The 56,989-nt window shown below is 62.5% G+C and carries 52 protein-coding genes and 2 riboswitches (1 of these 54 cut by a window edge); of the genes, 23 read left to right on the top strand and 29 right to left on the bottom strand.

The window, feature by feature from the left end; genetic code table 11:
• The 3 genes in view from plsX to ACE3QM_RS09810 are tightly spaced (at most 57 nt apart) and all read right to left on the bottom strand, a layout consistent with a single transcriptional unit that may run on beyond the window.
• Positions 1-656: the 5' portion of a phosphate acyltransferase PlsX gene (gene plsX, locus ACE3QM_RS09820; protein ID WP_048410554.1), read on the bottom strand. The gene continues 382 nt to the left of window position 1, outside the view; only the first 656 of its 1,038 coding nucleotides appear in the window; it begins with the start codon at positions 654-656; its stop codon lies beyond the left edge, outside the window.
• Between the two features lie 57 nt (positions 657-713).
• A complete protein-coding gene (rpmF, locus tag ACE3QM_RS09815) occupies positions 714-893 on the bottom strand; it encodes a 50S ribosomal protein L32 (RefSeq protein ID WP_011136965.1) in 180 nt (59 codons plus the stop codon).
• A 46-nt stretch (positions 894-939) separates the two neighbouring features.
• Positions 940-1,443, bottom strand: a complete 504-nt coding sequence (locus tag ACE3QM_RS09810; RefSeq protein ID WP_048410553.1) for a DUF177 domain-containing protein — start codon at positions 1,441-1,443, stop codon at positions 940-942.
• 107 nt (positions 1,444-1,550) lie between these two features.
• Between ACE3QM_RS09810 and ACE3QM_RS09805 the strand changes: the two genes are divergently transcribed.
• Genes ACE3QM_RS09805 through pncB form a run of 3 tightly spaced genes read left to right on the top strand, consistent with a single transcriptional unit; the run spans position 1,551 to position 4,049 of the window.
• Entirely contained in the window at positions 1,551-2,132 is a 582-nt protein-coding gene (locus tag ACE3QM_RS09805) for a nucleoside triphosphate pyrophosphatase (protein WP_231461964.1), read from the top strand.
• Positions 2,129-2,833 carry an SAM-dependent methyltransferase gene (locus ACE3QM_RS09800; RefSeq protein ID WP_374421559.1) on the top strand — a complete coding sequence of 235 codons (705 nt, stop codon included), beginning with the start codon at positions 2,129-2,131 and terminating at the stop codon, positions 2,831-2,833. The genes ACE3QM_RS09805 and ACE3QM_RS09800 overlap by 4 nt, the downstream gene beginning before the upstream one ends.
• A gap of 16 nt (positions 2,834-2,849) precedes the next feature.
• Positions 2,850-4,049 carry a nicotinate phosphoribosyltransferase gene (gene pncB / locus ACE3QM_RS09795; RefSeq protein WP_231461986.1) on the top strand — a complete coding sequence of 400 codons (1,200 nt, stop codon included), beginning with the start codon at positions 2,850-2,852 and terminating at the stop codon, positions 4,047-4,049.
• Here the strand turns inward: pncB and ACE3QM_RS09790 are convergent.
• A complete protein-coding gene (locus ACE3QM_RS09790; RefSeq protein ID WP_374421558.1) occupies positions 4,038-4,913 on the bottom strand; it encodes a Rossmann-like and DUF2520 domain-containing protein in 876 nt (291 codons plus the stop codon). The two genes, pncB and ACE3QM_RS09790, sit on opposite strands and share 12 nt — an antisense overlap.
• A gap of 98 nt (positions 4,914-5,011) precedes the next feature.
• On the opposite strand from ACE3QM_RS09790, the gene ACE3QM_RS09785 reads away from it, so the two are divergent.
• From ACE3QM_RS09785 to ACE3QM_RS09775, 3 genes are read left to right on the top strand one after another with little or no spacing between them, the layout of a single operon-like run.
• Positions 5,012-5,584, top strand: a complete 573-nt coding sequence (locus tag ACE3QM_RS09785) for a LemA family protein (RefSeq protein WP_048410550.1) — start codon at positions 5,012-5,014, stop codon at positions 5,582-5,584.
• Between the two features lie 2 nt (positions 5,585-5,586).
• Positions 5,587-6,510, top strand: coding sequence for a hypothetical protein (locus tag ACE3QM_RS09780; protein WP_374421557.1), 924 nt, complete (start codon positions 5,587-5,589; stop codon positions 6,508-6,510).
• Positions 6,511-6,560: 50 nt separating this feature from the next.
• Complete coding sequence (locus tag ACE3QM_RS09775) at positions 6,561-7,013, top strand: BLUF domain-containing protein (RefSeq protein ID WP_053074443.1); 453 nt, start codon at positions 6,561-6,563, stop codon at positions 7,011-7,013.
• 8 nt (positions 7,014-7,021) lie between these two features.
• Here the strand turns inward: ACE3QM_RS09775 and ACE3QM_RS09770 are convergent, their stop codons facing one another.
• Positions 7,022-8,299 (bottom strand): O-acetylhomoserine aminocarboxypropyltransferase/cysteine synthase family protein, encoded by a 1,278-nt coding sequence (locus ACE3QM_RS09770; RefSeq protein WP_374421556.1) that lies wholly within the window; start codon positions 8,297-8,299, stop codon positions 7,022-7,024.
• Positions 8,300-8,341: 42 nt separating this feature from the next.
• Between ACE3QM_RS09770 and ACE3QM_RS09765 the strand changes: the two genes are divergently transcribed.
• Both ACE3QM_RS09765 and ACE3QM_RS09760 read left to right on the top strand, forming a co-directional pair.
• A complete protein-coding gene (locus tag ACE3QM_RS09765) occupies positions 8,342-8,479 on the top strand; it encodes a hypothetical protein (RefSeq protein WP_374421555.1) in 138 nt (45 codons plus the stop codon).
• Positions 8,480-8,968: 489 nt separating this feature from the next.
• Entirely contained in the window at positions 8,969-10,108 is a 1,140-nt protein-coding gene (locus tag ACE3QM_RS09760; protein ID WP_053074442.1) for a porin, read from the top strand.
• A 445-nt stretch (positions 10,109-10,553) separates the two neighbouring features.
• Here ACE3QM_RS09760 and ACE3QM_RS09755 read toward each other — a convergent pair whose 3' ends face one another.
• From ACE3QM_RS09755 to ACE3QM_RS09745, 3 genes are all read right to left on the bottom strand, one after another.
• A complete protein-coding gene (locus ACE3QM_RS09755) occupies positions 10,554-11,624 on the bottom strand; it encodes an ABC transporter ATP-binding protein (RefSeq protein ID WP_374421554.1) in 1,071 nt (356 codons plus the stop codon).
• Positions 11,617-13,359: an ABC transporter permease gene (locus ACE3QM_RS09750; RefSeq protein ID WP_374421553.1), complete on the bottom strand. Its 1,743-nt coding sequence runs from the start codon at positions 13,357-13,359 to the stop codon at positions 11,617-11,619. The genes ACE3QM_RS09755 and ACE3QM_RS09750 overlap by 8 nt, the downstream gene beginning before the upstream one ends.
• Before the next feature lie 318 nt (positions 13,360-13,677).
• The gene (locus ACE3QM_RS09745) at positions 13,678-14,769 is read right to left on the bottom strand and encodes an ABC transporter substrate-binding protein (protein ID WP_048410546.1); all 1,092 of its coding nucleotides are present in this window, start codon (positions 14,767-14,769) and stop codon (positions 13,678-13,680) included.
• A 122-nt stretch (positions 14,770-14,891) separates the two neighbouring features.
• Here ACE3QM_RS09745 and ACE3QM_RS09740 point away from each other — a divergent pair, with 122 nt between their 5' ends.
• Both ACE3QM_RS09740 and ACE3QM_RS09735 read left to right on the top strand, forming a co-directional pair.
• Complete coding sequence (locus ACE3QM_RS09740) at positions 14,892-15,557, top strand: response regulator (protein ID WP_048410545.1); 666 nt, start codon at positions 14,892-14,894, stop codon at positions 15,555-15,557.
• The gene (locus ACE3QM_RS09735; protein ID WP_374421552.1) at positions 15,558-16,979 is read left to right on the top strand and encodes a sensor histidine kinase N-terminal domain-containing protein; all 1,422 of its coding nucleotides are present in this window, start codon (positions 15,558-15,560) and stop codon (positions 16,977-16,979) included. It abuts the gene before it with no gap.
• A gap of 112 nt (positions 16,980-17,091) precedes the next feature.
• On the opposite strand, the gene ACE3QM_RS09730 is transcribed toward ACE3QM_RS09735, so the two are convergent.
• On the bottom strand, positions 17,092-17,742 hold the full coding sequence (locus ACE3QM_RS09730; protein WP_082151092.1) for a TetR/AcrR family transcriptional regulator: 651 nt from the start codon (positions 17,740-17,742) through the stop codon (positions 17,092-17,094).
• A 670-nt stretch (positions 17,743-18,412) separates the two neighbouring features.
• Complete coding sequence (locus tag ACE3QM_RS09725) at positions 18,413-19,996, bottom strand: ABC transporter substrate-binding protein (RefSeq protein WP_374421551.1); 1,584 nt, start codon at positions 19,994-19,996, stop codon at positions 18,413-18,415.
• 265 nt (positions 19,997-20,261) lie between these two features.
• Between ACE3QM_RS09725 and ACE3QM_RS09720 the strand changes: the two genes are divergently transcribed.
• A complete protein-coding gene (locus ACE3QM_RS09720) occupies positions 20,262-20,960 on the top strand; it encodes a substrate-binding periplasmic protein (protein ID WP_374421550.1) in 699 nt (232 codons plus the stop codon).
• Here ACE3QM_RS09720 and ACE3QM_RS09715 read toward each other — a convergent pair whose 3' ends face one another.
• From ACE3QM_RS09715 to gcvT, 4 genes are all read right to left on the bottom strand, one after another.
• Positions 20,961-24,341: an EAL domain-containing protein gene (locus ACE3QM_RS09715; protein WP_374421549.1), complete on the bottom strand. Its 3,381-nt coding sequence runs from the start codon at positions 24,339-24,341 to the stop codon at positions 20,961-20,963.
• Positions 24,342-24,555: 214 nt separating this feature from the next.
• On the bottom strand, positions 24,556-27,408 hold the full coding sequence (gene gcvP / locus ACE3QM_RS09710; protein ID WP_374421548.1) for an aminomethyl-transferring glycine dehydrogenase: 2,853 nt from the start codon (positions 27,406-27,408) through the stop codon (positions 24,556-24,558).
• A 124-nt stretch (positions 27,409-27,532) separates the two neighbouring features.
• On the bottom strand, positions 27,533-27,919 hold the full coding sequence (gene gcvH / locus ACE3QM_RS09705; RefSeq protein ID WP_048410540.1) for a glycine cleavage system protein GcvH: 387 nt from the start codon (positions 27,917-27,919) through the stop codon (positions 27,533-27,535).
• Positions 27,920-27,988: 69 nt separating this feature from the next.
• On the bottom strand, positions 27,989-29,077 hold the full coding sequence (gene gcvT, locus ACE3QM_RS09700; RefSeq protein WP_048410539.1) for a glycine cleavage system aminomethyltransferase GcvT: 1,089 nt from the start codon (positions 29,075-29,077) through the stop codon (positions 27,989-27,991).
• A gap of 41 nt (positions 29,078-29,118) precedes the next feature.
• Positions 29,119-29,216, bottom strand: a riboswitch (glycine riboswitch).
• Positions 29,217-29,230: 14 nt separating this feature from the next.
• A riboswitch (glycine riboswitch) is annotated at positions 29,231-29,321 on the bottom strand.
• Positions 29,322-29,565: 244 nt separating this feature from the next.
• On the opposite strand from gcvT, the gene ACE3QM_RS09695 reads away from it, so the two are divergent.
• Entirely contained in the window at positions 29,566-31,248 is a 1,683-nt protein-coding gene (locus tag ACE3QM_RS09695; RefSeq protein WP_374421547.1) for a dihydroxyacetone kinase family protein, read from the top strand.
• A gap of 169 nt (positions 31,249-31,417) precedes the next feature.
• Here the strand turns inward: ACE3QM_RS09695 and ACE3QM_RS09690 are convergent, their stop codons facing one another.
• The 3 genes from ACE3QM_RS09690 to gluQRS all read right to left on the bottom strand — a co-directional run bounded on the left by ACE3QM_RS09690 (position 31,418) and on the right by gluQRS (position 34,951).
• Positions 31,418-32,179: a M15 family metallopeptidase gene (locus ACE3QM_RS09690; protein WP_374421545.1), complete on the bottom strand. Its 762-nt coding sequence runs from the start codon at positions 32,177-32,179 to the stop codon at positions 31,418-31,420.
• Between the two features lie 142 nt (positions 32,180-32,321).
• Positions 32,322-33,662, bottom strand: coding sequence for an amino acid permease (locus ACE3QM_RS09685; RefSeq protein ID WP_231462735.1), 1,341 nt, complete (start codon positions 33,660-33,662; stop codon positions 32,322-32,324).
• Between the two features lie 398 nt (positions 33,663-34,060).
• Positions 34,061-34,951 (bottom strand): tRNA glutamyl-Q(34) synthetase GluQRS, encoded by an 891-nt coding sequence (gluQRS, locus tag ACE3QM_RS09680; protein ID WP_374421544.1) that lies wholly within the window; start codon positions 34,949-34,951, stop codon positions 34,061-34,063.
• Positions 34,952-35,086: 135 nt separating this feature from the next.
• Here gluQRS and fdxA point away from each other — a divergent pair, with 135 nt between their 5' ends.
• On the top strand, positions 35,087-35,410 hold the full coding sequence (fdxA, locus tag ACE3QM_RS09675; RefSeq protein WP_048410536.1) for a ferredoxin FdxA: 324 nt from the start codon (positions 35,087-35,089) through the stop codon (positions 35,408-35,410).
• Positions 35,411-35,540: 130 nt separating this feature from the next.
• Here the strand turns inward: fdxA and cheD are convergent, their stop codons facing one another.
• The 10 genes from cheD to ACE3QM_RS09625 all read right to left on the bottom strand — a co-directional run bounded on the left by cheD (position 35,541) and on the right by ACE3QM_RS09625 (position 46,278).
• On the bottom strand, positions 35,541-36,149 hold the full coding sequence (gene cheD, locus ACE3QM_RS09670) for a chemoreceptor glutamine deamidase CheD (protein ID WP_048410535.1): 609 nt from the start codon (positions 36,147-36,149) through the stop codon (positions 35,541-35,543).
• A complete protein-coding gene (locus ACE3QM_RS09665; RefSeq protein WP_374421543.1) occupies positions 36,146-37,222 on the bottom strand; it encodes a chemotaxis response regulator protein-glutamate methylesterase in 1,077 nt (358 codons plus the stop codon). Before ACE3QM_RS09665 ends, cheD begins: the two co-directional genes overlap by 4 nt.
• Before the next feature lie 38 nt (positions 37,223-37,260).
• Positions 37,261-38,088 (bottom strand): protein-glutamate O-methyltransferase CheR, encoded by an 828-nt coding sequence (locus ACE3QM_RS09660; protein ID WP_231462730.1) that lies wholly within the window; start codon positions 38,086-38,088, stop codon positions 37,261-37,263.
• 40 nt (positions 38,089-38,128) lie between these two features.
• Positions 38,129-40,477, bottom strand: a complete 2,349-nt coding sequence (locus ACE3QM_RS09655; protein ID WP_374421542.1) for a methyl-accepting chemotaxis protein — start codon at positions 40,475-40,477, stop codon at positions 38,129-38,131.
• A gap of 4 nt (positions 40,478-40,481) precedes the next feature.
• Positions 40,482-41,009 (bottom strand): chemotaxis protein CheW, encoded by a 528-nt coding sequence (locus ACE3QM_RS09650; protein WP_374421541.1) that lies wholly within the window; start codon positions 41,007-41,009, stop codon positions 40,482-40,484.
• A 23-nt stretch (positions 41,010-41,032) separates the two neighbouring features.
• A complete protein-coding gene (locus ACE3QM_RS09645) occupies positions 41,033-43,042 on the bottom strand; it encodes a chemotaxis protein CheW (RefSeq protein ID WP_374421540.1) in 2,010 nt (669 codons plus the stop codon).
• Positions 43,043-43,089: 47 nt separating this feature from the next.
• Positions 43,090-43,455, bottom strand: coding sequence for a response regulator (locus ACE3QM_RS09640; RefSeq protein WP_048410530.1), 366 nt, complete (start codon positions 43,453-43,455; stop codon positions 43,090-43,092).
• Positions 43,456-43,671: 216 nt separating this feature from the next.
• Positions 43,672-44,754, bottom strand: a complete 1,083-nt coding sequence (locus tag ACE3QM_RS09635; protein WP_374421539.1) for a PP2C family protein-serine/threonine phosphatase — start codon at positions 44,752-44,754, stop codon at positions 43,672-43,674.
• A gap of 22 nt (positions 44,755-44,776) precedes the next feature.
• Positions 44,777-45,082, bottom strand: coding sequence for an STAS domain-containing protein (locus tag ACE3QM_RS09630; RefSeq protein WP_048410528.1), 306 nt, complete (start codon positions 45,080-45,082; stop codon positions 44,777-44,779).
• A 38-nt stretch (positions 45,083-45,120) separates the two neighbouring features.
• A complete protein-coding gene (locus ACE3QM_RS09625; protein WP_231462725.1) occupies positions 45,121-46,278 on the bottom strand; it encodes a PAS domain-containing sensor histidine kinase in 1,158 nt (385 codons plus the stop codon).
• Positions 46,279-46,457: 179 nt separating this feature from the next.
• Between ACE3QM_RS09625 and ACE3QM_RS09620 the strand changes: the two genes are divergently transcribed.
• The 9 genes from ACE3QM_RS09620 to ACE3QM_RS09580 all read left to right on the top strand — a co-directional run bounded on the left by ACE3QM_RS09620 (position 46,458) and on the right by ACE3QM_RS09580 (position 54,879).
• A complete protein-coding gene (locus tag ACE3QM_RS09620) occupies positions 46,458-47,411 on the top strand; it encodes a chemotaxis protein (RefSeq protein ID WP_019103159.1) in 954 nt (317 codons plus the stop codon).
• Positions 47,412-47,451: 40 nt separating this feature from the next.
• Complete coding sequence (locus tag ACE3QM_RS09615) at positions 47,452-48,393, top strand: chemotaxis protein (protein ID WP_048410526.1); 942 nt, start codon at positions 47,452-47,454, stop codon at positions 48,391-48,393.
• 51 nt (positions 48,394-48,444) lie between these two features.
• Positions 48,445-48,840: a chemotaxis response regulator CheY gene (gene cheY, locus ACE3QM_RS09610; RefSeq protein WP_048410525.1), complete on the top strand. Its 396-nt coding sequence runs from the start codon at positions 48,445-48,447 to the stop codon at positions 48,838-48,840.
• Between the two features lie 45 nt (positions 48,841-48,885).
• Positions 48,886-49,644: a protein phosphatase CheZ gene (gene cheZ, locus ACE3QM_RS09605; protein WP_048410524.1), complete on the top strand. Its 759-nt coding sequence runs from the start codon at positions 48,886-48,888 to the stop codon at positions 49,642-49,644.
• Between the two features lie 51 nt (positions 49,645-49,695).
• Positions 49,696-51,609 carry a chemotaxis protein CheA gene (locus tag ACE3QM_RS09600; RefSeq protein WP_374421538.1) on the top strand — a complete coding sequence of 638 codons (1,914 nt, stop codon included), beginning with the start codon at positions 49,696-49,698 and terminating at the stop codon, positions 51,607-51,609.
• Positions 51,610-51,628: 19 nt separating this feature from the next.
• Positions 51,629-52,852, top strand: coding sequence for an EAL and HDOD domain-containing protein (locus ACE3QM_RS09595; protein ID WP_231463846.1), 1,224 nt, complete (start codon positions 51,629-51,631; stop codon positions 52,850-52,852).
• Positions 52,853-52,901: 49 nt separating this feature from the next.
• Positions 52,902-53,576 (top strand): tRNA (adenosine(37)-N6)-threonylcarbamoyltransferase complex dimerization subunit type 1 TsaB, encoded by a 675-nt coding sequence (gene tsaB / locus ACE3QM_RS09590; RefSeq protein WP_374421537.1) that lies wholly within the window; start codon positions 52,902-52,904, stop codon positions 53,574-53,576.
• A gap of 14 nt (positions 53,577-53,590) precedes the next feature.
• Entirely contained in the window at positions 53,591-54,016 is a 426-nt protein-coding gene (rimI, locus tag ACE3QM_RS09585) for a ribosomal protein S18-alanine N-acetyltransferase (RefSeq protein WP_374421536.1), read from the top strand.
• A gap of 272 nt (positions 54,017-54,288) precedes the next feature.
• Positions 54,289-54,879, top strand: coding sequence for a uracil-DNA glycosylase family protein (locus ACE3QM_RS09580; protein WP_374421534.1), 591 nt, complete (start codon positions 54,289-54,291; stop codon positions 54,877-54,879).
• Positions 54,880-55,170: 291 nt separating this feature from the next.
• Here the strand turns inward: ACE3QM_RS09580 and rpmG are convergent, their stop codons facing one another.
• Positions 55,171-55,326 (bottom strand): 50S ribosomal protein L33, encoded by a 156-nt coding sequence (gene rpmG / locus ACE3QM_RS09575; protein ID WP_017506994.1) that lies wholly within the window; start codon positions 55,324-55,326, stop codon positions 55,171-55,173.
• Between the two features lie 36 nt (positions 55,327-55,362).
• Positions 55,363-55,596 carry a 50S ribosomal protein L28 gene (gene rpmB, locus ACE3QM_RS09570; RefSeq protein ID WP_011137003.1) on the bottom strand — a complete coding sequence of 78 codons (234 nt, stop codon included), beginning with the start codon at positions 55,594-55,596 and terminating at the stop codon, positions 55,363-55,365.
• A gap of 291 nt (positions 55,597-55,887) precedes the next feature.
• Here rpmB and ACE3QM_RS09565 point away from each other — a divergent pair.
• A partial coding sequence (locus tag ACE3QM_RS09565) for a CTP synthase (protein WP_374421532.1) occupies positions 55,888-56,989 on the top strand: 1,102 nt, incomplete at its 3' end.

The following is a 56,989-nucleotide window of genomic DNA, read 5'->3' as shown; positions in this document are numbered from 1 at the left end:
TTGCAGATGTCGTCGCCCTCCACGTTGCCGTGGAAATTGAGCTCGGACTGGCGCAGCAGTTCGGCAGTCTTCTTGATATTGTCGTTGCCCTTGATGTCTTCCGAGCCGATGTTCAGCAGGCCGACGCGGGGAGAGGCGTTGCCGCTGAGGCACACCACCAGTTCGGACCCCATGATGCCGAACTGCAACAGTTGTTCCGGGGTGCAATCGACGTTGGCGCCCAAATCGAGCACGCAAGATGAGCCCTTGACGGTGGGCAGCATTTTGGCGATGGCGGGACGGTCGATGCCGGGAATGGTCTTGAGTACGAAACGCGCGGTCGCCATCAGCGCGCCGGTGTTGCCGGCGGACACGGCGGCCTGGGCCTCGCCTTCCTTGACCAGATTGATGGCCACCCGCATCGACGAATCTTTCTTGTTCTTCAAGGCGAGTTGAGGCGCCTCATCCATGCCCACCACCTGAGTGGCATGCTGGATGCGGATGCGTTCACGCGCGACGCCTTGATGCGCGGCCAGTTCCGCCTCTAGGGCTGGCTGGTCGCCAACAAGAATCAAACGGGTGTCGGGATGGTTTTGCAGGAATTGGATCGATGCAGGGACGGTAACCTTGAGGCCAACGTCACCGCCCATTGCATCAACCGCGACGGTGATAGTCATCAACGAGTGCGGTAATAGTGCTGCCTAATCAGTGGGGAAAGTAGGAAGACGGGGAGATTACTCGCCCTTGGTCTTCACAACTTTGCGGCCGCGGTAGAAACCGTTCGGGCTGATGTGGTGACGCAGATGCGCTTCGCCGGTGCTGGCTTCTACTGCCAGGGCCGGAGCGGTCAGAAAATCGTGTGCACGATGCATGCCGCGCTTGGACGGGGACTTTTTGTTCTGTTGAACAGCCATGGTCGACTCCTAAGAAATTCAAGTAGATTCGGTTCGAATCCGGGTTTTACTCGGACTTGGGTCTCTTAAGCGCCGCCAGCACCGCAAACGGATTGGGCTTGTCAGCCTTGGCGAGCGAGAGAGTTTCCCTGCCGCAGTCGTCGTGTTTCGGCGAAAGCGGCAAGCCCATAATGATTTCGTCTTCGATCAGCGCCGTCAGGTTCAATTCCGGTTCGGCGATGACCGCGTCCAGCTCCTCGTCCTGCTCGCAAGCCTCTTCCAGCTTGTCGGGGTCGGTAAACAAAGTGATCACCGAATCGGTGTCCAGGCTGTACGGCATGCTATCCATGCAGCGCTGGCAGGTCACTTTGAGTTCCGCCGACAAATGAAGACGCAGCGACAAACGCTTCAAGCTGTCGCGAAAACCATCCAGGGTGTACTCCACATCCCCGGAGGTGTCGGACAGATCGCTGTGCACGCGCTCATCCAGCTCGCCAACCGGCAGTTTGCCGGCCTGCGAACGCCCTTCCCGGGCGAACTTGAGCGGATCGATCAAAATCGGTTTAGACATAAACCTCGCATGGTACAATCCATTCCCCTGATTTGTCAAAAGAAACAAGGAGCCCTCCGCGCGCGCCGCCAGGCCGCCCCGGCTCCGCAACAAGCGACGTCCACATCATGCAGATCGTACTGGCCTCCACCTCCCGCTACCGCCAAGAAATCATCGCCCGTCTGGGCCTGCCCTTCCACGCCGAACCGCCGGTGTGCGATGAAACCCCGCTGCCGGGCGAAACCGCGCTGGAAACCGCGGTGCGCCTGGCGCGCACCAAGGCGCAATCGCTGGCGGACAAGCATCCGCAAGCGCTGATCATAGGCTCAGATCAAGTGGCATTGCTTGACGGGCAGCAGATCGGCAAGCCAGGATCGTTTGAAAACGGCGTCAAGATGCTGCAATGGATGAGCGGCCGCACCGTGGTGTTCCACTCGGCGCTGGCCTTGTACAACAGCGCCGAGCGCCGGCTGCAGGAGGCGGTGGGCATCACCCGCGTCACCCTGCGTCCATTGAGCGAAGCGCAAATTCGCAATTATCTGGAACGCGAGCCGGACGCGCTGCACTGTGCCGGCAGCGCCAAAAGCGAGGGCCTGGGCGGCGCGCTGCTGGAGCGCGTGGAGTCCGACGATCCCAATGCGCTGATCGGCGTGCCCTTGTTCAAACTGATCACGATGCTGGCCAACGAAGGTGTGGAGATTTTGCAATGAGCGGCACCCTGTTCCTGATTCCCGCCCCGCTGGGCGACGAGTCCATCGCTTGGCTGCCCGAGGCCGAATGCGCCAAAGTGCTGCACCTGACCCGTTTCGTGGTGGAGGCGGAAAAAACCGCGCGCAGACACCTGAAAGCGCTGGGCATCAACACGCCCATCCGCGAACTCGCCATGAGCACGCTGAACGAGCACACCGCCGCGACCGACGTCGCCGCCCTACTGCAACCGCTGCTGGACGGCCATGACCTGGGTCTGATTTCCGAAGCCGGCTGCCCGGCGGTGGCCGACCCCGGCGCGCAACTGGTGGCGCTGGCGCATGAGCGTGGCATCCGGGTGGAACCCTTGATCGGCCCTTCGTCCATTCTGCTGGCGCTGATGGCCAGCGGCGCCAATGGCCAATGCTTCGCCTTCCACGGTTATCTGCCAGTGGACGCCGCCGACAAGGCCAAAATAGTCAAGGAACTGGAGCAGCGCTCGCGCCAGCGCAACGAGACCCAAGTCTTCATCGAAACACCGTACCGCAACAACGCGCTGCTGCAGCAATTGCGCGACACCCTGTCCCCGGCCACCCGGCTGGCGGTGGCCTGCGACCTAACCCTGCCGAGCCAGACCATCGTCAGCCGCCGGGTCAAGGACTGGCCCAAGGACGCGCCGGACCTGCACAAGCGCCCGGCCATTTTCATCATTCACGCCGCCTGAACCCACCATGGCCAAGATTCCGCCGCTGATACACTCCCTGCTGGACACCGATCTTTACAAATTCACCATGCTGCAAGTGGTGCTGCACCAATTCCCGGCCTCGCACGGCGAGTACGAGTTCAAATGCCGCAACCGCCCGGACATGCCGCTGACCCAGTTGAAGAAAGAACTGGAAGCGCAACTGGATTGGCTGTGCCAGCTGCACTTCACCCAGGAAGAACTGGCCTATCTGCGCACGCTGCGCTTCATCAAGAGCGACTTCGTCGATTACCTGGAATTGTTTCACCTGCAGCGGCGCTTCATCACCGTGTCCTGCGAGGACGGAGAACTGGCGATTCGCATCAAGGGACCGCTGGTGCAGGCGATGTTCTTCGAGATCTTCGTGCTCGCCATCGTCAACGAATTGTATTTCCGCCGCCTGGATTCGGCTGAAGTCCGCGCCGAGGGTCTGCGCCGGCTGGACGCCAAGATCGCCGTGCTGGAACGCTTCCGCGACAGCGAGGCCGCGCAGCAGCGCTTTCCCTTGCTGATCGCCGACTTCGGCACCCGCCGCCGCTTCAGCCGGGAATGGCAGCAACACGTGGTGGAGCGCCTGAACAGCGCGCTGCCGGACATCTTCCGCGGCACCAGCAATGTCTACCTGGCCTGGAAGCTGGGCATCACCCCCATCGGCACCATGGCTCACGAATTCTTCCAGGCCTTCCAGGCGCTGGGCGTGCGGCTACGCGATTTCCAGAAGGCGGCGCTGGAATCCTGGGTGCAGGAATACCGCGGCGATCTCGGCATCGCTCTGACCGATGTGGTGGGCATGGATGCCTTTCTGGCCGACTTCGATCTCTATTTCGCCAAGCTGTTCGACGGCCTGCGCCACGACAGCGGCGATCCCTATCAATGGGGCGAGAAAGCGATCTCGCATTACCGCAAGCTGCGCATCGACCCGGCCACCAAGATGCTGACCTTCAGCGACGGCCTGAGCGTGGACAGCGCGCTGGACCTGCAGCGCCACTTCAGCCCGCACATCCAGATCAGCTTCGGCATCGGCACCCATTTCACCAACGACATGGGCCTGGAGCCACTGCAGATCGTGCTCAAGCTGGTCAGTTGCAACGGCCAGCCGGTGGCCAAGTTGTCCGACAGCCCCGGCAAGACCATGTGCAGCGACGAGACCTTTCTCGCCTATCTGCGCCAAGTGTTCAAGGTGGCGCTACCGGCCTGAGTCCTCGTCGAGTTCCAGCGCGCTCAGCACTTGCCGGCGCGCCGGCTCGGACAGGCGCTCGCCGGCCAGCGCCGCCGTCTGTCGACCCAAGGCTTGATAGGCGGCGCGCAAGCCGGCGTCGTCCATCGCCTGCAGATGCAGCGCCACCGTCGACGCGTCGCCGCGCACGATGGGCCCGGTCAGCGCCGCCTGCGGCCCCAAGACCAGCGCATTCTCCAGCGTCTGCCGCATCAAGCCGCCCAGCAGCGGAGTCAGCAGCTCGACCGGCACGCCGCCCTGGCGGGCCAACTCTTGCGCCATCGCGGTCAGCGTCACCAGATAATTGGACGCCACCGACAAAGCCGCGTGATAAGCCGGCTTGCCGCCGGCGGCCAATTGAAACGGCCGCCCGCCCACGGCCTGCGCCAGCGTCCGCAAAGCGGCGCAGGCCGGCGCATCGCCCTCCAGCGCGCACAACACATCGACGAAATACTCGGCCGCCCGCTCCGGATCGGCAAATGAGAAAGCGGGATGCAGGCTGCCCAGGTGCGCGCCGCGCGCCGCCAACGGCTGCAGCATGCCGGATTCGCTGACGCCGCTGGCGTGAAACACCACGGCGCCCGCCGGCACCACGCAGGCAGCGGCCAGCGCTTGGGCGCAGTCGGCGATGGCCGCGTCCGGCACCGCCAGCAGATAGAGATCGGCCGGCGCCAACTGCGCCCAATCACAGACCGGCCGCCCGGCGCCGATGAATTCGCAGGCCGCGCGCGCCGACTCCAGTCGCCGCGTCATCACGTCCAGCACCCGATAGCGCCCGGAGCCTTGCGCCAGCCGCGCCAGGGTCTTGCCCAGGCGGCCGGCACCGATGATGCTGATGGAATTCACGCTTTCCCCTCTTTCTGAATGTAGCGACAAGCCGCCGCCGCTGGACAATAATGCCAGCATCCGCCGCCAAGTCCGCGCGGCCTCGCAAAGGATTCCATATGAAGCTGGCCATCTTCCTCGCCGCCGTCGCCGCCGCGTTGCTCTACCTGGTCACGCTCTACAATGCGCTGGTCAATCTGAAGCACCAACTGACGCAAAGCTGGGCCAATATCGATGTCATCCTCAAGCAGCGCCACGACGAGCTGCCCAAACTGGTGGAAGTGTGCCGGCAATACGCCGCCTTCGAACAGGAAACCCTGACCCAGGTGATGGCCGCGCGCGGCGCCGTCGCCGACTCCGCCCGCGCGCGCGACCCGGAAGCGCTGGGCGCCGCCGAGGGACGGCTGCACGGCCTGATCGGCCAGCTCTACGCGGTGGCGGAGGCGTATCCGGCACTGCAGGCCGATCAGCAATTCGCGCAATTGAGCGAACGCATCACTCAATTGGAAGAGGCGCTGGCCGATCGCCGCGAACTGTACAACGAGGCGGTCAAGCTTCACAACGCCCGCATCGAACAGTTTCCCGACTTGCTGCTTGCCCGCCTGTTTCATTTTCCGCCGGCCAGGCCGCTGCGCTTCGCCGCAGCCGAAACCCGTGATGTCGACATGCAAGCGCTGTTCGCGCGACGCTGAGCATGCCGTTCATTTTCGCTTCGCTGTTGCCGGAATTAAGCCTCGGCCTCTACCTGCTTGCCGGCGCAGTGTGGCTTGGCGGCGTCACGCGCTACGGTCTGTTGTTCGTCGCCGCGGTGGGCCTGTTCAGCTGGCATGCCAACTACCGCCGCTACCGGCAACTGGCCGACACCCCCACCTCGCGGCTAGCCAGCGCGGCGCTGGGCCAGGTGGAATTGTCCGGCATGGCCCGCTGCCACCCCAACGCGCCCAACTACAGCCCCTTGAGCGGCCGGCGCTGCGCCTGGTACCGCTGCTGGCGCATAAATGAACGCGGCAAGCTGGATCTGGAAGACTGGCTGCGCTGGACCATGCAGCGTTCCACCCGGCTGGCCGCCCGTGTCAACCCGCCGGAAATCAGCAGCGACGACAGCTTTCTGCTGGTCGACGGCGACGCGGAAGCCACCGTGCTGCCGGGCTCGGCCCAGGTTATCGCCCATCATCGGCGCCGTTGGCACGAGGACGGCATGCTGCTGATAGAGGAATGGATAGACGAAGGCGAGACCATCCATGTGCGCGGCCAATTGTCACGCCTGGAGCCGCGCGTCGGCGCCATCGAGCTGCGCTTGGACATCGGCGCCAAGTTGGCGGAGTGGAAACGCAACCAGGCCGAGCTGCTGCGCCGTTTCGACCTGGACGGCAACGGCCAGTTGGACCAGCGGGAATGGGGCCTGGCGCGCGCCGCGGCGCAACGCGAAGTGCTCGCGCTGCATAAAGAGATGGCGCGGCAGCCCGCGTACTGGCTACTGGCCGGCAATGAGCAGAGCGGCCCGCCCATCATCACCACGCTGCCGCCGCGGCAAAGCGCCAGCTTGTTCCGTCGCCGCGCCTGGCTGCACGCCGTCGTGGCTTTGGTCTGCGTGTTGGCCTGGCTCAAATTGACTTAACCGTCAGGCGCTATACTGCAAGCAAGAGTTCTCGCCACGCGGAGCACACGATGATCCGTCTGATCTATAGCAGCGCAGCCCAGCACCCGGTATCCGCCGGGCTCATGCACGCCCGCATCGGCCGTTTTCGCGACTACAACCACAGCCAGGGCATCGCCAGCGTGCTGCTGATGTTGAACGACGATTTCCTGCAGATACTGGAAGGACCCGAAGACGTGGTCGATGCGCTGTACCAGCGCATCGCGCGCGACCCGCAGCATCATCAGCTGACCCTGCTGTCGCGCGAAGAAATCGATCATCCGATGCTGGCGGATCATCCGCTGGAATACATCGCGCCAATACAGCCGGCCGACGGCAAGCCCCTGTCCGCCGCCGCCATCGCCCGCGACGCCGGCTGGACCCTGCACGGCAAGGTCCAGCAGGTAATGCAGAGCTTCCTGGACGGCAAATGGCATCACCACCTGCCTAATGGCATGAATCCCCAGGTATTGCGCCGCGGCTGAGCGAGGCGTTATGAAGCCGCGGCGACCAAGGCCTGGTCAATGTCGGCCAGAATGTCGTCGATATGTTCGATGCCGATGGAAAGCCGCACCATCTCCGGACGCACCCCGGCGCGTAATTGCTCCTCTGCGGACAACTGGCGGTGAGTGGTGGTGGCCGGATGGCAGGCCAGCGACTTGGCGTCGCCGATATTCACCAAGCGGGTCACCAACTGCAAGGCGTCGATGAAACGACCGCCGGCGGCCGCGCCGCCGCGGATGCCGAAGGACAGCACGCCGGAAGCGCGGCCGCCGAAATAGCGCTGCGCCAAGCCATGGTCCGGATGATCCTCCAGCCCGGCGTATTCCACCCACTCCACCGCCGGGTGCCGGCGCAGACGTTGGGCTACTTGCAAGGCATTGGCGCAGATGCGATCCATGCGCAGCGCCAGCGTTTCTATCCCTTGCAAGATCAGGAAAGCGTTGAACGGCGCCAGCGCCGCGCCCATATTGCGCAGCGGCACCACCCGCGCCCGCGCGATATAGGCGGCCGCGCCCAATGTCTCCACGTAGTTGACGCCGTGGTAGCTGACATCCGGCGTGTTCAGACGCGCAAAGCGCTCGGCGTGCTCAGCCCAGGGGAAGCGGCCGCTGTCCACGATGATGCCGCCTATGCTATTGCCGTGGCCGCCCAGATATTTGGTCAGGCTGTGCACCACGATGTCGGCGCCGTGCTCGAACGGCCGGCATAGATAAGGAGACGGCACCGTGTTGTCGACGATCAGCGGCAGGCCATGACGATGCGCCTGATCGGCGAAGGCGGCGAAATCAACCACATTGCCCAGCGGATTGCCGATGGACTCGCAGAATACCGCCTTGGTGCGCGCGTCCGCCATTTCGCCAATCCGCTGCGGCTGGCGGTAATCGGCGAAACGCACCTCGATGCCCAATTGCGGCAGCGTGTGCGCAAACAAATTATAAGTGCCGCCGTACAAGGTGCCGGTGGCGATGATGTTGTCGCCGGCCTCGGCGATGGTTTGTATTGCGTAGGCGATCGCCGCCATGCCGGACGCCACCGCCAGCGCGCCGATGCCGCCCTCCAGCGCAGCCACCCGCTGCTCCAGCACATCGGTGGTCGGGTTCATGATGCGGGTGTAGATATTGCCCTGCACCTTGAGATCGAACAGGTCGGCGCCGTGCTGGGTGCTGTCGAAGGCGTAGCTGGTGGTTTGATACAGCGGCACCGCCACCGCCTTGGTCGTCGGGTCCGGCGCATAGCCGGCATGCACCGCCAGGGTTTCCAGTTTCATCGCGTCATCCTTCTATATGGAGTGAGTTGCCCAGGTTCAGACATGCAACCCGACTACCTTAGCCGGGAAGCGGCAACAGCAAAAGAAGCAAAACGCCGCGCCATAAAAGCAAACGATCTACCATTCCGCACAAAAACCACCACAAGAGCAATCATTCACAGAAGAATCAAATCAATATGAATAATATTTTATAAACAACAAGTTAGCACTCACCACACCACTAAAAACGGGTAACCATCGCCCCTGACAGCACTATTTACATAGCCTTCGCTTTCTATTATGATTCAGATACGAATTCATTCTGATGTGCTTCTTGCAGCATCGTGAATTCTCTTCAAGTCACGTTGATTTCGAGCCCGCCCTCCGCGGGCTCATTTTTTTTCACTGCCGCCACCGCTCCCCATCTCCACACCCACGCTAAAATCCTTATGGCATAAGGAATGTAGGCGATAGATGCTTTTTTACAACACTTCACTCCCATTCACATAATTCATATTTTCTTCATTTCGTTCATTGGCTTAGCAAGACTTTTCCATGTAAAACCACACATAGAAAGCAACATTTGGTTGTTGATTTGCAACACGCCATTTACCGAAAAGTTGCATTTAAACAACTTAGCCAATAGCATTTGCTCACATTCCTAAACCCATATAAAAGGATGACTTGACCATGAAAAAGAGTCTGATCGCCCTGCTGGTAGCTACTCTGCCGGCCGCAGCTTTCGCTGACGTTACCATCTACGGCAAAATCAAAGGCGGCGTAGAGTACGTTGACAACGGTTCCACCAAGCAAACCAACATCGACGACCTCGGTTCCCGTATTGGTTTCAAAGGCAAAGAAGACCTGGGCAACGGTCTGAAGGCTATCTGGCAAGTTGAAACCGGTTTTGGCATCGACGGCCAATCCCGCACCGGCTCCAGCAGCGGCACTTTCGCTAGCCGTAACTCTTTCGTAGGCCTGCAGAGCGATCTGGGCACCCTGCGTCTGGGCAACGTGTCCAACTTCCTGGACAGCGACATGGGCATCGTTGACAGCTGGGAATACAGCAGCGACGCACTGGGCCTGGGCATTTTCACCCGTGACGGCAAGCGCCTGAAGAACTCCGTGCGCTACGACATGCCGAGCATCGCTGGCTTCAGCGCCGCTCTGCAATACGGCACCAAAGAAGACAAGACCTCGAACACCCAAGCGCGTGAAACCGCTATCGTTGGCCTGGGCTACGAAAATAGTGGCTTCTTCGGCAAGTATGCTTACATCCATGAAAGCAAAGCCAACTCTTCTGTTGGCCTGTTCGAAGATCCGATCACCGGCAAACTGACCGTAGCTGACAAAGCTGATGGCCAAATTGCTCGTGGCTCCATCGTTAACGCCACCGCTAACGACAAACACCGCCTGGAAGTTGGCTACAACGCCAACAATCTGCTGGTTGCTTTCGGCTACCAACAGCAGAAAGGTGGCTTGGACATCCTGGGTACCACTTGGGCTAACCAAATCATCAACGGTGCAAGTTATTCCGGCGCTATTGATGTAAACGGTAAAGTAAAAACTCGCGAGTATGCTCTGACTGCCGCCTACACCATCGGTGCATTCACTCCGAAGTTCACCTACGCTCGCGGCGACAAAGTTGAAATCAGCAGCGTAAAACTGAACGACTCGCAGTACAGCCAGTACGTGCTGGGCGTTGACTACGCGATCTCCAAGCGCACCACCTTCGGCGCGCAATTCGGCCAGATCGATGTTAAAGGTGGCCTGGATAACGCCAACAAGGATCTGAAGGCCTTCGGCCTGAACATGATCCACGCATTCTAATTTGTCGGTTCGACGCAAGAACCCACGAACATGAGTGAGAAAAAGGCCCGCGCAAGCGGGCCTTTTTCATTGCGGCAAGCTTCGACACACATCAGGCTTTTCAATCCCACCCTATTCCTCAGATCTCCCGACAATAGCTCATGCACTGGCAGTGCCAGACCGTGGCTAGCGCGCCCCCCCCCTTCCCACTAGACATCGACGCCCCATTCACCCATCGTCATTAACACCTGCTCCGCCGCACGCGGCCATAAAAAAAGAGCAAGCCTCGCGCTTGCCCTTTGCCGATACCCTTAGAACCTGTTCAAAGTCTGCTGCGCTTCGGCGATACGGCGTTGAAACCAAGCTCAAAATGCTCATGTACCACGTGTACATTCCGCTTTTTCGCTCGTTTTCGCCTTGTCTCGCCCTTGCTCGCGAGACTTTGAACAGGCTCTTACAGAGTCAATCAGGCTGGAACCGCCTCGAACGCCCAGGTGTCCTCCTGCCGAAACTCCGCCCAACATTCGCCGTTCGGCCTGGCCTGCTGGCCAAAGGCGCGCAAGCGCAGATCGCCATGTTGCAACAGGTATTCCCAGCGGTCGCCCAGATACATCGACGCGATCAAGCGCGCCGGCAGGCTGTTGCCGCCGGGCTCGTCCTGCACCCGTAGCCGCTCCAGCCGGATCACCGCCTGCGCCGATTGTCCCACTTGCAGCACCTGGCGTGCGGTGGCGCGCAACTGCCAGCCCTCGCCTTGCAAGGTGACGCTATCGCCATCCCGGGCGGCCACCTTAGCTTGCAGCGTATTATTGGCGCCCATGAATTGCGCGGTATAAAGAGAAGCCGGCGCCGAATACAGCTCGGTCGGGCTGCCCGCCTGCTCGATGCGGCCGTTCTTCAGCAGCAGGATCTGGTCCGACATCGCCATCGCCTCGCCCTGATCGTGGGTAACGCACAGCGCCGACAAGTTCAACGACACGATCAGCTCGCGCAGCCAGGCGCGCGCCTCTTCGCGCAGCTTGGCGTCCAGATTGGACAGCGGCTCATCCAGCAGAATCACCGGCGGGTTGTACACCAGCGCGCGGGCAATCGCCACGCGCTGCTGCTGGCCGCCCGACAGCTGATGCGGATAGCGCTCGGCCAGGTGGCCGAGCCCGAGCTTGTCCAGAATCTGCCGCACCCGCGCCGCGATGTCCGCCGCAGGGGTTTTACGCAGCTTCAAGCCATAGCCGACATTCTGCGCCACGGTGCGATGCGGCCATAGCGCATAGGACTGGAACACCAGGCCCAAGGAGCGCTGCTCCACCGCCAGATTGCAGCCGGCCGCGCCGTCGTACAGCGGGCGGCCATCCAACAGGATGCGACCCGCGGATGGCTGCTCCAGCCCGGCGATGGCGCGCAGCAAGGTGGTCTTGCCGCTGCCTGAAGCGCCAAGCAAGGACACCACCTGACCGGCGGCCAGGTCGAAGGACACTCCTTGCAGGATGGGGTTGTGGTCGTAATTCAGATGCAAATCGCGCACGCTCAGCTTAGTCATGCAGTTTCACTCCCAGACGCAAGGCCAGCGCCAAGCCGGCGCCCACCATCAGAATATTGATCACAGACAGGGCCGCCACCTGGTCCACCGCGCCGGTGGCCCACAGGGATACCAACAAGGAACCGATCACCTCGGTGCCGGGCGACAGCAAATACACCGCGGTCGAATACTCCCGCTCGAAAATCATGAAGATCAGCAGCCAACTGGACAGCAGGCCGAAACGGATCAAGGGCAGGGTCACGTCCAGGCTGGCGCGGCGCTGTGACGCGCCGGCGCTGCGCGCCGCTTCCTCCAGCTCCGGCCCCACTTGCAGCAAGGCGCTCTGCACCAGCCGCATGCCATAGGCCAGCCAGACCACGGTGTAGGCCAGCCAGATCGACAGCATGCTGTTCTTGGCGCCCTGCAAGCCGGGCACGAACAGAAACACCCACAGGAAGGCCAGGCCGGCCAGGATGCCCGGCACCGCACGCGGCAGTAGCACCAGGTAATCCAGCACGCGCGCGCCCCAGTCATTGCGACGATGGCCGGCGAAACCGACCAGGGTGTAAAAACCCACCGCCAGCGCGCCGCCGATGATGCCGACGCCCAGGGTGTTGACGATGGCGCGGACGATATTGTCCTCCTCGAACACCAGCGCGTAGTGATCCAGCGTCAGCGTCTCCAGCAAGGACACGCCCTCGCCCCAGTGGCTGACCACCGAGCGCAGCGCGATACCGGTAATCGGCACCACCACGGTGAGGAACAGCCACAGCAGCACGATGGCCAGAGCCACATAACGCCACGGCCCCAACGACAGCGGATGCTGACGTCCGGCCTTGCCCTTGAGGGCAACAAAACGCTGGGCGCTGCGCAACAGCCGGCGCTGCAGCAGGACCAGCGGGAAGGTGATGGCGATCAGGCAGACCGCCACCGCCGCCATCAAGTGATAAGACGGAATCCCCAGCTTATTGGTCAGCTTGTACAGATAGGTGGCCAGCACCAGATGCCCTTCCGGGTCGCCCAGCACCAGCGGCAGGCCGAACACCTCGAAACCGAGAAACACCACCAGCACGCCGGAGAACAGCATCGCCGGCATCACCATCGGCAGACTGACGTCGCGCGCCACGCGGAAGGGGCTGGCGCCGGCCACGCGCGCGGCTTCCTCCACGTCCGAGCCCAGATTGCGCAGCGCCGCCGACGCATATAAATAGACATGCGGCACATGGGTCAGCCCCGCCACCACCGCGATACTGGCCAAGGAATAGATATTCCACGGTAGCTCTTCCACGCCGAACCACTGTTTGAACCACAGCGAATAAAAGCCCACTGGTCCCGCCGCCACCACATAGCCGAAGGCCAGCACCATAGGCGACACGAATACCGGCGTCAGCAGCAAGGGCTCCAGCCAGCGCCGCCCCGGCAGATCGGTGCGCGCCATCAAGAAGGCCAGCACTCCGCCCAGCGGAATCGCGATCAAGGCCATGCCGGCGGCGATCACCAGTGAATTACCGAGCGCGGACCAAAAATCGGAGTCGGTGAACACGAAACGGTAGGCGGCCAATCCCATGCTCTTGTCCGCCATGAAGAATGGCTGATCCAGCAGGCTCTGATACACCACCAAAGACAGCGGCGCCAGCACCAGCGTCGCCAATACGCCCATGACCAGCCAACGGCTGATCGCGCTCCAGCGCGGCGCCCCGCCGCGCGCGGCGGCGGGGCTCGCGGCGGTCGCCGTGAGCTTTACGGAAGAATCCATGCTTGCTCCCAGGCCTGACGCACAGGCCTTTGTGCCGTCCGCGCCGGGCGGACGGCTGATGAAGGAATAGGGAAGGCCGGCTCAGAACCTGTTCAAAGACTGCTGCGCGTCGTGGAGCGTTACACGGTGAGTACCGCTTCGAAATGCTCATGTACCGCTTGTACATTCCGCTTTCTCAGCCACAACGCCTTGTCTCGCTCTTGCTCGCGAGACTTTGAACAGGCTCTCAGGGCACGGTTGACGATCCGCCACGCGGGGAAAAGACCACGAGGAATCGTGAACCGCGTCAAACCGCCGGCCAGACCATGCGGCGGCGCGCTATTTCTTCAGCGCCTGCTGCCACTGACGCATGAAGTCCAGACGCTTGGCCTGGTCCAGATAGACCAACAGGCCGGTGCCCACCTGGATAGGCTTGGCGCTGCCGCCCAATTGCTGATTCAAGGCGGTAATCGACGCCGCACCGCTGACATCGCTGCGCAGGGAGAACAGCTCGGACTGGTTGGCCAGCACGGTCTGGCCGCGCTTGGACAATAGATAGTCCAACCACAGCCGCGCCGCGCTGGGATTGCGCGCTTTCTTGGACACGATGGCCAGACGGCTGACCACCTGGGTGTAGTCCTTGGGATAGACATAGCCGATGGCCGGATCCTTCTTGGCCTTGGCGTAGGCATAGGAGCCGAGGATGTTGTAGCCGATCAGGTTCTCGCCCGAGGAAATCCGTTCCATCATCGCGCCGGTGGAGGTTTGCAGCTTGACGCCGCTGGCGCCCAGCGCGCGCGCCAGTTCCCAGGTACCGGCGCTATTGTGGCGAGCGTCCTGGGTCAGAAAATTGAAACCGACGCCGGATTTCTCGATATCGTAACTGGTGACCTTGCCCTTGAAGCGGGCCGGATTGGCCTTGAGGATGCGCACTAGGTCGGCACGCGTCTGCGGAATCTCCGCCGGCTTCAACAAGCGCTTGTTGTAAACGATGGCCACCGGTTCGTAAGTGGTGCCATAGGCTTGCTGCTGATAATGCGCCCAGGACGGTAGATTCGGCGTCTCCGGCGAGGCGTAACTGGCGGCATAACCATCATTGACGAACTTCACCTGCAAATCCATCGCCGAACTCCATACCACATCGGCGCTGGCGCTGTTGGCGGCGTTCTCGCTGATGAAGCGGTTATAGATCTCGGTGCTGTTCATATCGTGGTATTCCACCTTGACGCCGGGATACAAGGCCTGAAAGTCCTTGATCAAGGGTCGCGCGGCGGCGCTGTCGGTGGCCGAATACACCACCACCTTGCCCTCCTTGGCCGCGGCGTCCACCAACTGCTGATAACTGGCCGGATACCCGGCGGGCACGGCCGCCCAGGCGGCGGCGGAACCCAGCGCGCAGCACAGCGCGGACAAGCTTCTGACTCTATTCATGGTGTTGCTCCTTGGTAGCTGAAGATGTTGAGCACATCTTTCGACGGCGACGCTCTATTGGCTTCGCTTGCCCAGCCATGATATTAGAGTGAAGCTTTCAATCCGCTTTCAATGAGCCAACCATGCGCCTGCTTTTGGTGGAAGACAATCCGGCCTTGTCGGAATCGCTGGCCCAGGCCCTGCGCCAGGCCGGCTTCGCCGTGGACTGCATGCTCAACGGCAGCGACGCCGACCATGTGCTGCGCACCCAGGATTACGCGCTGGCCATCCTGGACCTGGACCTGCCCAAGCTGGACGGCTGGGAGGTGCTGCGCCGGCTGCGCGGCCGCAAGCAGGCGCTGCCGGTGCTGATCCTGACCGCGCACGGCTCGGTGGAAGAAAGGGTTCGCGGCCTGGATCTGGGCGCCGACGATTACCTGGCCAAGCCTTTCGATCTCAATGAGCTGGAAGCGCGGGTGCGCGCGCTGATCCGCCGCAGCCATGGCCGCGAAAGCCCGTTGCTGCAACTGGGCCCGCTCAGCTACGACAGCATCGGCCGCCAGTTCCAATTGCATGGCGACACGCTGCGGCTGACGCCGCGCGAGCACGCGGTGCTCGAGGTGCTGATGCTGCAGGGCGGCAAGGCGATAGGCAAGACCCAGCTATCGGAAAAGATCTTCGGCCTGGATGAGTCCGGCAGCGCCGAGGCCATTGAAATCTACGTGCACCGCTTGCGCAAGAAACTGGCGGAGCAGCCGGTCTCCATCGTCACCTTGCGCGGGCTGGGCTATCTATTGACCACGCCGTAAATGCGCAAACTTCTTTCCCGCCTCAAGCCCGCCAGCCTGCGCAAGCAGCTATTGCTGGGGCTGTCGATACCGCTGCTGCTGATGCTGGCGCTGGACGGCTGGATGACTTATGACCGTGCCTTGCAGGCGGCCAATACTGCCTTCGACCGCATGCTGCTCAGCTCCGGCCGCGCCATTGCCGACGGCGTCGCCGCCCATGGCGGCGCCATCAGCGTGGACATCCCCTATTTCGCCTTGCAGATGTTCGAATCCAACGCCTCCGGCAAGGTGTTCTACCGGGTCAGCCGCGACGATGGCGCGGTGCTGACCGGCTATGAGGACCTGCCCCTGCCGCCGCCACGCCGCCGCGCCGAAATCCGCTACCAGCCGGACTACTCGGACATCGGCTATCACGGCGACACGCTGCGGCTGTTGACCCTGCGCCAATCGGTGCGCGACATGGCCACGCTGCAAAGCCGCGACGTCTGGATCCAGGTGGCGGAAACGCCGGAATCGCGCCAGCAACTGGCGCGCACCCTGTTGCTGGGCGCGTTGGCGCAGGAGGCGCTGCTCGGCGCCATCATGCTGGTCATCGTGCTGCTGGCGGTCGGCCACAGCCTGCGGCCGCTGCGCCGCTTGTCGCGCAAGGTGGGCGCGCGCAAGGACACCGACCTCAGCCCGCTGCCCAGCAGCGAACTGCCCACCGAACTGACTCCGCTGGTGGACGCGCTGAATCAGCAAGGCGTGCGCTGGCACAAGCTGCAGGCGGCACGGCGCCGTTTCATCGACGATGCCGCCCATCAATTGAAAACACCGCTGGCGGTGATGCGGACCCAGGCGGAATTGGCCCAGCGTCAAGCATCCGAAGCCGCCTTGCGGCAGCAATTGGACAAACTGCTGGCCTCGCTGGACAGTGCCAGCCATGGCGTGCAGCAATTGCTGCAACTGGCGCGGGTGGAGCCCGACAACGGCCAGGCGATCGCCTTGACCGAAATGGATCTGGCCGCGTGGCTACGGGAATGGGCGCTGGAACAAGCCGCTTGGGCTCATGGCCAAGGCGCGGACCTGGGCTACGAAGGCGAGGAAACGGTGACGGTACGCGGACATGCCGGCTTGCTGCGGGAGGCGCTGGGCAATCTGCTGGACAATGCCATCCGCTACCACCCGGTCGCCGGCGCCGCCCGCATCACCCTGGCCGCCGGCGCGCTGCCGGCGCCGTGGCTGCGCATAGACGACAACGGCCCCGGCATTGCCGATGCGGAACGGGACAAGGTATGGCAGCGCTTTTATCGCATCGCCGGCGCCGCCAGCAACGGCAGCGGGCTGGGATTGGCCATCGTCAGGGAAATCGCCCACCGCCACGGAGCGACGGTGGAGTTGAGCCGCAACGCCGGTGGTGGCCTCAGCGTCAAGCTGCAATTTCCGCCAGCAGGCATGGGATAGACTTCGAGCCCGTGTTACGGGCTCGCGAGCGAAGACGAAAACCGCCGAGAAAGCGCGATGCCCATATGGCGCATCTGTGTTTCGAAGCGGTTTTTAACGCAGAACCACCGTCTTAGAACGGCAATTGGTATAAGGGATTGCGGCTATCGGCGCCTTCGGCGCGAATGCGTTCCAGCTCGCTGCGCAAGGCGGTCTGCAGCCACTGCTCGCGCATCTTGTCGCCTTCGGGATGCTCGTTCAGCATCCGGTACAGCGCCATGCCATGGAAGGTGGTCATCATGGTCAGCAAGGTGGCGAAGAAGCCGGTGGAGATCGCGTAGCGCGGAAACAGCGATGCCATCAGGGCGACGAAGCGATCGCGGAAGTAGTTGCTGGAACTGGCCAGGAAGATTTCCCGCAGATCGGCGGTGGTGCGGGCCGCCATCAGCAGCTCCATCAACACAATGTGGCGCGGTGACAGCACCAGGGCCTTCATCAGCGCGACGATCCGTTCCTCTTCCGGCATCGTGCTGGGCATTTCCGCCGCCAGCTTGAGCCCGGCTTCGAAAATATCGTCGACCACCTTGCGCCCCACCGGCAGCATCAGTTCGTTCTTGGTGGCGAAATGGCGGAACAATGCCCCCTGGGAGACGCCAGCCCGGCTGCAGATCAGTTGCACGCTGGTGCCGTGATAACCAAACTCCAGCAGACACTCGATGGCCGCCTCCACCAGTTTTCCGATGGTGGACTCCCTACGACTTTGTTGTGTTCGTCTAGTTTGCATTATATTCTTATGTCATGTTTATCCCAACCAAGCTTTGATGATACGCGAAACTGTAGTCATAAGCGAGGGTGAGCACACGCTAAATAGGCCAGTGAGTAGTTTCAACTAGGGATAAGCGGGACAAGCTTGATCTTTTTAAGAATATTTCCTAATTACCCTTAAGAAGAGATCATTAATATTAAAATATCCATTATTAAATTGCGCATTTTCAGCGCTTTGGAACATTTTAGCTGAAGGGCTGTCATGGTCACCGCCGCACGCGGACGCCAACCTAGCGGCGTGGCGTTCGCGCAACGCTGGCCCGGCAAGGCGGAGAGCCCGCCATAATCAAGCAGGGAAAGGATTGTCGCAACCCGGACCATGGCCGGATGACCGTGAAAAAGCCCGTTTCAAGCCAGGCCCGCACAGGCTGCGCCGCTGGCGCAAACGACAAGACATGCATGAACAAGATAACAAGCAACTACTAAAGTAATATCACCCTTAGCTAGCAGCTAGTCTCTAAACGAAAAAACAAATAAGCGAAAACAACATTTCAAGAAAAATAAGCTGGCGGCTTTGCGAAATCGTTAAAATAATCACGATTAAGTTCACATACGAACATTAACCCAAAACAAACGCGCCTAAGCTGACAAAAACTGACGGCCCGCCGCCATGACGGGCCCGCAACGTATCAGTTCAAATGCGCGCGACCAAAATCCACCCGGCCAAACGGGCTAACCGCGTAGCCGCTCAAACTCTTGCTCGCCAGCGCATAAGCGGTGGGATGCGCCAGCGGCAGCCACAGCGCCTGCTCCTGGATCAGCTTCTGCGCCGCCAGATACAATTTGGCGCGTTGCGCGAAATCGCTGCTTTTCTTGCCATCGCTGATCAGCTTGTCCAGCTTGGCATCGCAATAACGCGCGAAATTGGTACCGGACTGCACCGCGGAGCAGGAAAACTGCGGGGTCAGGAAATTGTCCGGATCGCCGTTGTCGCCGGCCCAGCCCATGAACAATAGCTCATGTTCGCCGGCCTTCGCGCGCTTGATCAGTTCGCCCCACTCAATCACCTTGATCTGCACCTTGACGCCGATCTTGGCCAGATCGGACTGCAACAATTCGGCGCCGGCCTTGGGATTGGGGTTCAGCGTGCTGCCGCTGGGGCGCACCCATACCGTGGTTTCGAAGCCATCGGGGTAGCCTGCCTGGGCCAGCAGCTTCTTGGCGCGCGCCGGGTCGTAGGCATAAGGCTTCTCGCCCTTGTTATAGCTCCAGGTATTGGGCGGATACGGCAAGTCCGCCGCGATGGCGGTGTTGTCGAACACCGTTTTCAGATAGCTGCTCTTGTCGAAGGCCAGATTGAACGCCTGGCGCACCAGCGGGCTGTTCAACGGTTTTTTCTGGCTATTGAAGGCGACGAAGGCGGTCATGAAGGCCGGGGTCTGCAATACCTGCAATTTGGAATCCGCCTTGGCCGCCAGCACGTCCTGCGGCTTGGGCGACAAGGCCAGCTGACATTCGCCGGCTCTCAGCTTCTGCGCCCGCACCGCGGCGTCCGGCGTGATCGCGTAGATCAGCGCGCCGACCCTGGGCTTGGCGCCCCAATAGCCGGCATTCGGCGCATAGCGCACCACCGCGTCCTTCTGGAAGCCGCGGAACACGAAGGGGCCGGTGCCTATCGGCTTGCTGTTCAAATCCGCCTGGCGGCCGGCCGCCAGCAGCTGGCCGGCGTACTCCGCGGAATAGATGGACGCGAAGCCCATGGTCAGGCTGGACAGGAAGGTGGCTTCCGGGTAGTTGAGCTCGAAGCGCACGGTACTGGCGTCAACCTTCTGCACCGCCTTGATCAATTTGGGAAACTGCATGGCCTGCGCGTGCGGGTAGCCATTCGGCGCGGTCTTGTACCAGGCATGGCCGGGATTCAGCATGCGCTCGAAGGTGAATACCACATCGTCGGCGTTCAGCTTGCGGCCGGGCTTGAAATAATCGGTGGCGTGAAATGCCACGTTCGGACGCAGTTTGAACGTGTAACTGAGGCCGTCGTCGCTGACTTGCCAGCTTGCGGCCAATCCCGGCACCACTTTACGGCCGATGGCGTCGTATTCCACCAGCCGGTTCATCAACACGTCCGCCGAGGCGTTGGTGGTGACCAGGGAATTGTATTGCACCACGTCGAAGCCTTCCGGATTGGCGTCGGTGCATACCGTCAATGGGCGGGCGGCCAGCGCCAGGGTAGGCGCCAAGCACAGCGCCAGCAGCATCATTTGCTTGTTCATCACTATTTCCTTATCTAACAACCATTGCCTCTGCGGAATCTGCAAGGAAGGTTAAGCGAATAAGCGAAAAAAACAAACCATCGATTATGCATATTCATATTCACGGCGCGGCCAAGGAAGGAATTTGAGCCCGGCGCAAATTGCCGCTACAGTCAAAGCGGACAGCCAGAACACGAAGCGCACCGCCATGACACGTCGCCACTGCCTGCTAAACCTGTTTATCGCTTGCCTCGTCGCCATGCCATTGCGGGCGGCGCCTGGCCCTATGCTGGAAATCCTGACCGAGGACGACCCGCCGCTGACCTTCGAGCAGGACGGCAAGCCGGGCGGCCTGGTGGTCGAAGTGGTGCAAGGCATACAACGCCGCGTCGGCAACCACGACCCCATCGCGGTGGTGCCATGGGCGCGCGGCTACCGCCAGGCGCAGCAGCAGCCGAATACCGTGCTGTTCAACACCAATCGCACGCCGGAGCGAGAGCGCCTGTTCAAATGGGTGGGCCCGGTGACCGAAACCCTGGGTTGTCTGTTTGTGCGGCGCGACAGCAATATCAAGTTGCAAACGCTGGACGACGCCCGCAAGCTGCCGCAGATCATGGTGGTGCGCGACTGGTATCTGCAACAGCTGCTGGCCGCGCAGAATTTTTCCAATCTAAGCACCGTGGCCACGCCGGACCAATTGCTGACCATGCTGATGCGCAAGCGCGCCGATGTCATCGTCAGCGAGAACACCACCCTGCCCCACCAACTCAGACAACAGGGTTTCGATCCCGCCCAGGTGCGCAAGGCGCTGACCTTTTCCCATACTTACGGCTATATCGCTTTTTCGCGCCAGACGCCGGACGCGGTGGTCAAGGCCTGGCAGCAGGCGCTGGACGAGATGAAGCGAGACGGCAGCTTTGCCGCGCTGTACCGGCGCTGGCTGCCGGGCGAGCCGGTGCCCGGCCTCAGTCCGGCAGCGCCCTGATCACTCGAAACGGCCGCGCCACCACGCCACCAGTTGCGCCGGCGGCAGCGACGGCGAGTACAGATAGCCTTGGCCGCTGTGACAGCCACGCGCCAGCAGCAGTTCATGCTGGGATTCGGTCTCCACTCCCTCGGCCAGCACTTGCAGGCCCAGGCTTTCCGCCATCGACACGATGGCGGCCACCATGGCCAGATCGCGCTCGTCGCTATCCAGCCGCATGATGAAGCTGCGGTCTATCTTCAACTCATCGATGGGCAAGCGCTTCAGATAGGACAGCGAAGAGAAGCCGGTGCCAAAGTCGTCGACACTGACATGAAAGCCCATGCGCTTGAGCGCCGGCAGCGTCTTCATCGCGCTGTCCACATCCATCAGCGTGCCCTCGGTGATTTCCAGGCATAGCTGTTCCGGTCCCGCGCCGCACTCCGCGATGATGGCGCTAAGCCGCGCCACCGAGTCCGGCAGACAGAAAAAACGCGCCGACAGATTGACGCTGATGCGCCAGGGCGGCAAGCCGCTGTTGCGCCAGGCCACGACTTGGCGGCAGACGCTGCGGAATACGTATTCGTCGATATCGATGATCAGGCCGGTTTTCTCGGCAATGCCGATGAAATGGGCCGGCGACTGCTTGCGGCCCTCGAACTCCCAGCGCAGCAATGCCTCCACCCCCAGCATGTCCTGACCGCGCAAGGTCAGCTGCGGCTGGTACTCCAGCCGCAGTTCGCCGCGCTGCAGCGCCTGCCGCAGCCCGGTTTCGGTCTGCAACCGCTGCCGCACTCCGTCCGCCATATCGGCTGCGAAGAAACAAAAGCCGTTCTTGCCGCCATACTTGGCCCGGTACATCGCCATATCGGCGTAGCGCATCAAGCCTTCCGGGGAGTCCGCGTCGGCCGGATAGCTGCTGATGCCGATGCTGGCGGACAGGAAGTAGCGATGGTCGCCTTCCTGATACGGCGCCGACAAGGTTTCCAGCACCCGCTCGGCCAGGCCAGCGGCGGTGGCGTCGTCGACCTCTTCGGCCAGCACCACGAACTCGTCGCCACCGATGCGGAACAGCGGATCGCCGCCGCGCATGCAGGCGCGCAAGCGCTCGGCGACGATGCGCAGCAATTGGTCGCCGACCTCGTGCCCCAGGTTGTCGTTGATGAAACGGAAATCGTCCAGATCCACCAGCAACAGGTAGAGTCGGCGCTGCAAGCGCTGATGGCGCGCCAGGCTCAGATGCAGGCGCTCATTCAATTGCACCCGATTCGGCAACTGGGTCAGGCTGTCGTGCTTGGCCAGAAACTCGATATTGAGCTGCGTGCGTTTGAGCGCGGAAATGTCGCGGGCAAAACCCATCGCGCGCCGCGGGCTGCCGTCGGCGTCCCGCCACAGGCTGGCGCTGACCTGTACCCAGGCATGACCGCCGTCCGGCAAGGACACCCGGAACTGACATTCGTGATGGTTCTCGCCCTGGCGCGCCGGCAACGCCAGCCAGCGCTGGCGCAACTCCTCCAGATCTTCGGGATGGATCTGCCGCAGCAAATTGTCCAGGCAGCCATGACGGTAGTCGTCCGCCTCCCCGAACATCCTCCCCACCGGCCCTTCCTCCTGCAGCGCGCCATCGTCCAGGTCCAGCTCCCAGGCGATCTGCTCCGCCGCGTACAACGCCTGCTTCAAGCGCAGCGCCGAACGGCGGCGCTCGCCAATCAGCCGCCCCACCCGCGCCAGCAGTTCGCCCACCGAGAACGGCTTGTACAAGAACTCCTGCACGCTGCTTTGCAGCATCTGCAGCCGCAAGGCATCGTCAGCGCGCGCCGACAACATCACCACCGGAATATCCTCGGTCTGCCAGTTGCCGCGCAGCGCGGCCACCAGCGCTTCGCCGCCCATGCCCGGCATCATCAGATCGCTGATGATCAAGTCCGGCTGCTCGCTCAGCGCCAGTTGCATCCCCCTTCTTCCTTCCGGCGCGGTCAGCACCCGGTAATGCCGTCCCAAGGCGCCGGCGATGAAGGCGCTCATATCGACATTGTCCTCCACCAGCAATACCAGCGGCTGCGCGCCGTTGTCCGGCAGCGGCAGCACCGCGCTTTGCGGCGTGCCGCTCAGGGGCAGCACGCCGCCGGCCAGCAGATCGTCCAGCTTCAGATCCTCCGGCGCCACCTCCACCCCCGCCGGCGCCGTCAAGGGCAGTTCCAGGCGGAACAAGGCGCCACCGCCCTCCGCGGCGTTCAAGCGCACTTCGCCGTGATGCAGCTCGACAAACTCCTTAACGATGGCGAGGCCAAGACCGGTGCCGCCGTGGCGGCTGTAATCGCCGTCCTCCACCTGCACGAAACGCTCGAACACCTTGTCGCGCATCTCGGCCGGCACGCCGGGGCCGGTATCCTGCACCGTGATCCACGCTTGCTGCCGCCTCGGTTCTAGCGCAATGCGGATTCGGCCGCCGTCCGGCGTGAATTTGAACGCATTGGACAGCAGGTTCAGCAGCACGCGCTGCAGCTTGATCGCGTCCGCCTGCGCCGGCAGCACCGCCGGCGCCTCTACTTGGTAAACGATGTCGCGATCGCTGGCCAGGGAGTCGAAATAAGAAGCGACATGGCGCACCAGTTCGGCCAGGTTCAGTTGCACATAGCGCAGCCGCAGCTCCCCGGCATCCAGCTTGGCCACGTCGAGCAAGTCGTTGACCTGCTGTAGCAGCAAGCGCGCCTGACGCTGGATCAGCGATAGATTGGGAGTGTCGCCCGGTTCCGCCTGCCCGGACAGAAAGCGTTCGACCTGGCCCAGGATCAGCGTCAGCGGCGTACGCAATTCGTGGCTGACATTGGCGAAAAAGCGGGTTTTCATCTGGTCCAGCTCACGCATCTGCTGATTCAGCCGGGCCAGCTCGCTATTGGACTCCTTCAGATTGGTGTTGGCTCGGGCGATCAGCGCATGCTGATTCACCATTTCAGCCTCCAGCGCCGCAGCATTGTTCTGCAGCTCTTCTCCCGCCAGCTCCGCCTGCGCTTGCAGGCCGCGCAGCCGCACAAACTCGCTGACATCCTGCACGCTGTGCATGATGCAGGCCACGCTGCCGTCGGCACGCTTCACCGGCCAGTTCGTCGGGCTCCAATAACGCTCTTCAAAACTGCCGTCCTCCCTGGGAATATCGTATTTCTGCATTGCCATGCTGTCTTCCTGCCCGGTCGCCAACACGCGTTGCAGGGAAATGCGCAGATTGCGCGAACCTTCGCCTTCCGGTTCGTCGGGGTTGACCGGGAAGATATCGAACAGATTGCGCCCAAGAATGGACTCGCGCCGGGTCAACGTCGTCTGCAGATAGACGTCGCTGGCGGCTAGCACGTTGAAATCGACGTCCAGCACCAAATACAAGCTGGGCGCCTGTTCGAACAGCATCTGAAAATCCGGGGCGGCAATCGCAGCCTGCGCATTCAACGCCAACGCAGCCTCATTTTGATCGGTTTCGCGGAGCACGGGCAGCGACGCTGCCATCATATCGCTCCATTAAATATGATAGCCGTATATCCGCTCAACTCCAGCGCTGGCTCCATACCGCAACGCGCAAAAAAACCCCGGCCATGGCCGGGGTTGCGCGTAAGGGCTGTGCTGATCAGGCGTAGCTGTCAGTCGACGGGCAGCTGCACACCAGATTACGGTCGCCATAAACGTCATCGATGCGATTGACGCTGGGCCAGAACTTGTTTTCCAGCACATAGGGCAGCGGGAACAGGCCGGTTTCACGGCTATACGGACGCTCCCAGTCGCCGGCGATATCGGCCTTGCTGTGCGGCGCATTGCACAGCGGATTATTGTCCGCCGGCCACGCGCCATTCTGCACTTGCTCGATTTCCTGACGGATGGCCGCCATCGCCGCGATGAAGCGGTCCAGTTCCGCCTTGGGCTCGGACTCGGTCGGCTCTATCATCAGCGTGCCCGGCACCGGGAAGCTCATCGTCGGCGCGTGGAAACCGTAGTCCATCAATCGCTTGGCCACGTCCACCTCGGTCACGCCGCTGGCGGCCTTGAGCGGGCGCAGATCGATGATGCATTCGTGAGCGACGCGGCCATTGGCGCCGGTGTACAGCACCGGGAAATGCTCGGACAGCCTGGTCGCCACGTAGTTGGCGGACAGCAAGGCATTCTCGGTGGCCTGCTTCATGCCTTCCGCGCCCATCATCGCGATGTACATATAGGAGATCGGCAGGATGGAAGCGGAGCCGAACGGCGCGGCCGATACCGCGGTCTGGCCCGGCTGGGCGGTGGGCACCGACGCCACCACGTGGTTGGCGATGAACGGAGCCAGGTGCGCTTTCAGACCGATCGGCCCCATGCCCGGACCGCCGCCGCCATGCGGGATGCAGAAGGTCTTGTGCAGGTTCATGTGCGACACGTCGGCGCCGATGTCGGCCGGACGGCACAGGCCCACCTGGGCGTTGAGGTTGGCGCCGTCCATATACACCTGGCCGCCGTGCTGATGGATGATCTCGCAGATTTCACGGATAGGCTGCTCGAACACGCCATGGGTGGACGGGTAGGTGATCATCAGCGCCGCCAGCTGTGCCGAATGCTGCTCGGCCTTGGCCTTCAGGTCGGCGACATCGACGTTGCCGGCCTCGTCGCAATCCACCACCACCACCTGCATATTCATCATCTGCGCGGTGGCCGGATTGGTGCCGTGGGCTGAGCGCGGAATCAGGCAGATATTGCGCTGGCTGTCGCCGCGCGACTCATGATAACGGCTGATCGCCAGCAGGCCGGCGTATTCGCCCTGGGCGCCGGAGTTGGGCTGCATCGAAATGATGTCGAAACCGGTGATCGCGCGCAGCTGCGTTTCCAGGCCGGCGATCATTTCCAGATAACCCACCGTCTGTTCGCGCGGCGCGAACGGATGCATATTGGCGAATTCCGGCCAGGTGATCGGGATCATCTCGCTGGTGGCGTTCAGCTTCATGGTGCAGCTGCCCAGCGAGATCATCGAGTGATTCATCGCCAGGTCGCGGCTTTCCAGCTTCTTCATATAGCGCAGCATCTCGTGCTCGCTATGGTGGGTGTTGAACACTGGGTGGCTCATGAAGGCGGATTCGCGCTTCAGCCCGGCCGGGATCGCATCGGCCGCGGCGGCGTCGAGCGCGGCGATATCGGCGCTCTTGCCGGTGAACAGCTCGATCAGGCGAGCCAGGTCGGCCTCGCTGGCCGCCTCGTGGAAGGCGACGCCCAGCACATTGCCGCCGGCGCGGCGCAGATTGTAGCCGGCGGCCAGCGCCGCCTGATACACGGCATCGGCCTTGGGCAGTTCAACCTGCACCGTGTCGAAGAAGCGGTCGAACACCAGCTTGCCGCCGGCGGTCTTGACCGCGTGCGCGAAGATGGCTGCCAAGCGGTGGATGCGGGCGGCGATGCGCTTGACGCCCTCCGGACCGTGGTACACCGCATACATGCCGGCGATATTGGCCAGCAGCACCTGGCTGGTGCAGATATTGGAGTTGGCCTTCTCGCGGCGGATATGCTGCTCTCGAGTCTGCAGCGCCATGCGCAGCGCGGTCTTGCCCTTGGCGTCCACCGACACGCCGATGATGCGGCCCGGCGCCGAGCGCTTCATCTCGTCCTTGAACGCGAAGTAGGCGGCGTGCGGGCCGCCGAAGCCCATGGGCACGCCAAAACGCTGGGTATTGCCGATGGCCACGTCCGCCCCCATCTCGCCCGGCGATTTCAACGCCACCAGCGCCATGATGTCGGCTGCCACCACCGCCACCGCGCCCTTGGCCTTGACCGCGGCGATATGCGGGGTCAGATCGATAAGATCGCCGGCTTCGCCCGGATATTGGAACAGCGCGCCGAAGTATTCACCGTTGCCGGCCTCCTCCGGATGGCCCAGCACCAGCTCGAAACCGAAGTACTTGGCGCGAGTCCGCATCACATCCAGGGTTTGCGGCAGCACCCGGCTGTCGACGAAGAACTGGCCGGACTTGGCCTTGGACACGCGGCGCGCCATCGCCATCGCCTCGGCGGCGGCAGTGGCCTCGTCCAGCAAGGAGGCGTTGGCCAGCTCCAGGCCGGTCAGGTCTATCACCATTTGCTGGAAGTTCAGCAGCGCTTCCAGGCGCCCCTGGGCGATCTCGGCCTGGTACGGGGTGTAAGCGGTGTACCAGCCCGGGTTTTCCAGCAGATTGCGCAGGATCACCGTCGGGGTCAGCACCGGGTAATAGCCCTGGCCGATGAAGGATTTGTTGACCACGTTCTTGGCGGCGACGGCCTTCAACGCGGCCAGCGCCTCGGCTTCCGGCATCGGATCCGGCAGTTCCAGCTTGCGGTTCAGACGAATGTCGGCCGGCAGCGTCTGCGCCACCAGTTCGTCGATGGACGCGACGCCGACCACGGCCATCATCTCGCTGCGTTCGGCGTCGGACGGACCGATGTGGCGGGCGATGAATTCCTTGCGATTGAAAAGTTCGGAGAGCGACATAAATCAAGCCTTTTGTCTTGGCCGCGCGCACCGCGCCTGAATGGCGCGGCGGCAACGGGACGCAAGCGGTGAAACCATGAAAAAACCCCGCGTCGCGCGGCGACTGCGGGGCTTGCTGCGGCTATCAGGCGCCGATTTCCTTGGAGTAGGCCGCTGCATCCATCAGCGCGTCCAGATCCGCCGGATTGGCCGGCTTGATCTTGAAGAACCAGCCGGCGCCGTAAGGCTCGCTATTGGCCAGTTCCGGTTCGGCTTCCAGCTCTTCGTTGATGGCCAGCACCTCGCCGGCAACCGGACAGTAGATATCGGAAGCGGCCTTCACCGATTCCACCACGCCGGCCTGCTCTTCCTTGGCGAGCTTGGCGCCCACTTTCGGCAGTTCGACGAAAACGATGTCGCCCAGCAGTTCTTGCGCGTGCTCGGTAATGCCCACGGTCACGGAGCCGTCGGCTTCCAGACGCAGCCATTCGTGGCTTTCAACATATTTGAGTTCGGCGGGGATATTGCTCATGAGTGTCTCCAATCAAATCCGTGTCAACGATATTCGTCGGCCGCTGCGCGGCCAGCCCGGCCTGTCGGCTCAGGCGAAAACTTTCTTGCCATTGCGCACGAACGGCATTTTGACGACGCGCACCTCGGTCAGCGTGCCGCGCAGGTCCACCAGCGCCTTGTCGCCGATGCCGGCCGGCACCCGCGCGATGGCGATCGAATGCTTGAGGGTGGGCGAGAAAGTGCCGCTGGTGATCACGCCTTCACCGACGCCTTCCACCACCACTTTCAGGCCTTCGCGCAACACGCCGCGCCCCTCCAGCACCAGGCCGACCTGCTTGCTCTGCACGCCGGCCGCCTTCTGCGCTTCCAGCGCCTTGCGGCCGATGAAGTCGCGCTCGGCCGGCTCCCAGGCGATGGTCCAAGCCATGCCGGCTTCCAGCGGAGAAACGGTTTCATCCATATCGTGGCCGTAGAGATTCATGCCGGCCTCCAGGCGCAGGGTGTCGCGCGCGCCCAGGCCTATCGGCGCCACGCCGGCGGCTTGCAGTTGCTGGAAGAAGGCCGCGGCTTCGTCACCTGGCAGCATCACTTCCAGGCCGTCTTCGCCGGTGTAGCCGGTGCGGGCATAGAACCAGTCGCCGACGGGCTGACCCTGGAACGGTTTCAAAGCTTGGATGACGGCGGCCAGCTCGGGCTTGACCGCGCAGACCTTGGCGATCGCCTGCGGGCCTTGCACCGCCAGGATGGCCAGGTCGCGACGCGGCTTGATCTCTACATTGAAGTCGCCCTTGTGGCGCGCCATCCAGGCCAGATCCTTGTCGGTGGTACCGGCGTTGATCACCATGCGGTAACCATAGGAGGTCAGGTAGACGATCAGGTCGTCGACCACGGTGCCTTCGGGAGTGAGCATGCCGGAATACAGAGCCTTGCCCTCGAAGCCGAGCTTGGCCACATCGTTGGCGATCAAGCGCTGCAGCCAGGCCTTGGCGTCCGGGCCGCTGATGTCCAGCACCGTCATGTGGGACACGTCGAACATGCCGGCGTCGCTGCGCACGATCTCGTGCTCTTTGAGCTGGGAGCCGTAGTGAATGGGCATTTCCCAGCCGGCGAAGTCGACGATCTTGGCGCCAGCGGCGACATGGGCATCAAATAGGGGGGTGCGTTTCAGGGCCGTCATCGGTGCATCCTTAGCAAAAGCGTGTAGTGTTGCTCTATTCCCTACACCCCTCTGTCCCTGCACCTGAGATTTTCCGGCCTTGCGGCCGTTAGCCCCTTCGGTGGGCATCCGTTGGATGCCGCTCTCCAGATTCGGCAAGCTGGCTGCGGCCAGCTCGATGATGCAGTCCTTTTGCCTGAGCGATTGCGGGTGCGCTTGCGCCTTCGGCGGTGGCGCGGCGGCCACTCTCTCCTGCATGACGTGCCAGATTATGGTTGCTGTGCCAGGGCTTGGCAAGCCGTGTTTATCTTCAGCTTAAACAAGGACTTGAAATGTTCTTAATCGCAAAACACTGAACATCAATAGCTTCGTTTAATACCGATTTCGAACATATTATTTTCATTATTGATCACAAAATCGACAGCGCCACCATGAAACTCACGCAGGACGTAAGATGACATCCATCTTATCGAACCAACACCGCTACCCGGAATGGAAAGGAAACCACGATGCGAAAACTGATCAACGACCCACGTCAGGTGGCGCGGGAAATGCTGGAAGGCCTGGCCGACACTCTGCCCGGCCTGGCGCTGCTGGAGGAAGAAAACGTGCTGCTGCGGGCGGACTTCCCGATCGGCGGCCTGCGCGACAAGGTGGCGCTCATTTCCGGCGGCGGCAGCGGCCATGAGCCGGCTCACGCCGGCTATATCGGCCACGGCATGCTGGACGCCGCCGCGGTGGGCGATGTGTTCACCTCGCCCAGCGTCGACACCGTGCTGGCGGCGATCCGCGCCGTCGCCGGCCCCAAGGGCGTGCTGCTGATCATCAAGAACTACACCGGCGATCGGCTCAACTTCGGCCTGGCGGCGGAGCTGGCCCGCGCCGAGGGCATCGCGGTGGACAGCGTGGTGGTGGCCGATGACGTGGCGCTGCGCGACACGGTGGAACCGGCGCGCCGACGCGGCATCGCCGGCACGGTGCTGGTGCACAAGATCGCCGGCGCGGCGGCGGCGGCCGGCGCCGATCTGGCCGAGGTCGCCGCCGCCGCGCGGCAGGCGGCGGAACAGGTGGCCACCATGGGCGTGGGCCTGGGCGCCTGCACCGTGCCGGCCACCGGCCGCCCCGGCTTTCAACTGGACAGCGGAGAGGCGGAACTGGGCCTGGGCATACACGGCGAGGCCGGCGTGCGGCGCGTGGCGACGCCATCGGCCGCCGATTTGTGCGCAACCTTGCTGGACGCCATCCTGCAAGACCGCGGCTGGCTCCCGGGACAGCGGGTGGCGCTGCTGGTCAACGGCCTGGGCGGCACGCCGCCGATGGAGCTCGCCATCGTCGCCCGCGCGGCGCTGGCTCATCTGCGTCTGCGCGGCCTCCTGGTGGAGCGCGCTTGGAGCGGCAACTTCATGACCGCGCTGGAAATGCCTGGCTGCTCGCTATCGCTGCTGGCGCTGGATGATCAGCGTTTGAGCTGGCTGGACCAAGCCACCCTGGCGCCGGCCTGGCCCGGCGCCGGCCGCATCCCTGCGCAACGCCAGCTGCGCGCGACGGCAGCCAGCGCCGCCGAAGCACCGCCGCAAGGGCCAGCCCTGCCCGGCTTGCGCCGCGCCGCCTTGGCCGCCGCCGCCGCGCTGGATGCCGCCGAACCCCTGCTCACCGAACTGGATGCGGCCTGCGGCGATGGCGACCTGGGCATCAGCATGCAACGCGGCGCCGCGTCGATCCGCGCCTTGCCCGACGCGGCCTGGAGCGCGCCCGACATCGCCTTGCGCGCGGTGGGCCAGGCCTTGCGCCAGGCGATAGCCGGTAGTTCCGGTCCGTTCTACTCCACGGCCTTGCTGCGCGCGGCGCGACGACTGGAAACGGTGCCGGCGCCCGGAGCACGCGACTGGGCCGCGGCCTTCAAGGACGGCGTTGCCGCCATCGCGGAACTGGGCGGCGCGCAAGTGGGCGACCGCACCATGCTGGACGCCTTGTCGCCAGCCGCCGATGCGTTCAGCACCGCTCTGGAGGCCGGCCATCCCCCCGCCGAGGCCTGGCGCGCGGCGCTGGAGGCGGCTGAGCATGGCTGCGCCGCCACCGCCGCGATGCGGCCGCGCCTGGGCCGCGCCAGTTACCTGGGCGAGCGGACGCTGGGCGTGCCCGATGCCGGCGCCAGCGCCGCGCTGGTCTGGCTGAAAGTCTTGGCCGGCTAAGAAGCCGGTTCAAAGTCTCGCGAGCAAGAGCGAGACAAGGCGAAAACGAGCGACAAAGCGGAACGTACAAACGGTAATGAGTGTTTTCAACGCCGTATCGCCGACGCGCAGCAGATCCTAAGTCCGATGCGGACCGCCGCGCTCTCCTGGGCGCGGCGGCCCGCGTCAATCAAGCGTGCTTGAGCAGCGCCGCCGCTTCCGCTTCCATCGACGGATAGATCCAGTCCCTGCCCACCGCCTGCGCCCACAAGCAGTCGCCCAGATCGTAGTGCCACCATTCCTCGCGGTAATTGCTGAAGCCGGCCTGCTTCAACAAATTGAACAACACGCGGCGGTTGTGGCGCACTCTCAGCCAGCGCTCAGACGAGAAACCATGTACCGGATCCGGCTCCGCCTCGAAGAAATCGCTGCGCGACGCCGGCTCCGCCGCGTCGAAACCGGTGCCGAAATCGCACATCTCACCCGTGTCCAGCCGGCAGATGGCCAGATCAATCGCGCCTCCAGAGTTATGCGGCAGCACCGCGAAGCGGGCGGTGTCATCGGGGTGGGCGGCGAACATGCGCGCCTGACGCTCCACCGCCGCCGCGTCCCAGTCCGGATGCGCGGCGCCCACATCGGCCAGCACCATCTGGAACAGATCGGCCTGGGTTTCGCGGCTGCGATAAGCATCGAACAGCTGCAGTCCGTAGCCCGGCGCCAAGCGTGCCGCGGCCTCGCGCAAGCGGCGCGCGACGAACTCCCGCGCCAGCATCGGCTCGGCGCAACCCTTGCGGCCGGCGCGGTGATAACTGTTTTCCGGCAGCAGCCCATCTGCGCGCAACAGCGCGCAAGGCACGCTTTGCTCACGCATCCGCGCCAGTGTCGCGGCATCCGGCGCGGCATAGTTGAAGTCGATGGCGGTGAGCAGATCGGCGGCGGCGCTAATCTTCATGGTATGGATTCCTCCCGGAGCAAAGCGTCTTAGTAAGCCATTTGCGGTCGGCATAGGCAAGCATCCGGCCTCATGACGAAAAACCGACGGACATGAAAAACGCGGCGCCAGGCCGCGTGGTTCAAATCAACGCCCCATGCGCTCAAGACGGATCGGCGTAGCGCTCCTTCACCTGCCAAACATAGACCGGCAGGCCCAGCAGCAGCAGAATCATGCCCCACATCACGATGTCGGCGCCGGAACCATACAAGGCCCATACCGAGTAGGCGAAACCGACGCCGGCGAAGCACAGCGGCGCCAGGAAGTCCTTGCGCTGGAATTGCTGCGGTCGCATCAGCATGATGGCGAGCAAGGCCATCGAACAGAAGGCGTAAGGCAGCAAGGTGGTGGCGGTGGCCAGCAGGATGATGAATTCGAAAATCTTGACGCCACCGTCGCCGCCCGCGTACTTCATCGCCATCAGCACCGTCACCAGCCCGCTGGACAGCAGCAGGCCGAAGATGGGCACGCCCTCGCGATTCATCTTCGCGAAACGGCGCGGGAACAGTCCGTCGTGCGCGGCGGCGGCCGGCACATGGGCCTGCATCAGGCTCCAGCCATTGAGCGCGCCGAAGCAGGACACGATGGCGCCGAAGCCGACCAGGTAATAACCCCAATCGCCCCACATCAACCGCGCGGCGTCGGCGAACGGCGCTTGCGAGGCGGCCAGCAGCGCCGGCGGCATCAGGCCCATCAGCGATACCGTGGACAGGATGTACAACACGGTGGCGATCAGGGTGCCCAGCACCGTCGCGCGCGGGATGTTCTTCTCCGGCTCGATCACGTCACCGGCCGGCACCGACGCCGACTCCAGCCCCAGGAAGGCCCACAAGGTCAGCGCCATGGTGGCGGACACCGAGCTGAGCAAAGGCTTGCCGTGCGGATTGAACACGATGTTATCGGCTTGCAGATGGAAAAAGCCGATAAAGGTCACCGCCGCCAAAGGCAATAGCTTCAACAGCGTGGTCACCACCGCCACCAGGCCGGAACTGCGCGCGCCGCGACTGTTGATCCAGGTGACGATCCAGATCAGGCTGATGGCGAAGGCGCCGGCCAGCAGATTGTCATGCCCCAAGGCCGGGATGAACACCTGCATATAGCTGGTAGCGGCCACCGCCAGCGCGGCATTGCCGGCCCATAGCGCTATCCAGTAGCCCCAGGCGATCCAGAAGCCGGCGAAGCCGCCGAAGGCTTCGTGTATATAAGCGTAAGGTCCGCCCTCCTTTGGCAGGATGGCCGCCAGCCGCGCGAACACCAAGGCCAGGCAGATCGCGCCGGCGGCGGTGAGCAACCAGCCTATCATCGACACGCCGCCGAACGGCGCCAAGGAGGCAGGCAATAAAAACACGCCGGAACCTATCATATTGCCCACGACCAGGGCGGTGCACATCCACACGCCCAACGCCCGCTTCTTGGTGTTGCTGTCTACATTGTCATTGCTCAAGGCTTGGTCTCCATCGGGCCTGCCGATTGCGGACGCCGCTCATCGCGGCCGCTCCGCGCTGTCATGGTGCATGGCATGCGCGCGCTGACTGAAATAGGCCTGACCGGCTCTGTTCCAGTACGGATTAAGTCCGTAGAAAAAGCGCCCATGATAGTGGCGCGGCGCGGCGAGCCGGGCATGCTTTCTACGGAGCGCTTGACCGGGGTCAACAGAAACGGCGGTTGGCACCAGCGCGCATGCGCGAAAAAAGGCGGCATTAGAACACAAATTCAACATAAAAACAGGTCGCATTTGTGTTTTTTTTTCGCGGCACGGCGCGGATGGACTGCCTCCGCCAAGCCTGAGGCGGCAGGACTCACGCAAATGCCAATATAGGAGAAAAACTCAAGCCCGCGGTATCAGGCGTCGATGGTGATCGGCCCCGCCGGCACGCGGTCCAGCGACCAACTGGCGCGCGCCCATGCCCACAACTCGGCCAGGCTGCCACAGTCCGGCGGCGGCGCGTGGCCCAGGCGGCTCAAGGCTAGCCGCAGTTCCGCGGCGGCGGCGGCGGCGGAAATCGCCGGCGCCAGCGTCTGCTTGGACAGTTTTTCCCCGGCGGCATTGACCAGCACCGGCAGATGGCAATAAGCGGGGGTGGGCACGCCCAGCGCTTGTTGCACCGCGATCTGGCGCGGCGTGGACACCAGCAGGTCGGCGCCGCGCACCACGTCGGAAACACCTTGCTCGGCGTCATCCACCACCACCGCCAGCTGATACGCCCACAAGCCATCGGCGCGCAGCAACACGAAATCGCCGATGTCACGCGCCAGGTTCTGGCTGTATACGCCCTGCAGACGGTCTTGCAGCGAGGTCTCCCCGTCGGCCAAGCGCAAGCGCCAGGCGCGCCCCCCTTGCTCCGGGGAGCGCTGCCGACACAAACCGGGATAGACGTAGCCGTCCAGGCCACGTCGCGCCAGCGCGGCGATGTCCTTGCGCGTGCAATTGCACGGATAAGCGTGGCCGGAGGCGATCAGCCGCTCCAGCGCATGCCGGTACAGCGCGTGGCGACCGCTCTGGTACGCCACCTCGCCATCCCATTCGAAGCCGAAAGCGTCCAGAGTCCGCAGGATATGATCCGCGGCGCCGGCCATTTCCCGCGGCGGGTCCAGGTCCTCCATCCGCAGCAGCCATTCGCCGCCGCGCGCGCGCGCCTCCAGATAGCTGCCTACGGCGGTACACAGGGAACCGGCATGCAACAGGCCGGTGGGACTGGGGGCGAAACGCCCGCGATAAGTGGCAAAGGTCATGACGGCGATGTGAATTTGCGGCGGACAGGGCTTGCGCAGGGAATTTCTGGCTAATAATGTTGACTGATACGCTCACCAATCATCACCCGGCCGCCAGAGCTTGCGGCGGCCCGTTTCGACGACAAGGAGCCGGACATGGCCTACGTTGTAACCGATGCCTGCATCAAATGCAAATACACTGACTGCGTCGATGTCTGCCCGGTGGACTGCTTTCACGAAGGCCCCAATTTCCTGGCGATAGACCCGGAAGAATGCATAGATTGCACGCTATGCGTGGCGGAATGCCCGGTGAACGCGATTTACGCCGAGGACGACGTGCCGCCGGGCCAGGAAGGTTTCATCGCGCTGAACGCCGAACTATCCCGGATCTGGCCCACCATCACCGAGAAGAAGGACCCGCTGCCGGAGCATGAGGACTGGGCCGAGCTTGAGGGCAAGCTGCAACACCTGGAGCGCTGAGCATCCGCTCGCGCTCCGCTGCGCGTCGTGAGGCGGACACGGTGAGCACAGCTTCGAAATGCTCATGTGCCGCCTTCCTCAGCGGCTCTCGCTCTTGCTCACGAGATCGTGAACGGTTCGGAGCAGCGATTCAGATGAACAGCTCGATATCCCCCGACTTGCCCGCCACCTCCGGCTGCATCACCTGCTGCCGGTAGCGGTTTTCCTCGCTGATCAGGCTGCGGCTGCGCTTGAGCTTCTTGACCAGCACCTTGCCGCTGTCGGTGAAGAAGTACACTTTGCGCGCGCAGTCGCCCAGCAGGTCCTCGGCCAGGATGGGGATGTTTTCCGCGTCCAGGTAGCCGTGAATGAAGCGGCGGTTGCGCTCGCCCACATTCATCACCGACATGCCGTCCAGCACATTGCCGCCGCCGAAGACCTTAGCCTCCATCCGGTGGCGCATCGCGCCCAGTTTCTGCATTTCGGTGATCATCAGCTCCATCGCGTGCACGCCGAAACGCGCGGCGGACGCGCCCTCGCCGACATCGATGCTGCCGTCCGGCAGCAGGAAATGGTTCATCCCGGCCACATTGGCCACCCGGTCTAGCATGCACACCGCCACGCAGGAGCCCAGCAAGGTGACCAGCAATTGCTGCTGGCCGGTCACGTAGAAACCGCCGGGGAACACCTTCACCGCCTGGCTTTGAAAATGTTTGTCGAAATAGGAATGGCTGCCGAAATGCACCGCGCCCTTGTTCATGACATCGCCTTTTCCGCCTTGCCATACAGGCAGGCCATGATTTTGGAGGCCAGCGCGTCCAGCGGCCACTCCTGTTGCACGCCGCCGGCCTTCATCGCCTCGCGCGGCATGCCGTACACCACGCAGCTGGCCTCGTTCTGACCAAAGGTGACCGCGCCGGCGTCGCGCATCTTGCGCATGCCATCCGCGCCGTCCCGCCCCATGCCGGTCAGAATCACGCCGATGGCGCGCTTGCCCAGACAGGCGGCCGCGGAATCGAATAGCGGATCCACCGACGGACGATGCCGGTTCACCTTTTCGTCCTGCGTCAATGCGATACGGAAGTTGCCCAGCACGCCCTGTACCCGCATATGCCAGTTGCCGGGCGCGATATAGGCGACACCGGGCTTGATCGGCTCCCCGTCCTCGGCCTCCTTCACCCGCATCGGGCAATAGCTGTTCAAGCGCGCGGCGAAGCCGGCGGTGAAATACTCCGGCATATGCTGCACCACCAGGATGGGCGGGCAATCGGCGGGCAGCCCGCTGAGCAAGGCGCGGATCGCCTCGGTGCCGCCGGTGGAGGCGCCGATAAACAGCATCGCCTGCTGCGCGCCGGCGCCCAGAGGCGGCACCGGAGGCGGCGGCGGATCGGCGGGACGGTGAAAGCGATGCGGCGCGCGCACCCTGGCCGCCGCCGCGGCCCGGATCTTGTCGCGGATTTCATCGGCGTAATCGCCCATCCGGCGCGCGATATCGTGCGCCGGCTTGGACAGGAAGTCGATGGCGCCCAGTTCCAGCGCGGTCAAGGTCGCTTCCGAGCCCTGCTGCGTCAAGGAGGAAATCATCAACACCGGCGTGGGCCGCAGCCGCATCAGCCGGCGCAGGAACTCCAGCCCGTCCATCCTCGGCATTTCCACGTCCAGCGTGATCACGTCCGGGTCCAGCGCGCGGATGCGCTCACGGGCGATCAGCGGGTCGGACGCGGTGGCCACCACTTCCAGATCCGGCGCCTCGTTGATGATGGAGGTCAGCAGATTGCGGATCAGAGCGGAGTCGTCCACCACCACTACCCGAATTTTCTTTTCAAGCGCCATCCACGCTCCCGGATCGATAAATAGGCCGCACGCGCCGGCTAGGCCAGCCGGTAGCTGGTTTTGCCGCAGGGCAGGAACGCGTCGCTCAGGTGCAGGATGTTCTCCGAATGCCCCAGCAACAACAATCCGTCCGGGGCCAGGTGCCGCGCCATATGATTGAGTATGGCCGCCTGCGTCGGCTTATCAAAATAGATCAGCACATTGCGGCAGAAGATGACATCGAACTCGCCCAGCTCCGGCCAGGACGGCGCCACCAGATTCATCTGGAAAAACGTCACCGCGTCTCTCAGCCGCTTCTTCACCCTCACCTTGCCCTCGTTGGCGCCCACCCCCTTGTCGAAGAAGCGGTGCAACTGCGCGTCCGGCAATTTGCTGGTGCGTTCGCTGCCATAAACTCCACGCATCGCCTGCTGCAGCACATGGGTATCGATATCCGACGCCAGCAGTTCGAAAGGAAAGGGCCGCATGCGCTCGGCCAGTTCCGCCAGCGTCATCGCGATGGAATACGGCTCCTCGCCGGTGGAGGAGGCCGCGCTCCACACCCGGTACGAGCGTCCGCGCCGCGCCCAAGCTTCGGCATGCGCGCGCAACATGCCGAAATGATGCGGCTCGCGAAAAAAAAACGTCAGATTGGTGGTCAGCGCATTGACGAAGTTCTGCCACTCGTCCGCCACCTCGTCGCGCTCCAGCCGGTCCAGATATTCGGCAAAGCTCTTCAGGCCCAGCGAGCGCACCCGCTTGGCCAGCCGCGCATAGGCCATATGGGTCTTGCTGTCGTTCAGCGCGATGCCCACCCGCTGATACACCATGCCGCGGATGCGGAGGAAGTCATCGGGAGTGAATTTGATATCCAATTCCAGCCCCATCAAGCCTGTATTCCCCGGCCCGCCGCCCGGCTAGCCGGGGTCAAAACTCCTCCCACTCGCCATCGCTCAGATCCACCTGCGGCCGCAGGCGCTCCGGTACCTGTATCTTGCCGGCCGGCTTGGCCGGCGCGGGCTTGAAGCCAGGCAGCGGCGCAATCGGCTCCGCCAATGGTGCGATACGCGCCGGCACGGCGCGCGGCCTCAGCGCGGAATCGCTGAGCTTGAACACTTGTACCGCGTCGTCCAGATAGCGCGCCTGCTCTTCCAGCGACTCCGCCGCCGCCGCGGCCTGCTCCACCAGCGCGGCGTTCTTCTGAGTATTCTCGTCCATCTGCGTCACCGCCAGGTTCACCTGCTCGATGCCCGAGCTCTGCTCTATCGATGCGGCGGATATATCGCTCATGATGTCGGCGACGCGGCGGATGGAGATCACGATCTCGTCCATGGTGCTGCCGGCCTCGTCCACCAGCTTGGAGCCGGATTCGACCTTGGACACCGAGTTGCCGATCAGGCCCTTGATCTCCTTGGCGGCGGCGGCGGAGCGCTGCGCCAGATTGCGCACCTCGCTGGCCACCACGGCGAAGCCGCGGCCCTGCTCGCCGGCGCGCGCGGCTTCCACCGCGGCGTTGAGCGCCAGGATATTGGTCTGGAACGCAATGCCGTCTATCACGCTGATGATGTCGACGATCTTGCGCGCGCTGTCATTGATCTCGTTCATGGTGGCCACCACGTCGCCAACCACCTTGCCGCCGCGCGTGGCGATGTCGGACGCGCCTATCGCCAGGCTATTGGCTTTCTTGGCGTTTTCGGCGTTCTGGCGCACCGTGCTGGTGATTTCCTCCATGCTGGAAGCGGTTTCCTCCAGGCTGGCCGCCTGTTGCTCGGTGCGACTGGACAGATTGGCGTTGCCGGACGCGATTTCGCGCGCGGCGGTGTTGATCGCGTCGGTGGATTCCTTGATATTGGCGACGATTTCCTTCAGGCGCTCCACCGTGGTGTTGGTGTCGTTCTGCAATTGGCGGAACAGGCCCTGATAGTCGCCCTTGATCGCATGGGTCAGATCGCCCTTGGCCAGCGCCGCCAGCACGGTGGCGATATCGCCCAGCCCCTGGCTGGTCACCGTCAGCAACTGATTCACGCTCTCGCCCAACTGCCGGAAGAAACCATCCTTGCCTTCCAGATTGATGCGCTGCTCGAAATCCCCGGCGGCGGCGGCGGCGATGATGCCGGCCACCTCCTTCTCGATTTCAATCTCCCCGGTACGGTCCTTCCATTCCACCACCGTGCCCAGCCGCGAACCATCGGTGCCGAACACCGGATTGGCGACCAGCCCGAAAATACGCGTGCCTATGCTGATCTGCGCGCGATAGGTCGAGCGCAGATTGGCCAGCAAGTCGCGCTGATGCGCGGGATTGCTATGGAACACATCCATATTGGTGCCCAGCAGCGTGCGCGCGTCGAAATTCGGCAGCGCCTTGCGCATATCGGCCTCGGCGCGACGCAACATTTCCATGACGCTGTGATTGGTGTAGATGATGTTGCGTTCGTTGTCGGAGATCATCACATTGGTGGAAGCGTTGTCCAGCGCATTGCGTACCCGGATGTTCTCTATCGCCTTCTCCGCCAGCAGGCTCATCGACGCGAACAGGCTGTGCTTGTCGCCCGGCTTGACCTTGATTTCGGAACGCACCTGGCCTTCGGTCAGCTCGCGCATCACCTTGACCAGCTCCGCCGGCTCGCCGCCCAGTTGGCGCATCAGCGAACGGATGATGAAGACGCCGAAGCCTACGCCTATCGCCAGAGCCAGCAGGGTGAACACGAACATCAGCCTGTAGGCCTGCTGCGAATTGTCGCTGGCGTCCTGGCCGGCCTTGCGCATCAGGCCCTCTTCAAATGCGATGTAGCGGTCTATCGAATCCATGTATTTGAGCTGGGTGTCGCGCAGCGTGACGAACAAGTAATCGCGCGCCTGCACTTCGCGCCCCTGCGCCTGCATGCGCCGAAACACCGCCAGTTCGGAGCGGAAGTTGGCTTCGTCGGCGCGCATGCCTTCGAACAGCGGGCGCCCGGCGCTGCTGACATTGGGCTCCAGTTGCGCCATCCGCTGCGTGAGCTTGGCCAGGTTATTGTCGATCTCCTGGTTGAACTCCTTGATCAGCTGCGGATCCTTGCTCAGCAGCAGATTGCGCACATCGCGCGACGTCAGGTTGACATTGGCGGCGAGCTTGTGCGCGACGCTGACCTGCGGGATATGCACGCTGGAAATGCCGACCAAGTCCCCTGCCACCCCCTGCAATTGCCGGACCGCCAGCGTCATCGCCACCGCCAGCAACAGGATCAGCAGGCCGAACCCCAACGCCAGCCTATGCATCACTTTCATATTGTTCATTCTTCTACCCCTCAAACACGTCTGCGACGCCGGGCCCCGCCCGGTCCGCGGCATCGGTCAGCGCCATTTCCTCGCTGCCCATCAGGCGCTCGATATCGACCACGATGATCATGCGGTCGTCCAAGGTTCCCAGTCCTTCGATATAGGCGGTGTCCACCGCCGCGCCAAACTCCGGCGCGGCGCGTAACGCCTCCCGCTCCAACTGGATCACGTCGGACACCCCGTCCACCACCGCGCCGATGACACGGCCGAACACATTCAGCACGATGACCACGGTGAATTCGTTGTACACCGGCTCGCCCAGGCCGAACTTCAACCTCAGGTCCACAATGGGCACGATATGGCCGCGCAGATTGACCACGCCCTTGATGAATTCCGGCGCGTTGGCGATGCGAGTCACCGCATCGTAGCCACGGATTTCCTGCACCTTCAGAATATCGATGCCGTACTCTTCCGCGCCCAGCGTAAACACCAGCAACTCATTGCCCGAGCGCCGCTGCGCCAGCCCCGGGTCTTCCCGTTCCGCCCCCATCTGTCCTCTTCCCTTGTCTATTCTCATGCATCCAGCGCCTGCGCCGCACGCTGGTTGTGCCGCGCGATCGCGGCGATGTCCAGGATCAGCGCCACTTGGCCATCGCCAAGAATGGTGGCGCCGGAAATGCCATCCACCTTGCGGTAATTGGTTTCCAGGTTTTTCACCACGAATTGCTGTTGGCCGATCAAATCGTCCACCAACAGCGCCAAGCGGCCATGGCCGGCCTCCACGATCACCAGGATCGCCTCGCTCGGCATTTCTCTCGCTTCCGGGATGGCGAAGAACCGGCCCAGCGACACAATGGGCAGATATTCGCCACGAATGCACACCACCTGGCCGCGCGCGGCCACGCTCTTGATATCGTGCGGCGCGGGCTGCAAGGATTCCAGCACCGCGCCCAGCGGCATCACATAAGTTTCCGCGCCGATGCGCACCGACATGCCGTCCATGATCGCCAGCGTCAGCGGCAGGTGAATGCCTATGGTGGTGCCCACATCGGCCATGGAATCGACCTCAACACGGCCGCCCATGCTCTGAATATTGCGCTTGACCACGTCCATGCCCACGCCGCGGCCGGACACATCGGTCACCTCGTCGGCGGTGGAAAAGCCGGCTTCGAATATCAGCGCCCATACTTCGGCGTCGCTAAGCGAGTCCGGCGCCGCCAGCCCGCGCTGCCGCGCCGTGGACAGAATCCGCTCCCGGCTCAGGCCGGCGCCATCATCGCTGACTTCGATGACGATATTGCTGCCCTGATGGAAGGCGCGCAGCGTCAAACGCCCCACCGGATCCTTGCCCCTGGCCTGCCGCGCCTCCGGCGCCTCTATGCCATGGTCCAGACTATTGCGCACCAAATGGGTCAACGGGTCTGACAGCTTTTCGATGAAACCCTTGTCCAGCTCAGTGTTCTCTCCGCTCATCTGCAACTCAACCCGCTTGCCCAGCCGGCCGGCCAGATCGCGCACCACGCGCGGAAACCGGTTGAATACAAAGGCGATCGGCGTCATCCGGATCGACATCACCGCCTCCTGCAACTCACGCGCATTACGCTGCAGAGCGCCGATGCCGCTGAGCAGGCGCTCGTGAGCCACCGGGTCCAGCCTGGTGCCGGACTGCTCCAACATGGACTGAGTGATCACCAACTCGCCCACCAGGTTGAGCAGCAGATCCACCTTGTCGATATTGACTCGAATCGAGCTCTCGCCGCCCAGCCCGGCTCGCGCCGCCGGCTTGGCCGCGTCGATACCCGTCGCCGGACCACTGCTTCCCCCATCTCCAGGCGGCGGCTCGAAGAGCCCGAAGCCGTCCCCCTCCAGCCAGACCCCGTTGTCGGGTTCCGGACTGGCCTCGAGAAACAGGCCGAAACTGCCCTCCTCCTCCACGCCGTGGTCCACATTGATGTGGAAACTGTCCTGCGGCACCGCGAAGGCCAGCGACTCCGCCACCTCCGCCGCATCCAGCGGCGAGGTGAATACCGCCACCCAAGGCAGGTTTTCCACCATTTCGCCACGCTGCACCACGCTTAAATCGCCATGCTCGGCCAGCGATTCCAACACCGCATCGATATCGACATCGGCCAATGGGTCCAGCTCCAAGTACAGCGTCCAATGGCGCGTCTCCTCCGGCGGCTTTCTTTCCGCCCTGGCCGCCGTCGGCTCGGCGGCCAGCGTCTCCAGCCGCGCCTTGATCGTGGCGGCCAGCGCCGCGTCGGAGACGCCCTTGCCCTTGTGCGCGGCCAGCATGCCGAGCAACGCGTCCTTGGCGCGCAGAATCACGTCCACCATGTCCGCGCTCAAATCGCGGGTGCCGCGCCTGACCTCGTCCAGCAGGCCTTCGAGCACATGAGTCAGGTCCGCCATGTCGGCAAAACCAAAAGTGGCGGCGCCGCCCTTGATTGAATGCGCGGCGCGAAACACCGCGTGCAAATCCTCCTGCTGCGGACAGGACGGATCCATGCCTAGCAACAGGCTTTCCATGCTGGCCAGATGTTCATCCGCCTCATCAAAAAACACTTGATGAAACTGCGACATGTCGATTGCCACAAGCTTGCTCCTCGCCGTGCCCAAGATCAGCCGATTCAGCCGATCACGCGCTTGACCACGTCCAGCAGCTTCTGCGGATCAAATGGCTTGACCAGCCAACCGGTGGCGCCCGCCGCGCGCCCCAATGCCTTCATCTGATCGCTGGACTCCGTGGTCAGCATCAGTATCGGCGTCGTGGCATAGGACGGCAGCTTGCGCAAAGAGCGGATCAAGGTCAGCCCATCCATGCCCGGCATGTTCTGATCGGTCAGGACCAGATTGAACTGCCCGCCCTGGGCCTTGCTCAGGCCGGCATTGCCATCGCCGGCCTCAACCACCTCATAGCCGGCGCTCTTCAAGGTAAACGACACCATCTGGCGAATCGAAGCGGAATCGTCAACCGTCAATATTTTTTTATGCATAACATCCCCGTTCCAGGAAGCCGTTCGCCGCCCGAGCGCCATGCGCGCCGGACGGAAGCGCCCCCAACACCTTGCACATGCTCAGCCGCCGTCGCCTTTAGGCCACTGCGCAATGGGCGGCGCGCCCAAAATGCTGAAGCTCGCACAGATACTCATCGTTGATCAACTAAAAGCGGGACACGCTGCCGCGCTCCATTCAGTATGCCGTCACTCCCCCTAACGATCCGGCAACGGCCGGGCCGGCGCAGCGGAAAACCGCTCCAGCGCGGTCGGCACCGCGAAGGCCAACGACGACATATCGTCATTGTAAGGACTGGCGAAGCCTAGCGGAATCGAAGGCAGGGGGCCATAGCCGAACGAGCCGGCGGCGGCGATACCGGACAAGCTCAGCAAGCGCGACAGCAGATAGGGCAGGTCCGACTCCTCCATGCCGTCGCTGTGCGCCAGGAAGTGCTGTCCCTCCGCCCACGGCAGCGTCAGCGGCACCCGCGGCTCGATATCGCCGCTCAGGCCCAAGGGGCTGCACATCGACGGAAAGCGCCGCTCCAGGCGTGAAGACAGAAACAGCAGAATATCGGGCATGCCGGCATTGAGCAGACGCACCTGCCGGCCCGGCCAGTCGATTTCCAGCAGCGCTGCACCGACATAGCGCCCATCGGCCACATGGCGGAACATATAGGCATTCAGCTCCGCCAGCGTCTCCGGCGACAAGGCTTGAGACAGCAGGCAGCGCGACGCGCCCAGCACCAGCAGCGCCGCGTCCAAAACCGAGCCCTGGCCGTGGCCGGAGGCATCGGCCAGAATCAGCAAAGTCCGGTCCGGCAAATCCGCGCGCAACACCACGTCGCCGCCGCTGGCTTCCACCGGCTTGACCGACACTTCCAGCGGAAACAGATGCGGCGTCGAGTCCGCCGAACGATACAAGGACATCGCGCCGTTGATGATGTCGAACGCCGCCTTCCCGAACAGGCAGGGGCACAAGGACTGCTGCTGCCAACACCAGGCCAGCAGCCGCTGGCGCAGCAGTTCCATGTCGAAACCGCCACGCAGGAAATGAATATTGGGAGAGGACAGCCAGGGCGCGGCGCGCCCCGACAGAAAAACCCACAGAGGCTTGCCGCTCTCCCATTGCTCGCATAGCGCGAGCGGAGCGTCGCTCAAATCCGTCAGCCAAAGATCCTGCCTGCCGCCCACCGCGAAGTCGGCGCCACCGCAAAACCGCCAGTCCAGCGCCGACAACCAGGGGTCGCTGCGAACCCGTGCCTCGGCATCAGCGGACAACCAGGCCCGGATGCGCACAGACGCTCCAATGCAAAAGTGATTACTTGATGGTGAACATCTTGTTGAAGCAAGCGATTTCGAATACCTGCATTACCGCCTCGCGACAGTTGATCAGGACCATGGTCTTCTTCTGTCCCGCCGCGCGCTCTTTCAGCAGCAGCAGCATGCCCAGGGCGGAGCTGTCCAGGAACGGCACTTGATCAAAGTCGATCTCGATTTCCTGCACCTCCGGGTTGTCCAGCAACTCTTGGCTGGCCTGGCGGAATTCCCGGTGCAGATTGAAATCGAACTGCCCGATCAGCATCATTTTTCCAACTCTGCCCTCAACTTTGACAATGGGTCTCATGCGGCGTCCTCGGCTTTCTTGTGTAAACGGCACATCCATCACGATTGCATCATCGGAAGACTGAGCTCAAAGCACGCCCCGCCTTCCCCCCTATTGAAACAGCGGACTTGGCCGCCCAGTTCATCCACCACTTTCTTGACAATGGCCAGCCCCAGACCGGTGCCGCCCGGCCGCGTGGTGAAAAAGGGCTCGAACATCTTGTCCAGCTGTTCCGGGTCCAGCCCCGGCCCGGCATCCTCCACCCGAAACAGCAAGGCCGCGTCCTGGCTTTCCACCGACAAGCGCAACACATCGCCGGCCGCGGAAAAATGCCAAGCGTTTTCCAGCAAATTCACCAGCGCGCCTTGCAGCGCTTTACGGTCCACCAAAACCTTTATGGCAGATGACACTGCCACATTGCAATCAAAAAGCACACCTTTTTCATGACATTGTGGTTGCATGACAGCGCGCAGATCATCCAGCAATCCGTCCAGGTCCAGGGGCTCCAGCGTCGTCACTTGGCCACGGACATAACCCAGCATGTTCTGGATCAAGCTCTCCAGCGCCCGCATCCTGGCCAGGCTCTTGTCGACAAAGCGAGCACGGTCCTCCGCCCGGGGGATATCCTGCTTCAGATTGGCCGTGTACAACATCGCGGTGGCCAGCGGCGTGCGCAGTTGGTGGGCGAGCGCCGCCGCCATGCTGCCCATGGACGCCAGCTTCTGTTGGCGGGCCAATTCCCCGGTCAATTGATGCAAACGCGATACATCGTGAATAAGCACAATCTGCCCGCCAAAAGAGGGCAACTCCTGACATTGCATCGTCAACACCAAACCCGGCTCGCCATGCAAATGGCAATAGGTGCCATCCAGTTCGGAACGCTCCAGCCCCGACAACGCATCCTGCCATAAAGCGCCTACGGAACAACCGTTTAGCATTCGACTGGCCGCGGGATTGATCGCGTTGACCACGCCTTCGGCCGATACTTGCACCACGCCAGCCGGCAGTGTCTCCAGCAATAAACCCAGGCGCTCGGCCAGCATCGCGTTCTCGTCGCGCTGTTTGCGCAGCTGATTGTTGGCTTCGTCCAGCTGCGCGTTGAGAACGGCCACCTGGCTCTCAAGTTGTCTATATGCATCAATGAGTTGGCTTGAGACGGCATTGAATTGCTCGAATGCGGCCTCCAATTGCTGCTGATCTTTCAGGCTTGAAACCATATGCCGAATCGCTTGCGAGTTATTTGTAAAAACCACTTAAACAGTATGATAATGAATGGGTATCGCTGAGCCAACTTGTTATCTGGCATGCAGCTCAGCAAAAAAAACCGGGCAAAACCGATATCTGGCGTATAAAGGGTAGTAGTACGCCACTTCAAAAGAATGCAGCGGAGGTTTCTGTGTCAGAGCTTCTCAAAAAAATCGACGCCAGGACGAAGCTGGCCGGCACCAACAAGCTGGAAATCCTGCTGTTCTCGTTGGGCCAGGATCAGCGCACAGGGCGCAAGGAAATCTTCGGCATCAACGTGTTCAAGGTGCGCGAGGTCATGCGCACCCCGGAAATCACTTCCGCACCTGAAATGCCGTCCTCGGTGGAAGGCATGGTCAGCCTGCGCGGCGCGCTGGTGCCGGTGATCGACCTGGCCAAATACACGGGCGTGGTCACCAGCAACAAGCCGGAAATCATGATCGTCACCGAATACAACGCCCACACCCAGGGTTTCCTGGTGGAGGCGGTGGACACCATTCTCCGGCTGGACTGGTCGGCGATGCGCGTGCCTCCTGAAATGATCACCAACCGCATGGCCGGCCTGGTCACCGCGGTGACCGAGCTGGACAACGGCACGCTGGTGATGATGATGGACGTGGAGAAGGTGCTGGCGGAAACCACCATCATCGACGACGGCCACACCTTCCTCGGCATCGAGCCGGTGAAGGAGCCGCGCCGGATTTTCTTCGCCGACGACTCCGCGGTGGCGCGCAAGCAGATCGAGCGCACGCTGGAGGCGATGAACATCCAGTACACCTCCGCCATCAACGGCATGCGCGGCTGGGAGGAATTGCAGAAGATGGCCAACCAGGCCGACCTGGCCGGCAAGAAACTGTCGGACTCGCTGCACCTGGTGCTCACCGACGTGGAAATGCCGGAAATGGACGGCTACATGCTGACCAAGATGATCAAGAGCGATCCGCGCTTCAACGGCATTCCGGTATTGATGCACTCATCCCTTTCCGGTTCTTCGAATCAGAAACTGGGCGAATCGGTCGGCGTGGACTCCTACGTCGCCAAGTTCGAGCCGCAGAAACTGTCCATGAAGCTGCGCCAGATGCTGAATCTGGAACCCAAAGACTAAGATCGTAAGTAAGCAAAAGCATTAAGGGAGAGGGACAGATATGGCAGCCACAGACGCCTCCTTGCTTGCAACCGTTGACGCCAGGACCAAGCTGGCAGGTTCCAACAAAATGGAGATTCTGCTGTTTTCGCTCGGCACGCGGGAAACCTTCGGCATCAACGTGTTCAAGGTGCGCGAGGTATCGCAAACCCCCGCCATCACCAAAACACCGAACATGCCGTTTGGCGTGGAAGGCGTGCTGTCGCTGCGCGGCAATATCATCCCGGTCATCTCGCTGGGCAAATTCATCGGCGCCGATCAGAACCGCAGTTACGACACCATGATCGTCACCGAATTCAACAAGAGCACCCAGGCCTTCCTGGTTGACTCGGTTGACCGCATCATCCGCGTGGACTGGGACAAGGTGCGCGCGCCGGAAAACATGATGATGGCCTCCGCCGGCACCAATCAGAACCTGATCACCGCGATCACGGAACTGGAAAACGGCAAGCTGGTATCCATCCTGGACGTGGAGCAGATCCTGGCCAGCGTGGTCGGTGAACCGCGCCTGCCCGACGTGCCCACCGCCCAGCTGGAAAATGACCAATACCTCTTCTTCGTCGACGACTCGGTCGTCGCCCGCAAGGAAATCACCGGCGTGCTGGAGAAGATGGGCATCAAATTCCAGCAAGCCACCAACGGCCGCGAAGCCTGGGACAGGCTGCAAACCTTGGCCAGCCGCAATTTCGGCGAGGACGAATGCCTGCACGACCACCTGAAGATCATTCTGGTGGACGCCGAAATGCCGGAAATGGACGGCTACGTGCTGACCAAGCTGATCAAATCCGATCAGCGCTTCCGCGGCATTCCGGTCGTGATGCACTCGTCGCTGTCGTCCAACGCCAACCGGGCGATGGGTTCCAGCGTCGGGGTGGATGCCTATGTCGCCAAGTTCGACCCAGGCGTGTTGGCCGAAACTTTGATTCCATTCCTGCAGAGGTAGTCGCTACAATATGCGGCTCGATGGAATTCAGATAAATCAGGACACACCTCAATGGCAGACAAGAATATTCGCTTCCTAGTCGTAGACGACTTCTCCACCATGCGGAGAATCGTGCGCAATCTTTTGAAAGAACTGGGGTTCACCAACGTCGACGAAGCCGAAGACGGCATGGTTGCGCTGCACAAGCTGAAGACCCAGCACTTCGACTTCATCGTCTCCGACTGGAATATGCCCAATATGACCGGCATCGAGCTGCTCAAGGCGGTTCGCGCCGACGCCCAGCTCAAGCACCTGCCCTTCATGATGATCACCGCGGAAGCCAAGCGCGAAAACATCATCGAAGCGGCCATGGCCGGAGCCAGCGGTTATATCGTGAAGCCTTTCACTGCCGCCACCATGGAAGAAAAAATGAACAAGATCTTCCAAAACCTGAATAAACCAGCCTGAGTGCCGAAAAAAAACGGTCTGCGTCAGTATTGAGGAGGATTTATCGTGTCCAATCACATCCTGGAAAGCGGGGACAACCCGGAGCTTGAAGCGCTGTTCGACAGCATCGCGACACAGCAAAGCGAGGCCGAGCCGCCGCCCGCCGCTGCGCCCGAAGCCGTCGCCGCCGCTCAAGCAACCGGCGCTGCCGGCGGTCCTACCTCGATGTACGAACAAATTGGTCAGTTAACCCGCAAAATGCATGATGCGCTACGCGATTTAGGCTACGACAAATCCCTGGAAAAAATGGCCGATGCGATTCCGGACGCCAAGGACAGGCTGACCTATATCGCCACCCTGACGGAAAATTCGGCCGAACGCGTGCTCAACGCCACCGATCTGGCCAAGCCCTATCAGGACCAGTTGGAAAGCAAGGCGCTGGAACTGTCCTCGCGCTGGGAACGGCTGTACGCCAATCTGCTGACCGTGGAAGAGTTCCAACAACTTGCGGCCGACACGCGCGGCTACTTAAATGAAGTGCCGGCCCAGACCCAGGCGACCAGCACCCAGTTGCTGGAAATCGTCATGGCTCAGGACTTCCAGGATCTGACCGGCCAGGTCATCAAGAAGATGATGGGCATGGTCAAGCTGTTGGAAAGCGAGCTGGTCAACTTCCTGATCGAGTTTTCGCCCGAGGCGAAAAAAGAAGAACTGGGCATGGGCAGCAATCTGTTGAACGGTCCGGTCATCAATCCGGAAGGCCGCACCGACGTGGTCAACAGCCAGCAACAGGTCGACGACCTGCTGGAAAGCCTGGGCTTCTAACGAACAACACGCAGAACTAGGCACGCGAGCAAGGCGTGGCGGGGGTGGAAAATGAGCGAATTTGCCGGCATGGAAGAGCTGCTGCAAGACTTCCTGATGGAGTCTACGGACCTTCTCTCCGATGTAGACAATAAACTGGTGGAACTGGAAAAGCGTCCGGAAGACAAAGCGCTGCTGAACGATATTTTCCGGGGCTTCCACACCATCAAGGGCGGCGCGGGCTTTCTCAACGTCGGCCCGATGGTCAATTTGTGCCACCGCACCGAAAACCTGTTCGACAAGCTGCGTAACGGCGAGTTGCACATCACCGCCGGCATCATGGACGTGATTTTGGACGCCACCGGCATCGTGCGCGACATGTTCGGCACCATGGGCCAGGGCCTGATGCCCAGCGACGCCGATCCGCGCGTGCTGGCGGCGCTGGACGCCGCGCTGGCCGGCGAAGCCTTGCCCGGCGACGCGCCGGCGGAAGCCGCCGCTCCGGTCGCCCCCGCACCTGCCGCACCGCCGCCGGCCCAGCCGACAGCAGCGCCCGCCGCCGGCCAAGGCCCGGACTGGAATCAGCTCTACCAGGCGGTAGCCCCCGGCGCCGCCGCGGGCGCTCCCGCCGCAGCGCCGCAAGCCGCTACACCCGCTCCCGCGCCGGCCCCAGCTGCTCCAGCCCCCGCGCCGGTTGCCGCTGCGCCCGCGCCAAAAGCGCCGCCCAAGCCGGCGCCGAGCAAACCGGCGACCAATGCGCCGAGCAGCAGCGGCCCGCAGGAAAACACCATCCGCATCGATACCGTGCGCCTGGACATGGTGCTGAACCTGTCCGGCGAAATCGGCCTGACCAAGAACCGGCTGACCACGCTGCGCACCGAGATCCTGCAAGGCAACCGCGACACCAACACCCTGCGCTCGCTGGACGAGGCGATCAGCCAATTGGACCTGCTAGTCGGCGATCTGCAGAACGCGGTGATGAAAACCCGCATGCAGCCGATTGGCCGCCTGTTCCAGAAATACCCGCGCTTGGCGCGCGACCTCGCGCGTCAGTTGGGCAAGGAAGTCGAACTGGTGCTGTCCGGCGAAGAAACCGAGCTGGACAAGACCATGATCGAGGATTTGAACGATCCGCTGGTCCACTTGGTGCGCAATGCCGTCGACCACGGCATCGAGCAGCCGGAAGAGCGCATCGCCGCCGGCAAGAAGCCGCAGGCGCTGGTGCAGCTGACCGCAGAACAGGTGGGCGATCATATCCTGATCGAGATCACCGACGACGGCAAAGGCATGAACGCCGACGCGCTGCGCCGCAAGGCGATCGAAAAAGGCCTGATCGACCAGGAGAGCGCCAACTCCCTGGATGAAAAACAGTGCCTGCAGCTGATCTTCCTGCCCGGCTTCTCCACCAAGGATCAGATTTCCAGCGTATCCGGCCGCGGCGTGGGCATGGACGTGGTGCGCACCAATATCCAGAAGCTGAACGGTCGCATCGACATCAACTCGGTGCCGGGCGAAGGCACCCGCATCAGCATCTCGCTGCCGCTGACGCTGGCCATCCTGCCGGTACTGGTTGTGCGCGCCTGCAACCAGCCGTTCGCCGTGCCGCTGGCGATGGTGCGCGAAATCATCACCATAGACCCGAACGCGATTCAGGAAGTCTCCGGCAAGCCCACCATCGTGGTGCGCGACGAAATCCTGCCGCTGAAGACCCTGGCCGGCCTGCTGGGTTGGGAACCGACGCAAAAGCCTTATTTCGGCGTGCTGATGCAGTCGGCGGAAAAATCCTTCATCCTGGCGATCGACTCCTTCGTCGGCCGCGACGACGTGGTGATCAAACCGCTGCAGAACATCCGCCCGAAAGGCGTGGCTGGCGCCACCTTGTCCGGCGATGGCTCCGTCGTGCTGGTACTGGACATGGAAGACCTACTCTCCTCCAGCGAAACCAGCAACAGCGTCACTCGTTCCGCGGACTTGATCGCCACCTGAACAGAGGCATACCGGGACAATGACCTCGACTAGCGCCTTTATAGGCAGGCAGGCCGTTCTCAACCGCAACCAGCAGCTCATAGGCTATGAGCTGCTTTTTCGTCCCAGCGGCGAGGCCTCCGGCGTCGGCAAGCATACCGAATTGCAAGCCGACACCCAGGTGCTGGTCAACACGCTCAACAATATGGGCACCAGTTGGCTGATCGGCAGCAAGCTGGCCTTCATCAATATCGGCGAAGCCATGCTTAGCAGCGAGTTCCTCGAACTGCTGCCGCCGCGCCGCGTCATTCTCGACATCTCGCCGCGCATCGTGCCCTCCAATGAGCTGCTGTCGCGCGCGCGCCATCTGCGCTCGCTGGGCTTCGGCATTTCGCTGGACGACTTCAGCTTCGAGTCGCCGGCCGCTGCCTTCCTGGAACTGGCCAACTACGTCAAGCTGGACATCCAGCACCACGACACCAACCGCTTCCAGATGCTGGCGTCGCGGCTGCGCAGCTACCCGGTGATACGCATCGCCGAGCGCGTGGAAACCCACGCTCAGTTTCATCTATGCAAGGAATTGGGCATGGACGGCTTCCAGGGCTTCTATTTCGCCCAGCCGGAAACCCTGTCCGCCAAGGTCATCCACCCCTCCTTCCGCAACACGCTGGAACTGCTCAATCTCTTGCGCATGGACGCCGACATCCGCGATGTCGAACAAGTGCTCAAGCGCGATCTGGCGCTGTCCTACAAGCTGCTGCGCTACGTCAACTCGGCCGCGGCAGGCCTGAATACCAGCATCAGTTCCTTCTCCCACGCCGTCACCGTGCTGGGCTACCAGAAGCTGTACCGCTGGCTGACCCTGCTGCTGGTCACCGCCTCGGACGAAGGCCATGCGCCGCCGGCGCTGCAAAAAACCGCCGTCACCCGCGGTCGCTTCATGGAACTGCTGGGCAAGGCCCACGGCGAACGCCACGACACCTGCGACAATCTGTTCATCATCGGCATGTTCAGCCTGCTGGACGTGCTGTTCGACATGCCGATGGACAATATCCTCGAACACCTGCAACTGCCGGACCCCATCACCGAGGCGCTGCTGCACGAAAAAGGCACGATGAGCAGCTTCCTCAAGCTGGTCAAGGCCTGCGAGCACGGGCAGCTCAGCGGCGTGCCCGAATTGTGCGCCCAGCTCAAGCTCAGCAGCGAGCAATTCAATCAAGCCCATGTCTCCGCGCTCGCCTGGGTGGAAGAACTCGGCTTATAATTCGCAGTCTTGCAGCCCGCAGCCTTAAAGCTTGAGACCGAATTCCCCGATGAAATTGCTTGCCATTGATTGTTCCACCTCGTATCTATCCCTGGCCGTAGACAACGGCGAGCGCACCTTCTCCTTTCACGAGAAAGTCGAGCAGAAACACGCCGAGCGCGCGCTGCCGGAACTGGCGCGCCTGCTGCAACAAGCCGAGATCAGCCTGGAGCAACTGGACGCCATCGCCTTCGGCCAAGGCCCGGGCTCCTTCACCGGTCTGCGCATCGCCTGCGGTCTAGCGCAAGGACTGGCCTTCTCCGCCGGCCTCCCGGTGATCTGCATTCCAACGCTGGACAATATCGCCCAGCAAGCCGGCGCCGGCACGGTGCTGGTCTGCCTGGACGCCAGGATGCAGCAGGTCTACAGCGCTTGTTATCGCGTCACGGACGCTGGAGCGCCCGAACGGCTGGGCCCGATCAGCGTCGCCGCGCCAGAAGCGCTGAGCTGGCCGCAGGATGTTTCGATCGTGGCCGGCGACGGCTTCGAACGCTATCCCGCGCTACTGGAAAATGCCGGCGCAACCGTCGTCCGCGCCGAATTGCTGCCCAATGCCCTCGCCTATTTCCCGCTGGCGCGTAGCGGTCGCTATCCGCTGCTGCCCGCGCGCGAGGCCGAATTGCTCTATGTGCGCAATAAAGTCGCGCTGACCTCGCAAGAACAGCAACTGGCTCGGCAGAAATGAGCGAAGGCTATCGCATGTTCATCCCAACCGACGCCATCCAGCTGGCAGAACTGGAAAGCCGCGCCCACGCCCATGGCTGGTCCGCGGCGCAATACCAGGACTCGCTGCGCTGCGGCCACCAATTCCACGGCTTGTTCGCCGCGGAACAGCTGCAGGGCTTCGCCGTCACCCAGAGCGTGCTGGACGAGGCGGAACTACTCAATATCGTGATCGACCCGCAATGGCAGGGCCAGGGGCTGGGCGGCCGACTGCTGCGAGAACTGAGCGCCAGCCTGGCCGCCGCCGGCGCGCGACGTCTGTTTCTCGAAGTACGAGCCGGCAATGCCGTCGCGCGACATCTGTATCAGCGCCAGGGTTTTGTCGAGAGTGGCTTGCGCAAGAACTACTATCCCTGCGCCCACGGCCGCGAGGACGCCATCCTGATGGAGACCGGATTATGAATCGCTCGGCGCAGATCCAACGCCTGATCGGCCTGGGCCCCGGCTGGGAAGGCCGCCCGGGCTGGTTCGAACAACACCCGGCCGCGCTGCAGCGCAGCCTGTGTCAAGCAGAGTCAGCGGAAACCACAAACGCCGAGCCGGCCCCAGCCGTCATCGCCCCCATCCTGGCAACTCCCGCTCCAGCAAGCACTCCGCCACAGCCCGCGCCCAGCCCTGCCGAAGCAGCAACGCCTGCGCCTACACCCGTCGCCGCTCCGGCTGCCGTGCCGGCCATGGTTGCGGACACCGCGGCACCCTTGCTGGAATGGGATGCCTTGGAGCGCGCCGTGCGCGACTGCCGCGACTGCCGGCTGTGCCAGACCCGCACCCAAACCGTGTTCGGCCGCGGCAACAAGCAGGCGCGCTGGCTGCTGATAGGCGAAGCGCCAGGCGAGCAAGAGGATAAACAAGGCCTACCCTTTGTCGGCCGCGCCGGGCAGCTGCTGGACAATATGCTGAGCGCTACTGGCCTGGACCGTGACCAGGACGTGTACATCGCCAATGTGCTCAAATGCCGCCCGCCGGGCAACCGCAACCCCAGCGGCGATGAAATCGCCTCCTGCCAGAACTACCTGATCCAGCAGATCCGCCACATCCAGCCCACGCTGATCCTCGCGCTGGGCCGTTTCGCCGCCCAAACCCTGCTTCAGACGGAAAAAAGCATAGGCCAGTTGCGCGGCAAGCTGCACAGCTATCAGGATATCCCGCTGATCGTCAGCTACCATCCCGCCTATCTGCTGCGCAACCAACCCGACAAGCACAAAGCCTGGCAGGATCTGGTGTTCGCCCGCAATACCTTCGCCCGCCTCCGGGATCAGTCTTGAGCATCGCTAGCGCAAGGACACAAGCACAGCCCAAGCTCAGCTTTAGACCCGCCAACAAAACCCCGATCCCGCGTCGCGCCTCCTTGTCGCACTACCTGTACTGCCTGCGTCGGCGCGCCTTGGCTCAGATTCTCTGCGAGGTTTTGTTAGCGGCTCTTAACCGCGCAAAAAAACCCCGCCAGGCATATACCTGACGGGGTTTTTTGATACCTGGCTAGAAACCGGCCCATAAAAAAACCCTTCTCCGTGCACCAGAGAAGGGCTCTTCTTTGCGTTCCCGCGGAAACCGGCTTATTTCAGCTTGGTTTCTTTGTACAGAACGTGCTTGCGAGCAACGGGATCAAATTTCTTGATCTCCATTTTTTCCGGCATCGTACGCTTGTTCTTCGTCGTGGTGTAGAAGTGGCCGGTGCCAGCAGTGGACTCTAGCTTGATTTTATCGCGCATGTTATTACCTCAGTAGCTTTCTCTGGTTGACCGCAATCAGATCTCGCCGCGAGCGCGCAGATCAGCCAGCACTACATCGATGCCAACTTTGTCGATGGTACGCAGTGCCGCGTTGGATACGCGCAGACGCACCCAGCGGTTTTCGCTCTCAACCCAGAACTTGCGATATTGCAGGTTGGGCAGGAAACGACGTTTAGTCTTATTGTTGGCGTGGGAAACATTGTTCCCGGTCATCGGACGCTTGCCGGTGACTTTGCAAACACGCGCCATGTTAAACACTCCCAAAACCGGTAAAAGCTGGCTTTATATCATAGACAAAGCCAGACACTCAAGCAGAAAACGCACCCGTCTACTGCTTAGGGTGCGATCGTGGATGAAACAGTCGGCGGCAATTGTACCGCATTTGCGACAGGGATGCGAGCATTTCTTGCGGCCGAGGATAAGGCCGTCCGCGCCGCTCCTGTCGCCGCCTAGGCGCGACATGCAACAACATGGTTCGAAGCGATTCAAATCGCAACGATTTCAGGGTAGAATCCCGGATTCCCATAGAGCCGTAATCTCATGACCAAGTACATCTTCGTAACCGGCGGTGTGGTGTCCTCCCTGGGTAAGGGCATTGCCGCTGCGTCCATCGCCGCCATCCTTGAATCTCGCGGGCTGAAAGTCACCATGCTGAAGCTCGACCCCTACATCAACGTCGACCCGGGCACCATGAGCCCGTTCCAGCACGGCGAGGTCTTCGTCACCGAAGACGGCGCGGAAACCGACCTCGACCTGGGTCACTACGAGCGCTTCATCCACGCGAAGATGAAGAAAAGCAACAACTTCACCACCGGTCAGGTTTACGAGTCGGTCATCACCAAGGAACGCCGCGGCGACTACCTCGGCGGCACCGTGCAAGTGATCCCGCACATCACCGACGAAATCAAGCTGAAGATGCACGAAGGCGCGGCCGATGCCGATGTCGCCATCGTTGAAATCGGCGGCACCGTCGGCGACATCGAATCGCTGCCCTTCCTGGAAGCCATCCGCCAGATGCGCTCCAACCTGGGCCGCAAGAACACCCTGTATGTGCACCTGTCCTACGTGCCCTACATCGCCACCGCCGGCGAGATCAAGACCAAGCCCACCCAGCACTCGGTGAAAGAGCTGCGCGAAATCGGCATTCAGCCGGACGTGCTGCTGTGCCGGATGGACCGCGAACTGCCGGAAGACGAAAAACGCAAGATCGCGCTGTTCTGCAATGTCGAGGAAAACGCGGTCATCGGCTGTTACGATTCGGACTCCATCTACAAAGTGCCGGCCATGCTCCACGGTCAAGGCATTGACGACATCATCGCCGAACAGCTGCAGCTGGATCTGCCCAAGGCGGATCTGTCGGTATGGGGCCGCATCATCGACGCGATCGAGCACCCGGACCACAGCATCAATATCGCGATGGTGGGCAAGTACGTCGACCTGACCGAATCCTACAAGTCGCTGACCGAGGCGCTGAAGCACGCAGGCATCCACACCCGCACCAACGTCAACATCATCTATGTCGACTCCGAGGAAATCGAGCGCGACGGCGCCGATTCGCTGAAGGACATGGACGCCATCCTGGTGCCGGGCGGCTTCGGCAAGCGCGGCGTGGAAGGCAAGATCAAGGCGGTCAAGTTCGCCC

It is taken from the genome of Chromobacterium sp. (assembly GCF_041912965.1).
In the GTDB taxonomy this organism is placed as follows: Bacteria; Pseudomonadota; Gammaproteobacteria; order Burkholderiales; family Chromobacteriaceae; genus Chromobacterium; species Chromobacterium aquaticum.
This window is presented reverse-complemented; position numbering and strand designations above follow the sequence as displayed.

Bases quoted from the DNA above. Each gene is read 5' to 3' on its own strand.
- fdxA (WP_048410536.1), top strand. From the start codon at position 35,087: ATGGCCTACGTTGTAACCGATGCCTGCATCAAATGCAAATACACTGAC.
- gcvP (WP_374421548.1), bottom strand. From the start codon at position 27,408: ATGTCGCTCTCCGAACTTTTCAATCGCAAGGAATTCATCGCCCGCCAC.
- gcvT (WP_048410539.1), bottom strand. From the start codon at position 29,077: ATGACGGCCCTGAAACGCACCCCCCTATTTGATGCCCATGTCGCCGCT.
- ACE3QM_RS09630 (WP_048410528.1), bottom strand. From the start codon at position 45,082: ATGAGACCCATTGTCAAAGTTGAGGGCAGAGTTGGAAAAATGATGCTG.
- rpmG (WP_017506994.1), bottom strand. From the start codon at position 55,326: ATGCGCGATAAAATCAAGCTAGAGTCCACTGCTGGCACCGGCCACTTC.
- ACE3QM_RS09690 (WP_374421545.1), bottom strand. From the start codon at position 32,179: ATGAAGATTAGCGCCGCCGCCGATCTGCTCACCGCCATCGACTTCAAC.
- gcvH (WP_048410540.1), bottom strand. From the start codon at position 27,919: ATGAGCAATATCCCCGCCGAACTCAAATATGTTGAAAGCCACGAATGG.
- ACE3QM_RS09775 (WP_053074443.1), top strand. From the start codon at position 6,561: ATGATCCGTCTGATCTATAGCAGCGCAGCCCAGCACCCGGTATCCGCC.
- ACE3QM_RS09735 (WP_374421552.1), top strand. From the start codon at position 15,558: ATGCGCAAACTTCTTTCCCGCCTCAAGCCCGCCAGCCTGCGCAAGCAG.
- ACE3QM_RS09625 (WP_231462725.1), bottom strand. From the start codon at position 46,278: ATGGTTTCAAGCCTGAAAGATCAGCAGCAATTGGAGGCCGCATTCGAG.
- ACE3QM_RS09615 (WP_048410526.1), top strand. From the start codon at position 47,452: ATGGCAGCCACAGACGCCTCCTTGCTTGCAACCGTTGACGCCAGGACC.
- cheD (WP_048410535.1), bottom strand. From the start codon at position 36,149: ATGAACAAGGGCGCGGTGCATTTCGGCAGCCATTCCTATTTCGACAAA.
- ACE3QM_RS09695 (WP_374421547.1), top strand. From the start codon at position 29,566: ATGCGAAAACTGATCAACGACCCACGTCAGGTGGCGCGGGAAATGCTG.
- rimI (WP_374421536.1), top strand. From the start codon at position 53,591: ATGTTCATCCCAACCGACGCCATCCAGCTGGCAGAACTGGAAAGCCGC.
- ACE3QM_RS09645 (WP_374421540.1), bottom strand. From the start codon at position 43,042: ATGTCGCAGTTTCATCAAGTGTTTTTTGATGAGGCGGATGAACATCTG.
- ACE3QM_RS09720 (WP_374421550.1), top strand. From the start codon at position 20,262: ATGCTGGAAATCCTGACCGAGGACGACCCGCCGCTGACCTTCGAGCAG.
- ACE3QM_RS09805 (WP_231461964.1), top strand. From the start codon at position 1,551: ATGCAGATCGTACTGGCCTCCACCTCCCGCTACCGCCAAGAAATCATC.
- ACE3QM_RS09780 (WP_374421557.1), top strand. From the start codon at position 5,587: ATGCCGTTCATTTTCGCTTCGCTGTTGCCGGAATTAAGCCTCGGCCTC.
- gluQRS (WP_374421544.1), bottom strand. From the start codon at position 34,951: ATGACCTTTGCCACTTATCGCGGGCGTTTCGCCCCCAGTCCCACCGGC.
- ACE3QM_RS09665 (WP_374421543.1), bottom strand. From the start codon at position 37,222: ATGGCGCTTGAAAAGAAAATTCGGGTAGTGGTGGTGGACGACTCCGCT.
- ACE3QM_RS09660 (WP_231462730.1), bottom strand. From the start codon at position 38,088: ATGGGGCTGGAATTGGATATCAAATTCACTCCCGATGACTTCCTCCGC.
- ACE3QM_RS09655 (WP_374421542.1), bottom strand. From the start codon at position 40,477: ATGAACAATATGAAAGTGATGCATAGGCTGGCGTTGGGGTTCGGCCTG.
- tsaB (WP_374421537.1), top strand. From the start codon at position 52,902: ATGAAATTGCTTGCCATTGATTGTTCCACCTCGTATCTATCCCTGGCC.
- rpmB (WP_011137003.1), bottom strand. From the start codon at position 55,596: ATGGCGCGTGTTTGCAAAGTCACCGGCAAGCGTCCGATGACCGGGAAC.
- rpmF (WP_011136965.1), bottom strand. From the start codon at position 893: ATGGCTGTTCAACAGAACAAAAAGTCCCCGTCCAAGCGCGGCATGCAT.
- ACE3QM_RS09785 (WP_048410550.1), top strand. From the start codon at position 5,012: ATGAAGCTGGCCATCTTCCTCGCCGCCGTCGCCGCCGCGTTGCTCTAC.
- ACE3QM_RS09810 (WP_048410553.1), bottom strand. From the start codon at position 1,443: ATGTCTAAACCGATTTTGATCGATCCGCTCAAGTTCGCCCGGGAAGGG.
- ACE3QM_RS09715 (WP_374421549.1), bottom strand. From the start codon at position 24,341: ATGCTGTTCGAACAGGCGCCCAGCTTGTATTTGGTGCTGGACGTCGAT.
- ACE3QM_RS09765 (WP_374421555.1), top strand. From the start codon at position 8,342: ATGCAACCCGACTACCTTAGCCGGGAAGCGGCAACAGCAAAAGAAGCA.
- ACE3QM_RS09760 (WP_053074442.1), top strand. From the start codon at position 8,969: ATGAAAAAGAGTCTGATCGCCCTGCTGGTAGCTACTCTGCCGGCCGCA.
- ACE3QM_RS09650 (WP_374421541.1), bottom strand. From the start codon at position 41,009: ATGGGGGCGGAACGGGAAGACCCGGGGCTGGCGCAGCGGCGCTCGGGC.
- ACE3QM_RS09750 (WP_374421553.1), bottom strand. From the start codon at position 13,359: ATGGATTCTTCCGTAAAGCTCACGGCGACCGCCGCGAGCCCCGCCGCC.
- ACE3QM_RS09640 (WP_048410530.1), bottom strand. From the start codon at position 43,455: ATGCATAAAAAAATATTGACGGTTGACGATTCCGCTTCGATTCGCCAG.
- cheY (WP_048410525.1), top strand. From the start codon at position 48,445: ATGGCAGACAAGAATATTCGCTTCCTAGTCGTAGACGACTTCTCCACC.
- ACE3QM_RS09770 (WP_374421556.1), bottom strand. From the start codon at position 8,299: ATGAAACTGGAAACCCTGGCGGTGCATGCCGGCTATGCGCCGGACCCG.
- ACE3QM_RS09740 (WP_048410545.1), top strand. From the start codon at position 14,892: ATGCGCCTGCTTTTGGTGGAAGACAATCCGGCCTTGTCGGAATCGCTG.
- ACE3QM_RS09595 (WP_231463846.1), top strand. From the start codon at position 51,629: ATGACCTCGACTAGCGCCTTTATAGGCAGGCAGGCCGTTCTCAACCGC.
- ACE3QM_RS09800 (WP_374421559.1), top strand. From the start codon at position 2,129: ATGAGCGGCACCCTGTTCCTGATTCCCGCCCCGCTGGGCGACGAGTCC.
- ACE3QM_RS09580 (WP_374421534.1), top strand. From the start codon at position 54,289: ATGGTTGCGGACACCGCGGCACCCTTGCTGGAATGGGATGCCTTGGAG.
- ACE3QM_RS09725 (WP_374421551.1), bottom strand. From the start codon at position 19,996: ATGAACAAGCAAATGATGCTGCTGGCGCTGTGCTTGGCGCCTACCCTG.
- ACE3QM_RS09600 (WP_374421538.1), top strand. From the start codon at position 49,696: ATGAGCGAATTTGCCGGCATGGAAGAGCTGCTGCAAGACTTCCTGATG.
- ACE3QM_RS09730 (WP_082151092.1), bottom strand. From the start codon at position 17,742: ATGCAAACTAGACGAACACAACAAAGTCGTAGGGAGTCCACCATCGGA.
- ACE3QM_RS09745 (WP_048410546.1), bottom strand. From the start codon at position 14,769: ATGAATAGAGTCAGAAGCTTGTCCGCGCTGTGCTGCGCGCTGGGTTCC.
- ACE3QM_RS09755 (WP_374421554.1), bottom strand. From the start codon at position 11,624: ATGACTAAGCTGAGCGTGCGCGATTTGCATCTGAATTACGACCACAAC.